Source organism: Stenotrophomonas hibiscicola ATCC 19867, assembly GCF_000382065.1.
GTDB lineage: Bacteria > Pseudomonadota > Gammaproteobacteria > Xanthomonadales > Xanthomonadaceae > Stenotrophomonas > Stenotrophomonas hibiscicola.
On the sequence record NZ_KB907499.1, the window covers coordinates 568,592 to 626,262 of the forward strand.

A 57,671-nucleotide genomic window follows, 5' to 3' on the forward strand; every position below is an offset into this window, starting at 1 on the left:
TCCGACACCGCTCCACCTCTGACAGATTGTCCCGATCTGGTAGATCCACGCCATGCGTGGATGAATTTCCATCGGAATCGAATAGTCGAATTGAATTCGAAAAGCATCCACGCATGGCGTGGATCAATGACAGGTCGCGGAAATCTGTCGAAGGCGGGGTGGGTCCGGTTGCGGGGGCGTGAGCGCCATGGATGGCGCGACCGAGCCTCCATGGACGGATTTACGGCGCCCCCCGCAACCGGACCCGCCCCGCCAAACCACGGATAGTCCGCTGTTGCTGTTGCTTCGGCTTTGCCGTTGCTTGAAAGCCTCTGCGGGTGCCGGGCGCGGCCCGGCCGACTTCCGCCACTTGCGGTGGCAGCGACGGCCCACTAGCCTTCGGCCGTCGTTCACCACCCAAGGACCGCCCGTGAAACACCGTCATCTCCTGCTGGCCTCGGCAATCGCCGCCGCCACGCTGGCCCTGGCCGCCTGCAAGAAGGAAGCTGCTCCAGGCACCGATACCGCCAGCAGCAGCGCCCCGGCCGGCGAAACCGCCGACCAGTTCGTGGCCCGCATCAATGCCGAGTTCAAGGCCGCCTACCCGGAGATGACCTCGGCGCAATGGCTGTCCTCCACCTACATCAACAGTGATTCCGAACGCATCGCAGCCAAAGCCAACGAACGCTCGTTGACCCAGCTCAACAGCTGGATCGAACAGGCCGCCAAGTTCGACGGCAAGCCGATGAGCGAGGACAGCAAGCGCGCGATCCACCTGCTGAAGCTGATGTCCTCGATGCCGGCGCCGCGCGACCCGGCCAAACTGGCCGAGCTGACCCAGATCGCCACCCGCATGGAAGGCAGCTATGGCGCCGGCAAGTACTGCACCGATGCCAACGACCCGAACTCCTGCCGGCAGCTGGGCGAGCTGGAGCAGGTGCTGGCACGCAGCCGCGACTACGACAAGCAGCTCGACGCCTGGCAGGGCTGGCACAGCACCACCAAGAACATGCGCGGCGACTATCAGAAGTTCGTCGGCCTGGTGAACGAAGGCGCCAAGGGCATGGGCTTCACCGATGCCGGCCAGATGTGGCGCAGCGGCTATGACATGCCGCCGGAGCAGATCGGCCCGGAAACCGATCGCCTGTGGGAACAGGTCAAGCCGATGTACGAACAGCTGCACTGCTATGCGCGCGCCAAGCTGGACAAGACCTACGGCAAGGACAAGGCCGAAGTGGGCAATGGCCTGATCGCCGCGCACCTGCTGGGCAACATGTGGCAGCAGGACTGGTCCAACCTGTGGGACCAGCTGGAACCATACCCGGGTGCCGGCAGCCTGGACATCACCGCTGCACTGGAAAAGCAGTACCAGACCAACCTGAGCGCGGCGCTGGCCAAGGCCGGCAAGGACGCCAGTGTGGCGGCCCAGTACAAGGCGCAGCGCGAAGCCGAACTGCGCACCGCCAAGCAGATGACCGAGCGCGCGCAGGACTTCTACGTGTCGCTGGGCATGCCGTCACTGCCGCAGTCGTATTGGGAAAAAACCCAGTTCATCAAGCCTGACGACCGCGACGTGGTCTGCCACGCCAGCGCCTGGGACATGAACATGGAAGGCGACGTGCGCACAAAGATGTGCATCAAGCCGAACGAAGAGAATTTCACCACCATCTACCACGAGCTGGGCCACATCTATTACGACCTGGCCTACAACCCGCTGCCGCCGCTGTTCCAGGGCGGTGCCAACGACGGCTTCCATGAAGCGATCGGCGACACCATCGTGCTGGCGATGACGCCCAAGTACCTCAGCTCGATCGGCCTGGTCGACGCGCCGACCGAAAGCCGCGAGGCGGTCATCAACAACCAGATGCGCATGGCGCTGTCGGGCGTGTCGTTCCTGCCATTCGGACTGATGATCGACCGCTGGCGCTGGGGCGTGTTCGATGGCTCGATCACCGCCGACAACTACAACAAGGCATGGTGGGACCTGAAGGCCAAGTACCAGGGCGTGGCCCCGGCCAGCAGCCGTGGCGAAGAATTCTTCGATCCGGGCGCGAAGTATCACGTGCCGGGCAACACCCCGTACACCCGTTACTTCCTGGCGCGCATCCTGCAGTTCCAGTTCTACAAGGGCCTGTGCGACGCCTCGGGGTACAAGGGCCCGCTGCATGAGTGCACCTTCTACGGCAACAAGGAAGCCGGCCAGAAGTACTGGGCGATGCTGAGCAAGGGTGCCAGCCAGCCGTGGCAGGCCACGCTGAAGGAGCTGACCGGCACCGACAAGCTCGATGCCGGCCCGATGATCGAGTACTTCACACCGGTCAACGAGTGGCTGAAGCAGCAGAACGAAGGCCAGATGTGCGGCTGGCAGACCAACGCGGCCCCGGCGGCGAAATGAGAAAAGGGGCGGGTCCGCGAGGATCCGCCCCTGATGTAGCGCCGGGCCATGCCCGGCGGCTCTTCATCGCACCGCTGCGCTCGCCGGGCATGGCCCGGCGCTACCCACGGCGGATCAGCTGTTCTTCTTCGCTGCCATCGCCGCGGCCAGCTCGGCCTTGAACTCCTCGAAGGTCTGGCCCTTCTCTTTCGCTTCGGCGTACGCGGCGTCGCGCAGCGCGTCGGAGTACATCAGGCGCACCGGCGTGCCATTGCGTTCGTGCAGCTCACCGGCCTGCATGATCAGCGCCAGCACCTGCGCAGCGCTCTCGCTGTGGCCGGCGATGCGGCCATCCATGCCCAGCACCCATTCGCCATCGCGGCGAACGACACCGGCCAGCAGGGTGCGCTGCGCGTCGCGCAGTTCGGCATGCGGCTCCACCGGCGACGCCTGCGCGGCGGCCTTGTTGGCGGCCTGTTTTTCCTGGCGACGGCGCTGGTCGCGGCGGGTCTTGGAGCTGGTGGACATGGTGCGGTACCGCTGCGAAGGGGGGCGCAAGGATAGCGCACCCCGCCCGCAGCGCTGCTTCACGCGTGCTCGATCCAGCACGGTCAGTCCAGCACCTTGCCGTGCCGCCAGTAGCCCATGAAGGTGATCGCGCGGCGGTCCAGCCCGCAGTCGCGGACCAGGTGGCGACGGATCGCCATTACCGCCGCCGCCTCGCCTGCCACCCAGGCATACAGCGGTCCGGCCACGCGGGTATCGGCCTGCTCCCAGAGGATCTGCGTATCGACGTCGATCTCATCCGGCGCATCGCCGGCAGCCGCGCCCGGGGCCGCTGCCAACCGCGCCTGGACCGCCTGCAGCAACGGCTGTCCGTAGGCGGCCCGCCCGCGCGGCAGCCAGACCAGCTCGGCGCTGGAGGGCGCCTTCAGGTGCACGGCATCACCGGCCTGCGCCACCTCCAGCAGCGCCAGCGTGCGCGGCGGATCGACCATGGCCGCCAGTTCCTCGAGGATGCCGGCCACCGCCGGCAGCGCGGTTTCATCCGCCACCAGCAGCACCTGGCCGACTCCCATCGGCGGTTTCCATTCCCAGCCTTCGCTGCTGTCGGCACAGTCGGCATCGGGGGCCAGCAGCACTACGCGGTCGCCCGGTCGCGCGTGGATGGCCCAGCGCGAGGCCGGCCCGGTCTCGCCATGAAGCACGAAATCAACGTCGACCTCGCCCTGCTCGGCGCGCAGGTGGCGGATGGTGTAGGTGCGCATGGGCGGACGCTGGTCGTCCGGCAGCGCCCGGTAGCGCGGGTACCAGTCCTCGCCGCTGGGCACCGGCGGCACGTCCTGGCCGGGCAAGGGGAAGAACACCTTGATGCGCTGGTCCGGGCCTTCGGTCTTCATCCGCGCCACGTCGGCACCGGTGAATACCATGCGGTCCAGGGAAGGAGAAAGAACGCGGCGTTCCTTCAGCGCCACCTCGAACAGGCGGTAGGTCTGCTGCGCAGCCATGGGGGAACCTCATGCAACGACATCGGATCGGCTGGCTGTCGTGCATCCACGCACCGGCTGGCTGGAGTCCCCAGCCTAGTCCGGTCGTTCCTCGCCGCAAGCGTTACGGGCATCGCGGCGTGCCCTACCCCTGCGCGCTGCTCAATCGCCCGTGCAGGCTGCCTGCGCCGCGCGCTCAAGCCGGTGCTCCCAGTACCAGAACACGAAGCCGGCGCCAAAGAACGCGGCCTGGCCCAGCGCCAGGTGCAGCGGGCTGGCACTGAGCAACGGCGACACCACGCCGGCCACCACGGTGCTGATCATCAGCTGCACGAAGGCCTGCAGCGACGAGGCCAGGCCGCGCTGGTGCGGATACATGTCCAGCACCGCCAGCGCCAGGATCGGGAAGATCAGCGCCATGCCCATGCCACCCAGGAAGATCGGCAGTACCGCCCATGGCAGCACGAACTGTGGCGACAGCACCACGTAGCCAACGTTCAACAGCACTGACAATGCGCACAGGCCGAAACCAATGGAGACCTGGCGGGTGGGCGTGGTGTGCCCGGCCATGCGCCCGGACAGGAATGAGCCGGTGGTCATGCCGCCGATGGTCGGGATGAACAACCAGGCGAAACCGCCCTCGCCCAGGTGCAGGTGCTGCATCACGAACACCGGCGCCGAGGAGATGTACAGGAAGATTCCACCAAAGCCGATGCTGCCGGCCAGTGCCAGGCGCAGGAAGCGAGGGTTGAAACCGATGCGCACGTAATCGCGCATCAACGCGCGCGGCGACAACGGCACGCGCGCTTCGACGGGATGGGTCTCGGGCAGGTAGCGTGCAGTGGCCGCCAGCAGGACCAGCCCGAACACCACCAGGAACCAGAAGATCAGCGGCCACCCCGCGCCACTGAGCAGGATCCAGCCACCGATGATCGGCGCGATGGCCGGGGCGATGCCGAACAGCATGGACACCTGGCTCATCAGCCGCTGCGCGTCATGGCCGTGGTACAGGTCGCGGATCACCGCGCGGCCGACGATCATGCCGACACCCGCCGACAGGCCCTGCAGCGCACGGAAAGCCAGCAGCGTGGTCAGGTCGGTGGACAGTGCGCAGCCCACCGAGGCGCCGACGAACACCACCAGGCCACCGAGGATCACCCGCTTGCGGCCCCAGGCGTCGGACAGCGGACCGTGCGCCAGGCTCATCAGTCCGTAGAACAGCAGGTAGACGCTGATGGTCTGCTGCACCGCCACCTCGTCCACCGCCAGGCGCCGGGCCAGCTGCGGGAAGGCCGGGAAGATGGTGTCGATCGAGAACGGGCCGAACATGGCCAGGCCGGCAAGCAGCAGGGCCATGCGGCGGGTGGAGGGAGCAACAGCGGCTGTCATGGGAAAGGCGTCCGGCAGGGCCATGCGCGGCACGCACGGCGGGCGCCGGTCCCCGTCTGCAGGGAGGGCGCCAGATGAATTCAGGTATCCGCCCATCATAGGTGGGGATTGCGCCCGATGCCATGCAGCGGTGCACAGAACGCATGGCCGGGCCATCGGCCATTCAGCCGCGGGGCCGTGCCGGGAGGCGGCCAGCGGGCCCGCAACGGGCTATAATCCGCGGGCAACACGGTGGGAGAAGCGGAACACCGCTGCCGAAGGCGCAACGCCCGTAATCGCTCAGGCCCGATACCACCCGTAACAGAACTCTGGAGAGACCGGTTCGATCCGGCGCCGAAGGGGCACGAAGCTGCGGTTTTCCGCGCTTCCAAACTCTCAGGCAAAAGGACAGAGGGGCGCCCCGCAGACCGCCGACCGGCGGCTTGTGCCCGTGCGTGTGCCCTTTCCTGACGGATCCTTCGCCATGTCCCAGAACACCCCTTCCCTGCGTGAGCTCGAGCACCACAATGCGTTCGTCGAGCGTCACATCGGCCCCAACGATGCCGAGATCGCGCAGATGCTCGACGTCGTCGGCCACGCGTCGCTGGATGCGATGACCGATGCCATCGTGCCGGCCAAGATCAAGTCGCCGGCGCCGCTGGCGCTGCCGGAGTCGATGACCGAAGTGCAGGCACTGGCGAAGATCCGCGCGATCGCCGACAAGAACACCGTGCTGCGCAGCTTCATCGGCCAGGGCTACTACGGTACCCACACGCCGAACGTGATCCTGCGCAACATCCTGGAAAACCCGGCCTGGTACACCGCCTACACCCCGTACCAGGCGGAAATCTCGCAGGGCCGCATGGAAGCGCTGATCAACTTCCAGACCCTGTGCGCCGACCTGACCGGTATGGAGATCGCCAACGCCTCGCTGCTGGACGAAGCCACTGCCGCCGCCGAAGCGATGACCCTGGCCAAGCGTTCGGCCAAGTCGAAGTCGGACACCTTCTTCGTGCACGATGCCGTGCACCCGCAGACCCTGGAACTGCTGCGCACCCGCGCCGAGCCCATGGGCATCGTGCTGCGCGTCGGCACCCCGGCCGAGGCACTGGAAGCAGAAGCCTTCGGCCTGCTGCTGCAGTACCCGGACACCTTCGGCCAGGTCGGTGACTACAAGGCGCTGGTCGATGCCGTGCACGCACGCGGCGGCCTGGTGGCCGTGGCCACCGACCTGCTGGCCCTGACCCTGCTGGCTGCCCCGGGCGAATGGGGCGCGGACATCGTGGTCGGCAACAGCCAGCGTTTCGGCGTGCCGTTCGGCTTCGGTGGCCCGCACGCCGCCTTCATGGCCTGCCGTGACGCCTACAAGCGCTCGATGCCGGGCCGCCTGATCGGCGTTTCGGTCGATGCCCAGGGCAACCCGGCATACCGACTGACCCTGCAGACCCGTGAGCAGCACATCCGCCGCGAGAAGGCCACCTCCAACATCTGTACCGCACAGGTGCTGCTGGCAGTGATGGCCTCGATGTATGCGGTCTACCATGGCCCGGAAGGCCTGACCCGCATCGCCCGCCGCACCCACCGCCTGGCCGCCATCCTGGCTGCGGCACTGCGCAACGCCGGCGTACAGGTCGGTGGCGACTTCTTCGACACCCTGCACGTCACCGGCGTGCACGCCGATGAGATCCATGCCAAGGCACGCGCCGCCGGTTACAACCTGCGCGCGATCGACAGCGACTCGGTCGGCATCAGCCTGGACGAGACCGCCACCCGCGCCGACGTGGTCGCGCTGGCCGCCGTGTTCGGCGCGCAGGCCGACATCGATGCGCTGGACGCAAGCACCGCCGACGCGCTGCCGGCCGGCCTGCTGCGCCAGTCTGCGTTCCTGACCCATCCGGTGTTCAACACCCACCACAGCGAGCACGAACTGCTGCGCTACCTGCGTTCGCTGGCCGACAAGGACCTGGCGATGGACCGCACGATGATCCCGCTGGGTTCGTGCACCATGAAGCTCAACGCCACCGCCGAGATGATCCCGGTGACCTGGCCGGAGTTCTCGCAGATCCACCCGCTGGTGCCGGCCGACCAGGCGCTGGGCTACAAGGAACTGATTGATTCGCTGGAAGCGATGCTGGTCGAATGCACCGGCTACGACGCGGTCAGCCTGCAGCCGAACTCCGGCGCACAGGGCGAGTACGCCGGCCTGCTGGCGATCCGCGCCTACCACCGCTCGCGCGGCGAAGGCCACCGCGACATCTGCCTGATCCCGGATTCGGCGCACGGCACCAACCCGGCCTCGGCGCAGATGTGCGGCATGAAGGTGGTGGTCACCAAGACCGATGCCAACGGCAATGTCGATGTGGAAGACATCCGCCTCAACGCCGAGAAGTACAGCGACCGCCTGGCCGCGATCATGATGACCTACCCGTCCACGCACGGCGTGTTCGAGGAAGAGGTGGTCGAGATCTGCGAGATCATCCACAAGCACGGCGGCCAGGTGTACACCGACGGCGCCAACATGAACGCCCTGGTCGGCGTGGCCAAGCCCGGCAAGTGGGGTTCGGACGTTTCGCACCTGAACCTGCACAAGACCTTCTGCATTCCGCACGGCGGTGGCGGCCCGGGCGTTGGCCCGTGCGCGGTCAAGGAACACCTGGCCCCGTTCCTGCCGGGCAAGCTGGGTGACAACGGCCCGGTCGGCATGGTCAGCGCCGCCAGCTTCGGCAGCGCCTCGATCCTGCCGATCAGCTGGATGTACATCGCGATGATGGGCCGCGAAGGCCTGCGCAAGGCCACCCAGGTCGCGCAGCTCAACGCCAACTACATCGCCAAGCGCCTGGCGCCGCACTTCAAGACGCTGTACACCGGCCGCAACGGCCTGGTGGCGCACGAGTGCATCCTCGACGTGCGCCCGCTGGAGAAGACCAGCGGCATCGGCGCCGAGGACGTCGCCAAGCGCCTGATCGACTTCGGATTCCACGCCCCGACCCTGAGCTTCCCGGTGGCCGGCACGCTGATGGTCGAGCCAACCGAGAGCGAGTCGCTGCATGAGCTGGACCGTTTCATCAACGCGATGATCCAGATCCGAGAGGAAATCAGCGCGATCGAAGACGGTCGCCTGGACCGCGAGGACAACCCGCTGAAGAACGCCCCGCACACCGCCACCGCGGTGACCGCCAGCGAGTGGACCCACGCCTATCCGCGCGAACTGGCCGCCTTCCCGCTGGCCAGCCTGAAGCAGAGCAAGTACTGGCCGCCGGTGGCACGCGTCGACAACGTGTACGGCGACAAGAACGTGATGTGCGCCTGCATCCCGGTCGATGCCTACAAGGACGATGAAGTCGAAGCGTGATTGACGGAACGGCCCGCGCAAGCGGGCCGTTTTCGTTTACGGTAGCGCCGGGCCATGCCCGGCGAGCGCAGCGGCTGAACCGATCACGGGTCCGGCATCTGTCCCAGGCTCAACTGCCACGATACGCCGAAGCGGTCCTGCACCCAGCCATAGCGGTTGCTGAAGTCGTAATCACCCACCGGCATCAACCAATGGCCGCCCTCGCCCAGCACGCGTGCCGCACGCTCGAACTGCTCGGCACCGGAGCACTCGACGAACAGCGAGATCGACGGGCTGAAGGTGAAGTCGTGCACATCCAGGCTGTCGAAGCACAGGTAATGGGTGCCACCGAGCAGGAAGATGGCCTGGCGGACCTGTCCGGGTACGCCGGCGCCGGCCCCCTCGGGGTGGCGTTGCAGGGCCAGCAGGCGGAAATCGGCAAAGGCTTCGGCGTACAGGGCCAGCGCGGCCTCGGCCTGGCCGGTGAACATCAGGAAGGGACGGCTGCGCAGCATGCGGTACTCCTGGTCGACGGGCCGCTGGCGGCCCACCTGCGCACAGTGCCACGCGGAGTGTGTGCCTGTTGTAGAGCCGAGCCCATGCTCGGCTGGCGATCGCGCAAACAGCAGCCTCGACCGTAGGGTCGGCTCTACAGAATCACGCCTCGCGCATGCGCCGCGCGATGGCGCTGCCGGCGGCGATCGTGGCGGTCAGCGCCACCATCGACAGGAACTGCAGGCGGGTGTGCGACTCGCTCAGCAGCAGGCCGAAGATCAGCGCCAGGATCGCCAGCGCGCAGCAGGTCAGCCACGGGAAGCCCGCCATGCGGAACGGCAGCCGGGTACCCAGACGATCCGCGCGGCGGCGCAACACCAGTTGTGAGACCAGCGACAGCGTCCACACCAGCAGGCAGGTCGAACCGACGATGTTCAGCAGCACCGGCAGCACCCGGTCCGGGAACAGCAGTTCCATCACCGTGGCGGCGAAACCGAACAGCACGCTGGCCAGCACGGCAATCACCGGCACCTGGCGCGGATCGGTCCAGCCCAGCACGGCCGGGGCTTCGCGGCGCTGCGCCAGTGAATACATCATGCGCGAGGCGCCGTAGAGGTTGGCATTGAGTGCCGACAGCAGCGCGATCACCGCGATCAGGGTGATGGCGCTGCCGGCACCCGGAATACGGGCAATGTCCAGCACAGCGGCGAAGGGCGACTTCAACGCTTCGCTGGTCCACGGCACCACGGCGATGATCACGCTCAGCGAGCCGATGTAGAACACCAGGATGCGCCACGCCACGGTGCGGATGGCACGGGCGATGCTGCGCTCCGGATCTTCGGTCTCCGCCGCCGCAACGGCCACGATCTCGGTGCCGCCGAAGGCAAAAACGACAACCAGCAGTGCAGCGCCAATACCGGCCAGGCCCTTCGGCGCAAAACCACCATGCTCGGTGAAGTTGCTCAGCCCAGGCGAGGTCACCTGCGGGAGCCAACCCATCAGCAGCGCCACACCGATGGCAATGAACGCCAGGATCGCCGCCACTTTCAGGATGGCGAACCAGAATTCGAACTCGCCGAAGTTCTTCACCCCGAGCAGGTTGATCGCGGTGAAGAACAGCATGAAGGCCAACGCTGCCATCGGCACCGGCACCGCAGGCCAGACCGTGGCCAGCAGCCCGGCCGCGCCTACCGCTTCGGCGGCGATCACGATCACCAGCTGCACCCACCACAACCAGCCGACGGTGGCACCGGCGGTGGCGCCCATGGCATCGGCGGCATAGACCGAGAACGCGCCGCTGGTCGGTTTGGCCGCCGCCATTTCGCCCAGAGCGTTCATCACGATGATCACCAGCGCGCCAGCGACCAAGTACGAGACCAGAACGGCCGGACCGGCCGCCTGCACACCCACGCCCGAACCGAGGAACAGGCCGGCGCCGATGGCACTGCCCAGACCCATCATGATCAGCTGGCGGGGCTTGAGCGAATGTCCGAGGCGGGAGGGCGAAGCGGTCGGAATCGAGTTGGGCATCGGCAGGGCTGGCGGCGGGCTACAGGGGCGACACCTTACCCTGTCCCATGCCCGCGGGGATAGGCACAGCGCAGCAGCCGGCTCAGGCCAGCGCCGGCTCGCCGACACCACCGCCAATACGGGCGCGGTAGGCACGCGGCGAGAAACCGGTTTCAGCCTTGAACTTGCGGGTAAAGGCGCTCTGGTCGCTGAAACCGCAGGCCTGGCCGATGCTGGCGATGCTCTCGTCACCGTGCAGCAGGTGCATGGCCATCTGGATCCGCAGCCGGGTCAGCACCTGCTGCGGGGTCATCTGGAACACCTTGCGGAAGCTGCGCTCCAGCTTGGACAGCGAGAAGCCGGTGATGTCCAGCAGGGTCTGCATGCGCACGTTCTCGGCGTAGTGCGCGTTGAGGTGGGCCAGCGCCAGCCGCAGCTGCTCGTACTGGGTGCCGAGGCTGTCCTTCTGGCCCAGGTCGCGGGAAATGCCGATCAGGCCCTCGATGGCGCCATCGACCAGCAGCGGGCGCTTGCAGGTCAGGCACCAGCCCGGTTCGCGGTTGGCGAACAGGTGCAGCTCCATCAGGTTCTCGATCACCTCGCCGGACAGCACGCGGGCATCCTGGTCGACATAGTCCGCGCTGAGGCCGGTCGGGTAGATCTCGGCCGCCGTGCGCCCGATCACGTCCTTGCGCGCGCGCAGGCCCAGCCGTCGCAGCATGGTCTGGTTGACGTGGGTGTACCGCCCCTGGCGGTCCTTGATGAAGAACAGCACGTCCGGGATGGCGTCGAACAAGGCTTCGATGTCGGCGGGCTCGACTCGCATGCGGCAAGCATACCCGAGCCCGCTTTTGCCCGTACGTTCACCTTTGCCGGACCGGGGTTTAACGGGCTCGGTTCCAGTGTCGTGGTTCCCTTTGACGATCCGGAGCCACCCTCCATGGCCGCCAGCAAGCCGACCGGCAAGCGCGCAACCACCCCGCCCGAAAGCCACCCACGGGGCAATGGCGATGAGCTCCACCAGCAGGCCGGGGGCAGCCATCCGGTGATGACCACCGATCAGGGCATCCCGGTGGCAGACAACCAGAACTCCCTGCGACAGGGGCCTCGGGGGCCCACGCTGCTGGAGGACTTCATCCTGCGTGAAAAGATCACCCACTTCGATCACGAACGCATTCCCGAGCGCATCGTGCATGCACGTGGCAGCGCAGCACATGGCTACTTCGAGTTGACCCGGTCACTGGCCGCCCATACCCGCGCGCGCATCCTGACCGAGGTAGGGGTGAAGACACCCGTATTCACCCGCTTCTCGACCGTGGCCGGTGGCGCAGGCTCGGTGGATACCCCGCGCGACGTGCGCGGCTTCGCGGTCAAGTTCTATACCAGGGAGGGCAACTGGGACCTGGTCGGCAACAACATTCCGGTGTTCTTCATCCAGGACGCCATGAAATTCCCGGACCTGGTGCACGCAGTGAAGATGGAACCGGACCGTGCCTTCCCGCAGGCCGCCTCGGCCCACGACACCTTCTGGGACTTCATTTCGCTGATGCCCGAGTCGATGCACATGATCATGTGGGCAATGAGCGACCGTGCCATTCCGCGCTCGCTGCGCATGATCGAAGGCTTCGGCGTGCACAGTTTCCGCCTGCTGAACGAGGCGGGCGAGTCGACCTTCGTCAAGTTCCATTGGCGGCCAAAGCTGGGCGTCCAGTCAACGGTCTGGGACGAAGCGCTGAAGCTGCAGTCAGCCGACAATGACTTCCATCGCCGCGACCTGTTCGAGGCCATCCAGCGCGGCGACTTTCCCGAATGGGAGCTGGCGGTGCAGTTGTTCACCGAAGAAGAAGCCGACGCATTCCCGTTCGATCACCTGGACCCGACCAAGATCATTCCCGAATCGCTGGTGCCGTTGCAGGTGATCGGGCGCATGGTGCTGGACCGCTGGCCCGACAACTTCTTCGCCGAGACCGAACAGGTGGCGTTCTGCCCGGCCAACGTGCCGCCGGGCATCGACTTCAGCAACGACCCACTGCTGCAGGGCCGCCTGTTCTCCTACCTGGACACCCAACTGCTGCGTCTTGGCGGCCCGAATTTCCACCAGATCCCGGTGAATGCCCCGAAGTGCCCATTCGCCAATCATCAGCGCGATGGCCACATGCAGATGCACGTGCCCAAGGGCCGGGTGGCCTACGATCCCAGTTCGCTGCAGGAGGACTCACCGCGTGAGACGCCTGCGGGTTTCCGCAGCCACGCCAGCGCCGACGATGGCCGCAAGGGCCGTACCCGCGCGGAGAGTTTCGCCGACCACTACAGCCAGGCCCGCATGTTCTTCCGCAGCCTTGAAACGCCGGAGCAGGCGCACCTGGCATCGGCGCTGGTGTTCGAGTTGTCCAAGGTGGAAACGCTGAAGGTGCGGGTACGTACCGTCAGCCACCTGCGCAACATCGATGACTCACTGGCGCGGCGCGTGGCCGATGGTCTGGCCTTGCCCGCCCTGCCCGACCCGGCACCCACCGCCACCCCGGCGCGGGACATGCCTCCCGCTCCCGAGGTGCGTGTGATCGGACGCAACAAGCCTACCCTGCAGGGTCGCTGCATCGGCATTCTGTTCGACGAAGGCTCCGACGCCCGCATCATTGCCAGCCTGAGCAAGGCAGCCAGGAAAGCAGGTGCAGACGTGAAGCTGGTCGCGCCCAAAGTCGGTGGCGCCACGCTGAGCGATGGCGCGATGCAGGCGGCGGATGGGCAACTGGCAGGCACGCCATCGGCTGTGTTCGATGCGGTGGCCGTGGTGCTGAGCGCAGAGGCATCAAAGGCGTTGTCGAAAGAGAGCGCCGCGCTGGAGTTCGTCAGCCAGGCGTGGGCACACCTGAAGGCCATCGCCAGCGACGCGGGAGGCCAAGCGCTGCTGAAGGCGGCGCGGGTCGGCAACGATGCCGGCATCGTCGAAGCGGAAGACGCCAAGGCATTCCTGGCGGCGGCCGCCACCCGCCAGTGGGCGCGTGAGCCCAAGCTGCGCCTGCTGGCCTGACCACAACGACAGGAGAATAGTCATGCCCCGTGGTGACAAATCCGCATATACCGAAAAGCAGAAGCGCCAGGCCGAGCACATCGAGGAAAGCGAACGTGATCGCGGCGCGAGTGAAGGCACCGCCGAGCGCATTGCCTGGGCCACCGTGAACAAGCAGGACGGCGGCGGCAAGCGTAACGGCAGTGCACGCAAAACTACAAAGAAGGCGACCCGCAAGAAGACCGCCAAGACGTCGACAACCAGGAAGACGGCAGCGAAGAAGGCGCCGGCGAAGAAAGCGGTGGCAAAGAAGGCGGTGGCAAAGAAGGCACCGGCTCGCACGACCGCGACAAAGAAGGCCGCAAAGAAGACAGCGAAGAAGGCTGCGGCAAAGAAGGGGAGTACGGCCGCCTCGCGGAGCGCCGCCGCGAAGAAGGCAGCCAAGACGCGGGCCGCGAAGAAGTCCGTGCGCAAAGTGGCGGCGAAGAAAGCTGCGCGTACGCGTGCGCGCGGCTGATGCTTCGGTCAGAAGGGGAGTGTCCTCATCCATGCCGCAACTTCGGCTGCGTCAGCATCAGCACGGGCCTGCAGCAGTAGATGGGGCCCTTCCAGCGAAATACGGCCGCTCAAGGCGGCCGTATTCCTGTCGCTGCAGTGGCAGCCCGCTCAGGCTGCGCGACGGGGCGCAGCGGAGACCGCCGCGCCTTCCATCTTGAATACCGCCATCGACGTGGTCAGTGCATGCGCCTGTTCCTCCAGCGCGCGGCTGGCGGCAGTGGCTTCTTCCACCAGCGCAGCGTTCTGCTGGGTCACCTGGTCCATCTGCACCACCACTTGGTTGACCTGCTCGATGCCGGCGGCCTGTTCCTTGCTGGCCGCTGCGATGTCGCTCATCAGCTGCGTGGTGCGCGAGCTGGCCTGGGCCACGCGGGCGATCGCGGCTTCCGATTCAACAGTGACGGCCAGGCCACTCTTCACCTTTGCAGCGGCGTCTTCGATCAGCTCCTTGATTTCCTTGGCGGCGACACCGGCACGCTGCGCGAGCGTACGCACCTCGCTGGCGACCACCGCAAAGCCACGCCCCTGCTCGCCCGCGCGCGCGGCTTCCACTGCAGCATTCAGCGCCAGGATGTTGGTCTGGAACGCGATGCCGTCGATCACCGTGGAGATTTCCGAGATGCGTGCCGAGGACTGATCAATCTCGCCCATCACCGATGCCATCTGTGCCATCGCCTGCTCGGTCTCGCGCACGGCGGCGCCGGCAGCGTGCGCTTCGCTGTCGGCCTGACGCGCCAGTTCGGCGTTCTGGCGTACGGTGGAGGTCAGCTCCTCCATCGACGCGGCCGCTTCTTCCAGATTGGCCGCCTGCTGCTCGGTTCGGCGCGACAGGTCGTTGTTGCCAGCGGCCAGTTCCTGCGCCGCGTTGTTGATGCTGTCGGCAGCCACCTGGATGCCGCGGACGATGCCGGTCAGCTGCGCGGTGGTGGTGTTGGCATCGTCGCGCATGCGCGCGAACACGCCTTCGTACTCGCCCTCCATGCGTGCGGTCAGGTCGCCATGCGAGATCGCGCGCAGCACGTCGGAAACATCGGCGATGCTGGCCTGCGAACTGGCCATCATGCCGTTGAGGTGCTCGACCATCGTCTTGAACTGGTACTGGAAGGCCCCGGCATCGCCACGCATGCTGAAATCGCCGGCGCGTGCGGCACGGGCCAGTTCATCGATCTGCGCGTTGATCGCCATCAGGCTCTGCTTCACCGCGGCCAGGGTGCGGGTCAACGTGCCCTTTTCGCCCGGGTAGTCCGGCAGGTCGCGGCTGAGGTCACCGATGGCGTAACGCTGCATTACTTCAGCCATCAGCAGTTCCACCTGCACGTGCGATTCGACCAGGCTGTTGGTGGCCTGCACCATGCGGCCGAAATCGCCGGGGAACGCACTGGCGTCCATGCGATAGCGGATTGCGCCGGCCTCGTGCTGTTCCGCCATCTGCAACTGCGCGCCGATCGCCGCCTGCACACTCTGGCGCACGCTGGCCATCGCCTCACCCAGCTGGGTCAGCTCGTCGCGGCCACCGAGGCGGAACTCCTGGTCCAGCTGCCCCTTGGACAGGCGCTCGGCCAGGTTCACCGCGCGCGCCAGCGGACCGGTCAGGCTGCGGCCGATCATCACCGAGGCGCCGATGCCAGCAAGCAGCGCAACGCCGCCCAGCACCAGCAACTGCAGCAGGCTGCGCTCGCCCAGGCGGATCGCCTCCGCGGCAGCCTCACGGCTTTCCTTCTCCTCGAAGTCCACGCCATCGGACAGCGCCTTGTTCCAGCCGTTGGCGGCGTCCTGCACCGGGCCCAGGGTCAGCGCCACGGCACCGGGATAATCGCCCTGCTCCATCAGTTCGCTGGTCTGCTTGTTGAGCGGGCGAGCAACGGCTCGCTTGGCGGCGATGGTTTCAGCGATGGCCTTGCCTTCGGCGTCACTGGGCAGCGCCTGGTAGGCGCTCCAGCTGGCCTCGTAGCGCTTGACGAGATCAGCAATGCGCTTCTCGTCGCTGGTGCGATGATCACCCTGGCGGATCAGCATCTCGCGGCGCACCACCATCATCTGGTTGTTGGCATCAAGCATCTGCGACAACAGGCGCACCTTGGCCACGCTGACGTCGACCACCTGCTGCATCGCGCGCTTCTGCACGACACTGGCAGTGGCGCCGGTGGCCACCACGGCGGCAACCAGCAGCAGCAACAGGCCAAAGCCCAGCCCAAGACGCCAGGCAACCCTGACGTTCCTCAAGTAGTTCATGGGGGTATCCAAAACGGGGGGATGCGCCCTTATCGGCGGCACGGCAGGCAATCTTGATCGCCATCCACCAATGGCGTCGGCCACTGTTCACCTTGGTGAGTCGCCGTCCCAGTGGCACCTGCCGGTGCAAACCGGCCGCAATGACATGCCTGCTCATGCGGGCATCAGATCCCTTTCACGGTGGCTCGGCGCCGTCTGCGGGCAAGGTGGTGGCGTTCCCTGCTGGAGTCCCCGATGCCGTTACCCATGCCCCGATCCGCCCTGCTCGCTCTCTCGCTGCTGGCATCACCTGCCTTCGCGCAGGCGCCGCCGCCTGGCCTGCCTGCCCCCATTGCCGAGAAGGCAGGACCGGACACCGCACCCCGCTCTGTCCTGCACGCCCAGGTGCTGCTGGATCGCGCGAATTTTTCCCCCGGCCAGATCGATGGCGAAGTGGGCAGCAACCAGCGGCGCGCGGTGTCGGGCTTCCAGGCGGCGCATGGGCTGAGCGTAACGGGTGAACTGGATGACGCTACCTGGAAGGCCCTGCAGGCCGACACGATCACGCCGCTGGCAAGCTACACGCTCACGGCTGAAGATGTTGCCGGCCCGTTCCAGGCCATACCGAAAGGGCCCGCCGCACAGGCCAAGCTGAAGTCGCTGGGCTTCAGCAGCGTCGAAGAAGGCCTGGGCGAGCGCTTCCACGCCTCCCCTGAGCTGCTGAAGGCACTCAATCCCGGCGTCGATCTGGCCAAGGCCGGCAGCCGCATCCAGGTGCCCAACATCGGAACGGGGGACTTGCCGAAGGCGGCGAAGATCGTGGTCGACAAGTCCGACTCCACACTTCAATTGCTGGATGCGCAGGGCAAAGTGATCGCACAGGTGCCTGTCTCATCCGGCAGCCAGCACGATCCGCTGCCGATCGGCGAATGGAAGATTCTCGGCGTGTATCGCGACCCGCCGTTCCACTACAACCCGAAGCTGTTCTGGGATGCGCGCAAGGGCGAAAAGAAGGCGACGCTGCCGCCGGGCCCGAACAATCCGGTCGGGCGGGTCTGGATCGACCTGTCCAAGCCGCACTACGGCCTGCATGGCACACCCGAACCCGGCCACGTCGGCAAGACAGAATCGCATGGCTGCGTGCGCATGACCAACTGGGATGCGCTGCGTGTGGCCGATGCGGTGGATACCTCGGTACCCGTGGTGATGCAGGAGTGAGCCGATGCGTCTTTCGCAGCTGATCGTGCTGGGCGTTCTGCTGGGGCTGAGTGCAGGCTGGTGGCTGCACCACGATGCGGGTGAGCCGGCGGCGGTTTCCCCGCCCGCAGTGCAACCTGCGGTGGCTGCGGTTGCAACGCCGCGCGTAGGCGCTCCGGCTCCCACGGCCGTGTCGCCGTCCAGCGCCACCAATGCGCCAACCGGCCTGCTGCTGCCGGTGCAGGGCATCCAGGCGTCGCAGCTGCACGACACCTTCACCGATGCGCGCAGCGAGGGCCGGGTGCACGATGCCATCGACATCATGGCCGATGCGGGTACTCCGGTACTCGCGGTGGCCGACGGCACGGTGGAGAAGCTGTTCGACAGCAAGCGCGGTGGGCTGACCATCTACCAGTTCGAGCCCAGCGGACGCTGGTGCTACTACTACGCGCACCTGCAGCGCTATGCCGATGGCCTGAGCGAAAAGCAGGTGATCAAACGCGGGGATGTGATTGGTTATGTGGGCAGCACCGGAAATGCCAGCGCGGAGGCCCCGCACCTGCATTTCGAAGTACACGTACTGGGGCCGGAGAAGCAGTGGTGGAAGGGGGAATCGATCAATCCGTATCCGCTGCTGAAATCGGCTGCTTCGACGCCCGGCGCTGCCAGCGCCGCAAGGTGAACGTGAACACCGCCAAGGCAGCCCCTGGAACCAGCACGAACAGAACCGTCTCGCCTTTCACGCTGACATGCTGGTCATCGCGTCGCTTCCCCGCTGGCCTGCCCACACGGTAATGAAGAAGCCCCGCTTTCGCGGGGCTTTTTCTTTCAGCGACGCCGGGCGTGGCCCGGCGCTACCAGTCACGCCCTCAGGCGAACGGATCCTGCAGCACCATGGTGTGGTCGCGGTCCGGGCCGGTGGAGACGATGCTGATCGGGCAGCCGGCCAGCTCTTCCAGCGAACGCAGGTAGGCGCGTGCGGCCGGCGGCAGGTCGTCCCACTGGGTGATGCCGTGGGTGTTCTCGCTCCAGCCCGGGAACTCCAGGTACACCGGGGTGCATTCTTCCCAGCCCTGCGCGTCCAGCGGCGCGTACTCGGTGCGCTTGCCGTTGTATTCGTAGGCGATGCAGACCTTCAGCTTTTCCATGCCGTCCAGCACGTCCAGCTTGGTGATGCACAGGCCGCTGATGCCGTTGATGGCCACGGCGCGCTTCAGCGCGACGATGTCCATCCAGCCGCAGCGACGCGGGCGGCCGGTCGAAGCGCCGTACTCGGCGCCGCGGTCACGGATGCCCTGGCCGACTTCGTCGTCCAGTTCGGTCGGGAACGGGCCGCCGCCGACGCGGGTGGCGTACGCCTTGGCAATGCCCAGCACGTAGTCGATCGAATCGGCGCCGACGCCGGAACCGGCCAGCGCACCACCGACGGTGGTGTTGGAGCTGGTGACGTACGGGTAGGTGCCGTGATCGATGTCCAGCAGCGCACCCTGCGCGCCTTCGAACAGCACGCGCTTACCCTGCTTGCGCAGGTCGTGCAGGATGCCGGCCACGTCGGACTTCATCGGCTGCACGTATTCGCCGAAGGCCAGCGCCTCGTCGAAGGTCTTCTGGAAGTCGACCGCATCGGTGTTCAGATACTTGGTCAGCACGAAGTTGTGGTAGTCCAGCGCAGTGCGCAGCAGTTCTTCCAGCTGCTTCGGGTAGTGCAGGTCGGCGATGCGGATGCCGCGGCGCGCCACCTTGTCTTCGTAGGCCGGGCCGATGCCACGGCCGGTGGTGCCGATTGCCTTGCCACCGGCAGCGCGCTCGCGCGCCTGGTCCAGGGCGATGTGGTACGGCATGATCAGCGGCGCGGCCGGGGAGATCTTCAGGCGCGAACGCACTTCCACGCCGGAGCCTTCCAGCTCGGCGATTTCCTTCTGCAGCGCGGCCGGCGAGATCACCACGCCATTGCCGATCAGGCACAGCGCGTCGTCACGCAGGATGCCCGACGGGATCAGGTGCAGGACGGTCTTCTTGCCGTTGATGACCAGGGTGTGGCCTGCATTGTGGCCGCCCTGGAAGCGCACGACGGCGCCGATTTCCTCAGTGAGCAGATCGACGATCTTGCCCTTGCCTTCATCGCCCCACTGGGCACCCAACACTACGACAGACTGACCCATGACGGGCTCCTCGATTTGTAGCGGCCATCGGGGCCGCGGACGGGTAAACCGTGGCGGGGCTGGCCAGCACCTGGAGGGCGGCTCCAAACGGGGAGCGGCCGACGATGGAAGGCCCAGACACGGAAAAAGCCGGACGGGGAGGCCCGTCCGGCTTTTGTGCATTATCCGGGTTTCCGGGGTCGGGTGCCACCTTTCCGACGGACGGCTTCACCGGCCGGTCAGCCGCCCCGCCCGGTCGTGCCGGCCGTTGGCCGGCAATCCCGGGTTGCCGGCCAGCGGCCGGCACTACCCTCTCAATGCCGCACCCACCACAGCAGGCTCAGGCCGGCCAGCAGCACCAGCCCGCCGAAGCTGCGCAGGGCCGGGCTGGGCAGGTCCAGCAGGCGTTCGGCCATGCGCTTCCAGGCGAACGGGGCGACGAACAGGAACAGGCCTTCCAGCACCGCGACCAGGCAGACGGCGGCAAACAGATCTTTCATCGGGAACTCCGGAAAAGGCACGGGGCCCGGCGTCTGGCCGGGCCCCGTGGGGTACTGCCCTGCGACCTCAGCGGTCGTTCTTCAGGTACTGCAGGAACGGGTCGTTCTTGTCGAGCACGATCACGCCATTGCCGTCGGTCATGGAGCCACGGTAGGCCTCCAGGCTGCGGTAGAAGGCGTAGAACGACGGATCAGCCGAGCCGGCCTTGCCGTAGATGCGGGCCGCCTCGGCATCGCCTTCACCGCGCAGGCGCTGTGCATCACGCTCGGCCTCGGCGATCAGCACGGTGCTGTCGCGGTCGGCCTGGGCACGGATGGTCAGCGACTGCTCCTCGCCCTCTGCACGCAGCTTGGCCGCTTCCTGCTTGCGCTGGGCGCGCATGCGCTCGTACACGTCGTTGATCACCTGGCTGTCGGTCGGCAGGTCCACCTGCTTGATGCGCAGGTCGATCATCTGCATGCCCAGGCCAGCCACCGCTTCGTTGATGCCCTTCAGCTGCTCGGCGATCAGCTCGCTGCGGTCGCCGGACACCAGCTGCTGCAGGGTGCGCGAGTTGATCTGGTTGCGCAGCGAGTCGGTGATGATCGGCGCCAGGCGGGCGTTGGCCACACGCGGGTCGCCGCCGGTGGCACGGAAGTAGTCACCCACGTTGGAGATGTAGCCGATGGCGAAGAAGTCGACGCTGACGTCCTTCTGCTCGGCGGTGAAGTAGCGCGCCGGCGCAGTGTCGAGCACCTGGAAGCGGCGGTCGAAGACCTTCACCGTTTCCACCACCGGCACCTTGAAGTGCAGGCCCGGCTTGATGTCCGAACGCACCACCTTGCCCAGGTTCAGCACCATGGCGGTCTGGTCCTCACGGACCACGTACACCGAGCCGAGCAGGCCCAGCACCACCGCCACGATCACGGCGATCCAGATAGGACTCTTCATCGGCTGCCCTCCTCACGGCCGCTCGGTCGCCCGGTCGGGCGGCCCACCGGCCGGCCCGGATCACGGGAAGCTTCCGCCGCTGCACCCGGCAGCGACGGCATCACCACGTCCGGGTTGGCCACTGCGGCCGGAGCCGACGTGCTGGGACGGGTATCGCCGGTCATCGGCACGTAGATCAGCTGGCGGCCATCGCCACCGATCACCTTGCGGTTCTCGCTCAGCACCTGCTGCACGGTCTCCAGCCACAGGCGCTTGCGGGTCACTTCCGGAGCGTCCTTGTACTGGGCCTGCAACAGGCTGAAGCGCTGCGCGTCACCCTCGGCCTTGGACACCACGGCCTGCTTGTAGCCTTCGGCGGTGGTACGGGCGCGCGAGGCCTGGCCCCGGGCTTCCGGCACGACCTTGGCGGCATAGGCCTGGGCCTCGTTGATCAGGCGTTCCTTGACCTGCTGGGCACCGTTGACCTCGTCGAAGGCCGGCTTCACTTCCTCCGGCGGACGGGCGTCCTGCAGGGTCAGGCCGGTCACGGTCAGGCCGGTCTTGAACGCCTTCAGCAGCGCCTGCAGGCGCTCCTCGGCGGCGACGGCCAGCGGACCACGGTTGTTCAGCACGGCGTTGAGGTCGGCGCGGCCAACTTCCTCGCGCACGGCGCTCTGCGCCGACTGCTCCAGCACCTGGTTGGCATCCACGGTGCCGAACAGGTATTGCTGCGGGTCGTCGATGCGGTACTGGACGTTCAGCGAGACGTTGACGATGTTCTCGTCGCGGGTCAGCACCGGCACCTGGATCGAGAACGTCTTGATCTCGGTGGCATTGACCTTGGTGACCGATTCGATCGGCCAGGGCAGCTTGAAGTTCGGGCCGGGCTGCAGGATGCGCGAGAACTGGCCGAAGCGCAGCACCACACCGCGCTGCTGTTCGCCGATCAGCTGGAAGCTGGAGAACAGCACCAGCAGCACCACGGCTGCCACCACCCAACGCACGATGCCGCCGTCGAACAGGTCCTTCAGCGGCCCGGGCAAACCGCCCCAGCCACCACCATTGCCACCGCCGCGTGACCCGAACGGCCCGCGTCGATTGTCCTCGGGGCCTTGTCCGCCCTTGTTGCCGCCGGGTGTATTCCAGGCCATGCACGCTCCATCAAGATTTGGGCTGCGGCGCGGGCCCTTCCCGCACCGCCAGCCGTGAAACCATCACCGATCATACAAGATGGGGCGGATCGGCAGGATCGAAAGGGGGGCAACGGGGTAAGGTGGCGTTTTCCTCGAAGTCAGGCAACGCCGATGGCCCCCACCACCCCGTTCACCGCCTTCCGCATCGAAAACGACGACGCCGGCTATCGCAGCGGCCTGGTCCGGCTCGGGGTCGACGACCTCAACCCCGGCCAGGTGCTGATCCGCGCCCACTGGTCCTCGGTCAACTACAAGGACGCGCTGGCCGGTACTGGAAAAGGGAAGATCCTGCGCCGCTTCCCGCTGGTGGGCGGCATCGATGTGGCCGGCACCGTGGTCGCCAGCACCGACCCGGACTGGCGTGAAGGCGACGCGGTGCTGGCCACCGGCTGCGGCCTCAGCGAGACCCGCGACGGCGGCTACAGCCAGTACGTGCGGCTGGAATCGCGCGCGGTGATCGCCCAGCCGGCCGGGCTGACCCCACGCGAGGCGATGGTGCTGGGCACCGCCGGCTTCACTGCGGCGCTGGCCCTGCTGCGCATGCAGGACAACCGGCAGACCCCGGAACTCGGCCCGCTGGCGGTCACTGGTGCCAGCGGCGGTGTCGGTGCGCTGGCGCTGTCCATCTTCAGCCGTGCCGGCTACAGCGTGCACGCGGTCAGCGGCAAGCCGGACCAGGCAGGATTCCTGCGCAGCATCGGCGCCACCGAGGTACTGCCGCGCGACGCGCTGGCCGACACCGGCGCGCTGCAGTCGGCCCGCTTCGGGGGTGGCCTCGATAATGCCGGAGGCGACATGCTGGCCAGCCTGCTGGCGCAGACCGTGCCCTACGGCAGCGTCGTCAGTGCCGGCCTGGCAGCCAGTCCGACGCTGGACATGACGGTGATGCCGTTCATCCTGCGCGGTGTCTCGCTGCTGGGCGTGTCCTCGGCCAATGCGCCACGCGGACTGCGTGAGGAAGTGTGGTCGCGGCTGGGTAGTGACTGGAAGCCGCAGCACCTGGACCGCATCTGCACCGCCGAAGTCGGCCTCGATGGCCTTCCTGCCGTATTCGAACGGATGCTGGCGGGCGGTTCGCTGGGTCGCACCGTGGTACGGATCGACTGAACGTCGCAGGCGGGCGACGGACGGCAGACGCGGCCCTCCCGCCGGTAATGGGCCCGCACTACACTGCGGGCATTACATGGGGAACAACATGGCACGCATTCTGATCGTCGACGACTCACCGTCGCAGCTGTTGGGGATACAGCGCATCGTCGAGAAGCTCGGGCACCAGATCCTGACCGCCACCGATGGCGCCGCCGGGGTCGAAACCGCCAAGGCCGAGCTGCCCGACCTGGTCCTGATGGACGTGGTGATGCCCAACCTCAATGGCTTCCAGGCCACCCGCACCCTCGCCCGCGACGAGGCGACCCGGCACATTCCGGTGATCCTGGTGACCACCAAGGACCAGGACACCGACCGCATGTGGGGCATGCGCCAGGGCGCCAAGGCCTACATCACCAAGCCGTTCTCGGAAGATGAACTGTCCGAGGTGCTGGAACGGGTGTTCGCCGGGCAGGGCTGAACCATTCTGGTGGGTGTGGACCGAGGTCCACACCCACCAGAATCGATCTCAGATCGTTTCGCCGAACGCCTTGGCCAGATTGCGGTACGCCTTCTTCTGCGCCTCATCGGTCGCAGCCGGGGCCACGATCTCGATTTCGACGATCTGGTCGCCGTCCGGGCTGCCCGGCAGGCCACGGCCACGCAGGCGCAGCTTGCGGCCGGCATCGGAATCGGCCGGAATCTTGAGTTCCACCGCACCACCCAGGGTCGGCACGCTGATGCTGGTGCCCAGCGCGGCCTGCCACGGCGTGAGCGGCAGCGTATAGAGGATGTTGCGACCATCGACCTCGAACTGCGGGTGGGCGGCGTATTCCACCTCCAGCAGCAGATTGCCGCCATGGTTGCCCTGCCCTGCCAGGCGGATCACCTGGCCCGGGCGGATGCCCTTGGGCACGCGCACGTCCAGCTGCTTGCCGTTGACGGTGATGCGCAGGCTGTCGCCGCTGTAGGCCGCTTCCAGTGGCACCGACAGCTTGGCGCGGGTATCGCGGTTGGGCGCATGGCCCTGGCTGCTGAAGCCCGGACCGGCCCCCGCGCCCGCTCCACCGCGCTGGCGCGCGAACAGGCTTTCGAAGAAGTCGCTGAAGCCGCCGTTGGGGCCGCCGCCACCGAACACTTCCTCGAAATTGAAACCACCGGCGCCGCCGTAGTTCGGCGGTACGTTGAACTCCTCGCCCGGGCGATAGCCCTGCGCGCGCAGCTGGTCGTAGGCCGCGCGCTTTTCCGGATCACGCAGCGCCTCGTAGGCCTCGTTGACCGCCTTGAACTTGTCTTCGGCCCCGGCCTCCTTGCTGACGTCCGGGTGGTACTTGCGTGCCAGCCGGCGGTAGGCGGTCTTGATCTCCGCCTCGCCCGCGCTCGGTTCCACCCCCAGGGTGGCGTAGTAATCCTTGAATTCCATCCAGCTACCTCGATTCGCTTCGGCCGCGCCGGTGGCGCCGCCCCGGGTTCATTCTACGCGCCTGCGAGGGTACGCCGCCCCTCGTGCGGCCCCGGTGAGGCCGACTGATCCTGCGCAATGCGGCTGCCATCCCCGTGCGCCACGCTGTGGCTGGAAGCCCCTGCCACAAAGCCGGAAGATGGAGCCTGCACACCGGGTTTCCAATGTCTTGACGCCCCTCTCCCATCCGGCCCACTAGCCTGCCCCAGCAAGGAGTTCCCATGACCATCCATGTCGGCGACCGCATTCCGGAAGTGACCCTCAAGCGCATCCGCGAGGGCATTGAAACGCTTGATACGCATTCGTTGTTCGATGCGCGCAAGGTGGTGCTGTTCGCCGTGCCCGGCGCGTTCACCCCGACGTGCTCGGCACGTCACCTTCCCGGCTACGTCGAAAAGTTCGAGGCCTTCCGCCAGCGCGGCATCGACGTCTACTGCATGGCCGTCAACGACCCGTTCGTGATGAAGGCCTGGGCCGCCGACCAGAGCGTGCCCGACGGCCTTCTGATGCTGTCCGACGGCAATGCCGAGCTGACCCGCGCCCTGGGTCTGGAGCTTGATGCGAGCGCGTCGGGCATGGGAATCCGCTCGCGTCGTTTTGCCCTGTACGTCGACGACGGCGTAGTTCGAGAGGCCTGGGTTGAACAGCCCGGCCAGTTCGAAGTGTCTTCGGCCGAGTACGTGCTGGAGCATCTCCCCACCTGATTCCCCACCGCAGAAGGAAACGGCCAGCCATGTCCACGCAGCCAGCCAAAGCCAGCAAGCCCGCCGCGGAAATTGCCGGCATCAGCGACCGCAAGACCCTGCGCGAACGCGCCCGGCGCAACATCGAAGATGGTGCGATCACCGACAGCTACAGCGCTGACCGCGAGGTGGTGATCAAGCTGCTCAACGACGCACTGGCCACCGAGTACGTCTGCGTTCTGCGCTACTACCGGCACTACTTCATGGCCAAGGGCATGCTGGCCGACGCGGTGAAAGCCGAGTTCCTCGAGCATGCACAGCAGGAGCAGGCGCATGCCGGCAAGCTGGCCGAGCGCATCGTCCAGCTGGGCGGCGAGCCGGATCTCAACCCGGATACGCTGACCGCGCGTTCGCACGCCGAATACAAGGAAGGCAGCGACCTGCGCGACATGGTGCGCGAGAACCTGGTGGCCGAGCGCATCGCCATCGACAGCTATCGCGAGATGATCAACTTCATCGGTGACCGCGATACCACCACCAAGCGCATCCTTGAAGAGATCCTGGCGCAGGAAGAAGAGCACGCCGACGAGTTCGCCGACCTGCTGGACGGGTGGATCGGGGAGTAATCGCTACGCCACGCGATCGCTGCCATCTACGGCGTTGTAGAGCCGAGCCCATGCTCGGCTGACCGCTGCACGCACGTCGCAGGAGCAGCCGAGCATGGGCTCGGCTCTACAGCAGCGTGACAACATGCGGGAAGTGCCATCCAAGGTCGGCATCTAGCGCAGGACGTTGAACCGCACCTGCGTCCAGGCGCCGTCGGCTGCCAACGCAGTCAGGGTGTGCGTGCCGGGTTCGGCGAACTCTCGCTGCATCAGCTGCGCGCCGTGGGTCTGTGCAATCCAGCGTCCATCCAGCAGCCACTCCACCGCCTGCTCGCTGCCCAGCGCGCGCAGCTGCAGGCGTACGCCATGTTCCGAATTCGGCGCGCGCGCCAGCGTGGCGCCATCGTTGAGCCCATCGATGTGCAGCGCAACGCTGGCCTCGCGGCCATCATCACGGCAGTCCGGCGACAGCGCCGGCAGCTGCGAGGCTTCGCGCGTGGCCTTGGACAGCCATGGCGACAGCAACGCTGGCCAGCGCGCGATCTCGCGCGCGACTTCTTCGTGCGGCAAGCGGCAATCGGCTGACACGCGCAGACCGGTACGCGCATCGGCAAGGTAGCGCTGCCGACCTGGTTGCCAGCGCCGTGCCTCGCGTTCGGGGAAGGTCGGCGGTGCGGCGCCATCAAGCAGGTAAGCCGGCATCCTGCGCTGGCAGAGTGCCGTGGGCAGCCCCTCGGCACGTTCGCCGGTGGGCCAGCAGATGTCTTCCTGGCTGACGCTGGCCGGCATCGGCGCAGCGGCCGAGTCACCGCGCTGGCGCGGCAGGCTGTCCACCACCTCGAACATCAGCGGCAGCGCGGTCACCGCGCCGTACTGGCCCGGTAGCGGTGTGCCGTCCGGCCGGCCCACCCACACGCCCACGGTGTAGTGGCGGGTACTGCCGATCGCCCACGCATCGCGGTACCCGTAGCTGGTGCCGGTCTTCCACGCCACGCGCGGGCGGCCACCGACATCGAACGTCCCGACGCTGTACCCCGGCCGCGGATTCGATTCCAGCATCTCGCGCACGATCCAGCTGGCGCCGGGCGAAGCGAGGCGCCGCTCGATCATCGGCTCGTCATCGGTGTAGCGCACGCGCCCGGCGATGCCGTTGCGGTTGAGCGCGGCGAACGCGCCGACCAGGTCTTCCAACCGCGCGCCGGTGCCGCCCAGGATCAGCGACAGATTGGGCGTACTGCCTGGCGGGAAGCGCAGCTGGATGCCCGCGTGCGACAGACGTGCAGCGAAGCGCGCGGCGCCGACCCGCTGCAGCAGGTCCACCGAGGGCACGTTCAGTGACAACCGCAAAGCGCTGGACGCGCCGATCGGCCCGTTGAAGGCCATGTCGAAGTTGCCGGGGCGGTAGCTGCCGAAACTCTGCGGCGCATCGACCAGCAGGCTTTCCGAATGGATCAGGCCATCATCCAGCGCCATCGCATACAGGAACGGCTTGAGCGTGGAGCCCGGCGAGCGCCAGGCCTGCACCATGTCCACGTGGCCGAGCCGCTGGCGGTCGCCGAAGGCCAGCGTGCCGACATAGGCACGCGCCTGCAGGGTCTGGTTGTCGACCACCAGCAGCGCGGCCGAGGTGCGCTCGGGCAGCGTCGAGAAATAGCTGGCCACGCGTTCCTCCAGCGTGCGCTGCAGGCCGATGTCGATGCTGCTCTGGATGCGTGCCCGGCCCGGATGCGCCGAATGCAGGCGCTGCGCCAGCAACGCGGCGTGCAGCGGCGGCCGCAGCGAGCGCGCCACCACGTTCTCGATGCGCGCATCATCCACCTCTTCGGCTGTCCACGCGCCCAGCTCGGCCATGCGTGACAACACCTTGTCGCGTGCCTTCTGTGCCGCTTCCGGGTGGCGGTCCGGGCGCAGCCGGCTCGGCGCCTGCGGCAGCACCGCCAGCAACGCGGCCTCGGCATGTGACAGCTGCGCCGCCGGCTTGCCCAGATAGGCCCAGCTGGCCGCTTCCACGCCTTCGATGGTGCCGCCGTAGGGCGCGCGCTCCAGATACAGGGCCAGGATCTGCTGCTTGCTCAGGTGCACTTCCAGCTGCACCGCGCGCAGCATCTGCTTGAGTTTGCCCCAAGGCGTGCGCGAGTGCGGGTCGAGAATGCGCGCCACCTGCATGGTCAGGGTCGAACCGCCGGACACGATGCGGCCGCCGCGCAGCAGCTGGCCGCTGGCACGCAGCATCGCCACCGGGTTGATCCCCGGATGGCGCCAGAACCAGCGGTCTTCGTAGGTCAGCAACGCCTGCAGGTACAGCGGCGAGACGCTGTCGATCGAGGCAGGATAACGCCACACGCCCTCGGCATCGGCGAACGCACGCAGTGGCGTGCCGTCGGCGGCCACCACCAGAGTGCTGGTTTCGCGCTGCTTCGGCAGCGGGGGCGGGAAGGCGAAATCCAGCACCAGCAGCAGTGCCAGCGTGGCGGCCATGCCCCAACGCAGCCACGGCCACAGCGGCCGCCACCGGCGGCGCAGGGCCGCCAGCCGGGTCGTCATCGTGTTCTTCATTGCAGGTTGCCAGCAGGACGGGCCGCGCCGTCGCGGCCCGTCCGCGCGGTCACGGCTGTACCACCGTGATCGTGGTCGGGTTGCTGCGGCCAACGCCACGCAGCTGCGGCCGGTACATGTCCTCCACCAGCGGTGGCGGCACCGAGTAGGTACCCGGGGTCACCGCGCGCACCAGGTAGAACACGTTGGCCTTGCTGCCACGCGAGAGCTTCAGCGCGGCCACATAGCGGTCGTCGCGGAACTCTTCGTGCTTGGTATCGGCCGCTTCACCGCGGTCGCTGATGGTGATGCCATCGACCACCACATCGGCCCACTGCTTGGCGTCGCCCAGGTTGAAGTTCTCGATCTCCAGGCCCGCCGGCAGCAGATCGGTCAGCAGCGCATCGGGCATCGTGGTGTCGGCGGTGACGGTGACGCGCACGATCAGTGCTTCGCCTTCCTTCAGCGGTCGCGGCGACCACGGTTTGCCATCGGTACCGAAGTAGCTCCGTTCAATACCCAGCACGCTGTTGTCCGGCGCCGGTGCGCTGCGCGGGATGCCGGCCACGTCGATGCTGGCGAACATCGGCGGCTGCCCCTGCGGAGTGAAGCGCACACCGCTGGCCAGCTCACTGGCGCTGAAGTTGCGGCCGAACAGCTTGCGCTCGCCGATGGCTTCGCTGTTGCCACCGATCACCAGTTCACCGGCCACCAGCGCCTTCTGGTTGGCGGCGAGCGCCTTGCCGAGACGTGCAATCGCCACCTGTTCCTGCGTGCTCAGCCACATCCAGCCGGCATTGCGGCGCGCATCCAGGCCGCGGCCGAGGTCAACCGCACGTGCATCCCAGGCCGGCTTGGCCAACTTGTTTTCGTGGGTCAGCGCGATCATCAGCGCGTCATCGCGGATCGCGCTGCCGTAGTCGCCGAAGTACGAGGGGCGCTCGCTGCTGGACTTGGCAAAGGCCGCCGCCAGCGCGGCCTGGCCACGCTTGGCATCGCCCTGCAGTGACAGCGCCACGCCCAGGTGGACCAGCGACAGGCCGCCCACCGCCTTGCTGCGCTCGTTGTCGTACAGCGTGCGCAGGGTACCGAGCGGTGCACGGTTGACCCGGGCCAGCACGTAGCCCGAATAGGCCTGGTTGGCGAACTTCAGCTTCTCGCGGTCGTCCTGGCCGTAGAACTGGTTGCCGCCGGACAGCAGATCCTCGCTAAGCCGGTTGAGCGCCTTCTGCAGCACGTTGTCGGGCACCGCGAAGCCGGCGTCCTTGGCATCGAGCAGGAACTCGGTGATGTACGGGGTCAGCCACGGGTTCACGTAGCCGTCGTCACCCCACATCGAGAAGTTGCCGTTGGCCACCTGCATCGACGCCAGGCGACCGAACGCACCTTCCATGCGCTCGCGACGGGTCTTGGCATCCAGGCCGTCGGCACCGAGCATCGACGACGTCGCCTGGTCCAGGATCAGCGCCGCGTAACCCTTGCTGGTGGTCTGCTCGGCACAGCCGTAGGGGTAGTTCAGCGCGCCCTGCAGTGCACTGGCGAACGGAATCGGCGGCAGCGGGCTGACCAGCAGGCGGGCATTGACCGACTCCGACATCAGGCCATCGGTCAGGCTGTTGTCGAGGCTGACCGCGGCCAACGGATCAAGCGTGCGCACCTGCGAACGCAGCACCTGCGGCCACGCCGCACGCACCGGCAGGTCGTAACGGCGATCGGCCTTGAAGCCGTTGCCGTCCACCCGCACCCGCACCTTGGCCACACTGTGGCCCTCGCGTGCCGAAAGCGGGAAGCTCAACGTGGTCTTGGCGTCGGCATTCAACTGCACGCTGCGGCTGCCCTCGCCCAGGTTCAGCGGGCCCTCGCTTTCCACCTTCACGTTGAACTGCCCCGGCTTGCCGGTGAAGTTCTGCACATCCAGGGTCACGGTGCTGCGGTCGCCCGGAGCGAGCACGCGCGGCATGCTGGCTTCAGCCAGGATCGGCGCGCGCACAACGGTTTCCACGTCGCGCTTGCCGTACTGGTCATCGCTGTAGACCAGTGCCGACACCCGCAGGGTACCGTTGAAGTCCGGCACCTTCAGGCGGATGCGGGCGATGCCCTTGGCATCGAGCTGCACCGGGCCGGAGAACAGGTCCACGGTCTGCACGCGCGCAGTCGGGCGCTTGGCCTGCGGCAACGCCTGCAGCGCCATGTCGCCACCGAACTTCAGCTTGCCGCTGCTGCCGTCGAAGCTCTCGATCACCCGGCTGTAGATGTCGTAGGCATCGATGCCGAGGCGACGCTGGGCGAAGAAGTGCGCACCGGCGTCGGGCACCGGGAAGCGGGTGATGTTGAGGATGCCCACGTCCACCGCTGAGACGGTGACGTGCGCCATCTTGCCGGCCAACTGTGGTGCGCTGACCGTCACCGGCAGGTCCTGCTCCGGGCGCATCTGCTTGGGCGCGGCCAGGCCGACGGCCACGGTGCGGCCCTTGCGGTCCATCGGCACATGCACCACACCCACGGCACGGGCCGGAGTGATCTTGCTCGGCGCACTGCCGCCACGGAACACCAGCGCGGTGATGTAGACGTCGTGGCGTTCCCAGTCAGCGGTGACCGGAATCTTGAAGGTCGACCCCGGCTTGGCGTCGATGCCCTGCACGTACAGCATGCGGTCGGTCTCGACCATCAGGATGCCCTTGCCGGCGTGCGGCGGGGTCACCGTCACTTCGAGCGTGTCGCCGGCCTTGTAGCCGGTCTTGTCCAGGCCCAGCTTGATCTTGTCAGGGCGCGCGTCCAGGCCACGGTTGTCATCACCCCAGCTCCAGCCCGCACGGAACGGATAGCGGCTGGTCAGGCCGGTGGACGGATCGAACACGTCCACCCGGTACTCGCCCCACTCCACCGGGAAATCGAAGGCGACCGCGCTGCCGCCGGCATCGACGGTGCGCGTTTCCTTGTTCTCGAAACGGCGGGTGAAATCGTAGTCCCAACGGTTGTCGTTGAAGGTCCAGTGGTAGTCGCGCAGTTCCCGCACCAGGGTGATCTTCAGGCCCTTGGCCGGCTGCGGCGCGCCGGTGGCATCCACGCGCATCAGCTCGAAGCGCGCGTTGCCGTTGGAGTCGGCACCGTCCTCGGGGTTGAACAGCGGGCGAACGCCGACCAGCGCGTTGGCCGGCCACATCACCCGCTTCAGGGTACGGGTGACCGTGCGGCCACCGGTTTCATACAGGCTGCCGGACAGCACCACGGCAATCGGTGCCTTGGCCTTGGCCGCCTCTTCCGGCAATGCCACGTCCTCGCGCAGCTGGCCGTTGGCCGGTAGCGTGGTGTCGATCACGTCCTTGGCTTCGCGCGGCAGCTGCAGGGTCGGGTCACCGAAGAAGTAGCCCGGCAGGCCTTCCACCGGCTGCTGCTCGGCGGCCACCGCCATGCGCGCGGTGAAGCGGTTGCCATCGGCCGGTGCCCCGTACAGATAGGCACCATTGGCCTGCAGGCGCAGGTCCTCACCCGGCTTCAGCGTCTTCTGCGCGCTGTCCAGGTCCAGTTTCATGCGCTCGGGCAGGAACTCCTCGATGCGCAGGGTCATGCCCTGGATCGCTTCCTTGCTGGCCGGGTCGGTGCGGAACTCGACCTGCCAGCGCCCGGTCGGCGCCTCGGCGGGGATCACCTGCTCGAAATTGATGTAGCCCTGGTCACCCGGCTGCAGGCGGGTCTCGCGGAACGTCTTGCCGTCGGGCTGCTTCAGGCGCAGGAACACCGGTTGCGCCTTGACCGGCTTGCCATCGTTGTCACGCAGCAGCGCGGACAGGCGCACGGTCTCGCCCGGGCGGTACAGGTCGCGGCCGGACCAGGCATAGACATCGAACCATGCGTTGTCGCGGCCGGCCACGGCGAATTCGCTCAGGTCCAGCGCTGGCTGGTTGAACGGCAGGAAGCTGGTGTCCTTGCCGCTGCTGGCGACCAGCACGTGGGTGGCATCCAGGGTGTAGTTCAGCAGCGCATTGCCGTTGCCGTCGGTGCTGCCCTTCAGCACCACCTCGCCCTTGGCGTCGAGCACGCGCAGGTCGATGCCCTTCAGCGGCGCGCCGTCCTTGAGACCGGCGGTATGCACGAACAGCTTGTCCTTGTAGGCGCGGGTGTGCAGGCCGATGTCACTGACCGAGAAGAACGCGGTATCGAATTCGCCCTCATAGTCGCCGGTGCGCTTGAGCAGTGCGAAGTACAGGCCCGGCTCCTGCAGTTCCTTGATGTCCTGCGTCGGCAGGTAGGTCAGCACCCGCTCGTTCTGCTTGCCGCCAAGGATGAAGCGGTTGACGTAGACCGGCTCGGCCAGCTTGTTGATCGGGCTGCGCTCGTAGTCGCTGCTGAGCTCCCAGCTGCCACGGCGGCCACCGCGCTGGTACTGGCTGAAGAAGGTCGGCAGGTCCTTCTCGCGCACGCGCAGGAACTCGACGTCCACTTCCGGCACGTTCACCGAGACCACCGGCAGGCCACGGCTGTCCTTGGCCGGCAGCACGCTGCCCTGCGAGGCGAACCCAACCACCGGCTTCAGCTCGCCACTGAACACCTTCTGCTTCAGTTCCTTGCCCAGCCGGCTGCCATCGGCGGCCAGCAGGTCCGGCGAGACCACCAGGCTGAATTCCTTGCCGGCCTCGACGAACGGGTAGCGCAGGGTCAGGCCGTCATCGGACAGCGTCCAGCTGCTGTCGTCGGTGCCGACCTTCTCCTCGAAGCGCACCAGCGTGTCGAAATCCTGGGTGCCGACCAGCGGGCGCGAGAACTCCAGCGCCAGCGACAGGCCGTCATTCTTCTGGTCCGGGTAGGCGCGCAGAAGGGTGAATTCCTTCACCTGCTCGGCCTTGGCGGTGATGGCTTCACCGCTGGCCTTGGGCAGCTGCCCGCTGTCATTGCGGCAGCCGGCCAGGCCCAGCAACAGGCTTCCTGCCAGTACCGCCGCCGCCCATCTCCACCGCTTCCGCCGTGCCGGACCGCTCATGTCGTCACTCCTTGATCGAGGCGGCCATTATAGGCAGGCCGCGTCAAGGTGTTGACGCGATTTCGGCAATTGCCGCGGGTGCGGGTGGTGCCGGCCGCTGGCCGGCAACCGGCATGGCAGGTTGGAGGGGATTGCCGGCCAGCGGCCGGCACTACCGATCAAACTACCCCGGCAGGTACAGGTCCACGTAGTCGGTCACCGGCATCGCGGCCAGCGCCACCGGGTCCAGCGAAGCGGCCCAGATGCGCTGCTGCTGGACTGTCGGGAAGCGGTGGGCCAGGTGCCGGCGGAACTTGTCCATCAGCAGCGGAATGCCTTCCTCGCGACGGCGCGCGTGGCCCAGCGGGTACTCCACCAGCACCTCCGGCAGCGCGGTGCCATCGGTGAAGCGCACGCTCAGGCCGTTGGCGATGCTGCGCTTCTCAGGGTCCAGGTAATCGGCGCTGAGCTGCGGATCCTCATGACAGGCCATCTTCGCGCGCAGTGCGTCGATGCGCGGGTCGGCGGCAACGTCGTCCTCGTAATCCTCGGCCGTCAACCGCCCGTGCAGCAGCGCGATGGCGACCATGTACTGCACGCAGTGGTCGCGGTCGGCCGGGTTATGCAGTGGGCCCTGCTTGTCGATGATGCGGATGCAGGCTTCCTGGGTCCTGATCGCAATATGCGCGATGTCCTCGACCCGACGCCCCTTCGCACGCAACTGCTGGTGCAGCGTGATCGCCGCCTCCACTGCGGTCTGGCCATGGAACTCGGCCGGGTAGCTGATCTTGAACAGCACGTTCTCCATCACGTAGCTGCCCAGCGGTCGCGCCAGCGTCAGCGCCTCGCCATGCATCGATACCGCTTCAAAACCCCAGGTCGGCGCGCTCAACACACTGGGATAGCCCATCTCGCCATTGGCCGCCATGAGCGCCAGGCGCACGCCACGGCTGGTCGCATCGCCGGCCGCCCAGCTCTTGCGCGAGCCGGTGTTGGGAGCGTGCCGGTAGGTGCGCAGCGCTTGGCCATCGACCCAGGCCAGCGACAGCGCATTGAGCATGCGTTCGCGATCCAGCCCGAGCAGCTGCGAGACCACCGCGGTGGTGGCCACCTTGACCAGCACCACATGGTCCAGCCCGACGCGGTTGAAGGAATTCTGCAGCGCCAGCACGCCCTGGATCTCGTGCGCCTTGATCATCGCAAGCAGCACGTCGTGCACGGTCGGCGGCGGACGACGCAGGGCCTGCGCGTTGCGCCCCAGCCAGTCGCAAACAGCCAGGATGCCGCCGAGATTGTCGGAAGGATGGCCCCACTCGGCAGCCAGCCAGGTGTCGTTGAAATCCAGCCAGCGCACCATTGCGCCGAGGTTGAAGGCGGCCTGCACCGGGTCCAGCACGTAGTGCGTGCCCGGCACGCGCGCGCCGTTGACCACGCTGATGCCCGGCACCAGTGGACCGAGCAGCTTGCTGCAGGCCGGGAATGCCAGCGCTTCCAGGCCGCAGCCCAGCGTGTCGAGCAGGCAGTAGTGCGCGGCCTGGAAGGCCAGCGGCGAGTCGATGCGGGCGTCGCGTACGTAATCGACGATGTCCACCAGCAGCGCATCCCACGCTGCACGCTCGTTGGATGGGGTGTGGCTGTCGGACATCGTCGATCTCCTCGTTGCGGTGCACGGTTGCCCGTGCACCATGCCAACCAAGGTTGGCATCTACCAAAGCAATCGATCTCTGCGGCCCGGTAGTCGCCAACCTTGGTTGGCGTTTACCAACGCATCACTCGGCCGGCACCCGCACCTTGCCTTCCATCAATACGCGGGCGCTGCGGCTCATGATGGCCTTGGTCACTGTCCACTGGCCGTCAACGAGACCTGCCTGCGCACCCACGCGCAACGTGCCCGAGGGATGACCGAACGTAACCGCTTCGCGTTCGCCGCCACCGGCGGCGCGATTGACCAGCGTGCCCGGAATCGCCGCGGCGGTACCGATCGCTACGGCGGCAGTACCCATCATCGCGTGATGCAGCTTGCCCATCGACAACGCGCGCGCATGCAGGTCGATGGCCGACGCCGGAATCGCCTTGCCACTGGACGACACGTAGTCCTGAGCCGGTGCAACGAACGCCACCTTCGGCGTGTGCTGGCGGGTCGCGGCGTCTTCCAGTTTCGGGATCAGGCCCATGCGCAGCGCGCCGTAAGCACGAATGGCCTCGAATTTCTGCAGCGCCGCCTTGTCTTCGTTGATTGCAGGCTGCAGCTCGGTGCCGGTGTAGCCCAGGTCGGCCGCATTGAGGAAGATGGTCGGAATGCCGGCCGTGATCATGGTCACCTCGAAGCTGCCCACGCCGGGCACCTCCAGGGTATCGACGAGATTGCCGGTCGGGAACATCGCGCCCGCATCGCCGTCATCGGAAGGATCGATGAATTCCAGCTGGATCTCGGCCGCCGGGAAGGTCACGCCATCCAGCTCGAAATCGCCGGTCTCCTGCACTTCGCCATCGCGCATCGGCACGTGGGCGATGATGGTCTTGCCGATGTTGGCCTGCCAGATGCGTACGGTGCACAGGCCATCGCGCGGCACGCGGGCGGGATCGATCAGGCCATTGGCAATCGCGAACGGGCCGACCGCGGTGCTGAGGTTGCCGCAGTTGCCGCTCCAGTCGACGAAGGCGGTGTCGATCGAGACCTGGCCGTACAGATAGTCCACGTCGTGGTCCGGCACCGAGGCGGTGGAGATGATCACGCACTTGCTGGTGCTGGAGGTGGCGCCGCCCATGCCATCGGTCTGCTTGCCATACGGATCGGGCGAGCCGATCACGCGCATTAGCAGCGCATCGCGCGCGGCACCCGGCACCTGCGCGGCTTCGGGCAGGTCGTGCAGGCGGAAGAACACGCCCTTGCTGGTGCCGCCACGCATGTAGGTGGCGGGAATACGGAGTTGCGGGAGGAAGGTCATGGATGTGTTCCTTGCAAAGAAAGACGGCCCGTTGCCGGGCCGTCGGATGTCTTACGCCACCTTGGCGCCTTCCAGGAAATCCTGGGCAAAGCGCTGCAGCACGCCACCCGCCTCGTAGATCGCCACTTCCTCGTCGCTGTCCAGGCGGCAGGTCACTGGCACGATCACGTCCTGGCCGTCGCGGCGGTGGATGACCAGCGTCAGGTCGGCGCGCGGGGTGCGCTCGCCGATCACGTCGAAGGTCTCGGTGCCGTCGATGCCCAGGGTCAGGCGGGTGGTGCCCGGCTTGAACTCCAGCGGCAGCACACCCATGCCGATCAGGTTGGTGCGGTGGATGCGTTCAAAGCCTTCGGCCACGATCGCTTCCACACCTGCCAGACGCACGCCCTTGGCGGCCCAGTCACGCGAGCTGCCCTGGCCGTAGTCGGCACCGGCGATGATGATCAGCGGCTGCTTGCGCTCCATGTAGGTCTCGATCGCTTCCCACATGCGCATCACCTTGCCTTCCGGCTCCACGCGCGCCAGCGAACCCTGCTTCACGCTGCCATCGTCGTTGCGCACCATTTCGTTGAACAGCTTCGGGTTGGCGAAGGTGGCGCGCTGTGCGGTCAGGTGGTCACCGCGGTGGGTAGCGTAGGAATTGAAGTCCTCTTCCGGCAGGCCCATCTTCGCCAGGTATTCGCCGGCGGCACTGGACGCCAGGATCGCGTTGGACGGCGACAGGTGATCGGTGGTGATGTTGTCCGGCAGCACCGCCAGCGCCCGCATGCCTGCCAGTGTGCGCTCACCGGCCAGTGCACCCTCCCAGTAGGGCGGGCGGCGGATGTAGGTGCTCTGCGGGCGCCAGTCGTACAGCGGGCTGACTGCGGCACCGTTCTCCACGCGCACGTTGAACATCGGGTTGTAGACCTTGCGGAACTGCTCGGGCTTCACCGAGGCCTTCACCACCGCGTCGATCTCGGCATCGCTCGGCCAGATATCCTTCAGGCGCACCTCGTTGCCATCGGCGTCCACGCCCAGCACGTCCTTCTCGATATCAAAGCGAACGGTGCCGGCGATGGCATAGGCGATCACCAGCGGCGGCGAGGCCAGGAAGGCCTGCTTGGCGTACGGGTGGATGCGGCCATCGAAATTGCGGTTGCCCGACAGCACGGCCGTGGCGTACAGGTCACGGTCGATGATTTCCTGCTGGATCTTCGGGTCCAGCGCACCGCTCATGCCGTTGCAGGTCGTGCAGGCGAAGGCGACGATGCCGAAACCGAGCTGCTCCAGGTCAGGCAGCAGGCCGGACTCTTCCAAGTACAGCTGCACCGCCTTCGAGCCGGGCGCCAACGAGGACTTCACCCACGGCTTGCGCAGCAGGCCACGTTCGTTGGCCTTGCGCGCCAACAGTGCTGCGGCGATCACGTTGCGCGGGTTGGAGGTGTTGGTGCAGCTGGTGATGGCGGCGATGATCACCGCGCCATCGGGCATCAGGCCCTGCGCCTGCTCGGCCTTGCCCGCTGCCAGCTTGGCCTCGTCGGCGATGCCGCGCTCGGCCAGCTCGGCGGTCGCCACGCGCTTGTGCGGGTTGGACGGGCCGGCCATGTTGCGCACTACGCTGGACAGGTCGAAGCGCAGCACGCGCTCGTACTGCGCGGTGGCCAGGTCGTCAGCCCACAGGCCAGTGGTGCGGGCGTAGTTCTCCACCAGCGCCACCTGCGATTCCTCGCGGCCGGTCAGGCGCAGGTAATCGATGGTCTGCCCGTCGATGTAGAACATCGCGGCGGTCGCGCCGTATTCGGGGCACATGTTGGAGATGGTGGCGCGGTCACCGATGGTCAGTGCCGCCGCCCCCTCGCCGAAGAATTCAAGGTACGCGCCGACCACGCGCTCCCTGCGCAGGAATTCGGTCAGCGCCAGCACCACGTCGGTGGCGGTGATGCCCGGCTGCGGCCTGCCGGTCAGCTCGACGCCGATGATGTCCGGCAGCCGCATCCACGAGGCACGACCGAGCATCACGTTCTCCGCTTCCAGGCCGCCCACACCAATGGCGATCACACCCAGCGCATCCACGTGCGGGGTGTGGCTGTCGGTGCCCACGCAGGTGTCGGGGAAGGCCACGCCGTCCTGCACGTAGATCACCGGCGACATCTTCTCCAGGTTGATCTGGTGCATGATGCCGTTGCCCGGCGGAATCACGTCCACGTTCTGGAACGCCTGCTTGGTCCAGTCGATGAAGTGGAAACGGTCTTCGTTGCGGCGATCCTCGATGGCGCGGTTCTTCTCGAAGGCCTGCGGATCGTAGCCACCGCATTCCACCGCCAGCGAGTGATCGACGATCAACTGCACCGGCACCACCGGATTGACCTTGGCCGGGTCACCGCCCTTGTCGGCAATCGCATCACGCAGGCCGGCCAGGTCCACCAGAGCAGTCTGGCCGAGGATGTCGTGGCACACCACGCGTGCCGGGAACCACGGGAAGTCGAGGTCGCGACGGCGCTCGATCAGCTGCTTCAGCGAATCGCCGAGCGTGGCCGGATCGCAGCGGCGCACCAGGTTCTCGGCCAGCACGCGCGAGGTGTACGGCAGAGTGGCATAGGCGCCGGGCTGGATCGCATCGACGGCGGCGCGCGCGTCGAAATAGTCCAGCGCGCTGCCGGGGAGGTTCTTGCGGTAATCGGTATTCATGGGCTGGCGGAATGCTTGGGGCGGGCCGGGTGCCGGCGGTGCGGCGGCGAAAGCATCCGGCCGGCACGCGGCCGGCCGGATGAGTACAGCAGGTGGATCAGACGCGCTTGTCGATGGCGACGAAGTCGCGGTCTTCCGGACCGATGTAATTGGCGCTCGGGCGGATGATCTTGCCGTCGATGCGCTGCTCGATGATGTGCGCGCTCCAGCCGGCGGTGCGGGCGATCACGAACAACGGAGTGAACATCGCGGTCGGCACGCCCATCATGTGGTAGCTGACCGCACTGAACCAGTCCAGGTTCGGGAACATCTTCTTGATGTCCCACATCACCGATTCCAGGCGCTCGGCGATGTCGTACATCTTCATGCTCGACTGCTCTTCGGACAGCTCGCGGGCCACGTCCTTGATCACCTTGTTGCGCGGATCGGACACGGTATAGACCGGGTGGCCGAAGCCGATCACCACTTCCTTGCGCTCGACGCGGGCCTTGATGTCTTCCTCGGCCTCATCCGGATTGTCGTAGCGCTTCTGCACTTCGAACGCCACTTCATTGGCGCCGCCGTGCTTCGGGCCACGCAGTGCGCCGATGCCACCGCAGATCGCGCTGTACATGTCGCTGCCGGTGCCGGCGATGACACGACAGGTGAAGGTCGAGGCGTTGAACTCGTGTTCTGCGTACAGGATCAGCGAGGTGTGCATCGCCTTCACCCACGAGTCCTGCGGCTTCTCGCCGTGCAGCAGGTGCAGGAAGTGGCCACCGATCGAGTCATCGTCGGTCTCCACGTCGATGGCACGGCCGTTGTGGCTCCAGTGGTACCAGTACAGCAGCATCGAGCCGAGGCAGGCCATCAGCTTGTCGGCAATGTCGCGCGCGCCCGGGTGGTTGTGGTCGTCCTTCTCCGGCGCCACGCAGCCGAGCACGGAGACACCAGTGCGCATCACGTCCATCGGGTGTGCCGACGGCGGCAGTTCTTCCAGCGCGGCCTTCACCGCCGCCGGGATGCCACGCAGCGACTTCAGCTTGGCCTTGTAAGAAACCAGCTCGGCGCGGGTCGGCAGCTTGCCGTGCACCAGCAGGTAGGCGATTTCCTCGAATTCGCTGGTGTTGGCCAGGTCCAGGATGTCATAGCCACGGTAGTGCAGGTCGTTGCCGCTGCGGCCCACGCTGCACAGCGCGGTGTTGCCGGCAGCGGTGCCGGACAGGGCGACGGACTTCTTCGGCTTGAAGGTGGGGGTTGCGGTCGTATCGTTCATGTTTCCCTCCGAAACTTGATGGTGCAGGGTACTGCTTATTTCTTGGCGGCGAACAGCGCATCGAGCTGCTGCTCGAAGGCGTGATAGCCGATGCGGTCGTACAGCTCTTCGCGGGTCTGCATGGTCTCCACCACGTTGCGCTGATGGCCATCGCGGCGCACCGCCTGGTACACGTTCTCGGCCGCCTTGTTGGCCGCGCGGAACGCCGACAGCGGGAACAGCTGGATGGCGACGTCGGCCGAGGCCAGTTCATCGCGGCTGAACAGCGGGGTGGCACCGAATTCGGTGATGTTGGCCAGCACCGGCACCTTCACCGCGTCCACGAAGCGGCGATAGGTGTCCAGATCGTAGGCGGCCTCGGCGAAGATGCCGTCGGCACCGGCCTCGACGCAGGCGATGGCGCGTTCGATCGCCTTGTCCACGCCGTCCACCTGGATGGCATCGGTACGCGCGATCAGGAAGAAGTCCGGGTCGGTCTTGGCATCGGCAGCGGCCTTCACACGGTCCACCATTTCGCCCTGCGAGACGATTTCCTTGCCCGGACGGTGACCGCAGCGCTTGGCGCCAACCTGGTCTTCGATGTGGCAGGCGGCCGCGCCTGCCTTGATCAGCGACTTCACGGTGCGCGCGATGTTGAACGCGCTCGGGCCGAAGCCGGTGTCGATGTCGACCATCAACGGCAGGTCGCAGACATCGGTGATGCGGCGCACGTCCACCAGCACGTCTTCCAGGGTGTTGATGCCCAGGTCCGGCAGGCCCAGCGAGCCGGCGGCAACACCGCCACCAGACAGGTAGATGGCGCGGAAGCCGGCGCGCTTGGCCAGCAGGGCGTGGTTGGCGTTGATCGCGCCGATCACCTGCAACGGCGATTCGGCAGCCAGCGCCTCACGGAAGCGGGCACCGGCGGAGAAAGGGGCGGAAGCGGTCATGCGGCGATCCAGGTTGAAGTACGGGACAGAGGGCGCAAGCCCCGTGCCAAGCTGCAAGCCGTTGATTTCACAGACATGACCACCCCGCAACAGTGAAACATATGAAACATTGAAACGGATGTATCATGAAACATTCCGACCAATTGCTGCCGTCATGTACCTGCCCCGCACCCCGCTGCGCCACGCCGATGCCGACCCCGGCCGTCCGGTGATCTGGACCGTCAGCGTTTCGCGCCTGACCGGCCTGCTCGGCGACGTCATCCCCGAGTTCGACCGCCGTGCGCGCATCGAGCAGATCAACCTCGGCTTCGAGGAAGCCGTGGACGTGATCGGCAAACGCCTGCGCCGTGAGCATTGCGACGTAGTGATCGCCGGCGGCTCCAATGCCGCCTGGCTACGCGGGCGGCTGGAGCTGCCACTGGTGCCGATCCAGGCCAACGGCTTCGACCTGATGGAAGCGCTGGCCCGTGCCCGCCGCATAGCCAGCCGCATCGGCCTGGTCACCCACGCCAGCGACGTGCCGGTGTTCAGCAACTTCCAGCAGAGTTTCGGCCTGGATATCGAGCATCGCCGCTTCGTCACCCGCGAGGACGCGCGCGACTGCATCGCCGACCTGCGCGCCAATGGCATCGAGGTGATCGTCGGTACCGGCATGGCCATCGACCACGCCGAACAGGCCGGCCTGCCGGGGGTACTGCTCTATTCGGCCGACTCGGTGCGGCAGGCGTTCGAACATGCACTGGAGCTGACCCAGGCCTTGGCCCGCTCCGGTGGCAACCACGCCGCCCCGCGCCGACGCCCTGCAGCGCGTGCAGACGCGCCTGAACTGCTCGGCGACAGCGAAGCCATGGCACAGGTGCGCGCGCAGATCGCGCTGTATGCCCCACATGACAGCACCGTGCTGGTCAGCGGCGAAACCGGCACCGGCAAGGAACTGGTCGCGCGCCAACTGCACGCCGCCAGCGGCCGTCGCGGGCGCTTCGTGGCGCTGAACTGCGGCGCCATCAGCGAATCGCTGCTGGAAGCGGAGCTGTTCGGCTACAGCGATGGCGCCTTCACCGGCGCACGTCGTGGCGGCCGCGTTGGCCTGGTCGAGGCCGCAGACGGCGGCACGCTGTTCCTGGATGAAATTGGTGAACTACCCCTGCCGCTGCAGACCCGCCTGCTGCGCGTGCTGGAAGAACGCGAGGTGCTGCGTGTCGGTGCCACCGAACCGACGCCGGTCGATCTGCGCGTGGTGGCCGCCACCCTGCAGTCGCTGGAGCAGCGTGCGGCGACCGGTAGTTTCCGTCGCGACCTCTACTACCGCCTGGCCGCGCTGCGGATTGCCCTGCCCTCGCTGCGGGCGAGGCGTTCGGACATCCCGCTGCTGGCACAGCACTTCTTCCGCCAGCTGCGTGGCATCGACGCGCCATTGGATGAGGATGCACTGGCGGTGCTGAGCGCAGCCCAGTGGCCCGGAAACGTGCGCGAACTGCGCAATCTGGTCGATCGCCTGCGCATCCACTGGCAGCCCGGTGAAGGGCTGATCGATACGGCGCGGCTGCTGCAGCTGGCACCCGAGCTGGTGCATGAAGGTGTCGCGGCGTTGCCGGCCGAAAGCAACGGCAGGCGCCCACCGCGGGCTAAGCTGGAAGCACTGTTGCAGGAACACCGCAATGACCGCGAGGGCATGGCGCAGGCGCTGGGCGTCTCACGCACTACGCTGTGGCGCTGGCTGCGCGCGGAGGACCTGTAAAGCCGCGCCCATGCCCGGCTGATGTTCCCGCGTAAGCAGCCGAGCATGGGCTCGGCTCTACAGGGTGCCTGTCGTCAGCGCGCTTCGATGGCGAATCGTCCACTGCCCACTGCGGCAATCCACAACAGCAGCACGCCCAACGGCACTTCGCTCAGGTAGAAGAACCAGCTCAGCCAATCCAGCACGCCAAGCCCTGCCGGAATGCGCGCGATGCCATCGGCCAGTGCCGCCACCGCACAGATCGCCGCCAGCAGCAGGGCCGAGGGGCGGCTCAAAAGGCCCAGCACCAGCAGGCCACCCGCAATCCACTCGATCGCACCGAGTACCGGCGCACTGAACACCGGAAACGGAATCCCCGCACCCACCAGCGTATGCACCATGCGCTCGCGGCCCGCATCGGTGAACACCTTGTTCCAGCCGGACACGCAGAACATCACACCGGCGACGATGCGGGCGAGCAACAGCAGGAACGCTTCCACGCCGTGACGCGGCGGCGGCACCGCAAACAGGCAACGCCAGGAGGGCATGGCAACTCCGGAAGTCGAGGACATCCGTTGGAGTGTGCCGGTTGGCTGAAGCGAATGGGTCTGAATGCGACAATCCGCTCCTATAGAGTCGCGCCATGCTCGACTGCTTTACGCGCCAGAGCAACAGCAGCCGAGCATGGCTCGGCTCTACAACAGCCGTGCGTCGGCCAGCAGAAGTTCGATTTCCTCCACCTGCACCACCGGCACCTGCCACGGATGATGCGGCACGATGCCCTGTTCGAAGATGCGCTGCAGCCGCTGCGGATCGCGCGACAGGCAGAATTCCAGGCGTACGCTGTCGACCACTTCGGTGCGCCCCGCCTCACCCTGTACGGGCGACGCACCCACGCGCGGGCGGAACTGTTCGAAGCCCGGCGCCGACCACCGCATCCCGTGCTCGTAGTCGCCGGCCACGAGCGCATCCACCGCGAGGATGCCCTGCTTCACCGCGTCCAGGGCTGCCGGCGGCACGAACACCACCACGCGGTACTGCGGCAGGCGATGCATCGGGTTGCCTTATGGGTACAGCAGGCGCTTGCTCCAGCGCCCTTCGGCGCCGGCTTCATAGCACCAGCGTTCGTGCAGGCGGAACTGCGCGCCGTACCAGAACTCGATGCGGTCAGGCACCACGCGCAGGCCGCTCCAGCCGTCGGGGCGCGGCACGTCCTTGCCTTCGAAGCGCGCTTCGACCTCGGCCACGCGCGCGTCGAACTCCTCGCGCGTTGCCAGCGTCTTCGACTGCTGCGAAGCCCAGGCGCCGATCTGGCTCATGCGCGGGCGGCTGGCGAAATAGGCGTCGGCCTCAGCATCGGCGACCTGCTCGACACGGCCCTCGATGCGTACCTGGATGCCGGCCTCGCGCAGGCTGCGCCACAGGAACAACAGCGCGGCCTGCGGATTGGCCTGCAGCTCACGGCCCTTGTGGCTGTCCAGGTGGGTATAGAAGACGAAGCCGCGCTCGTCGAAGGCCTTCAGCAGCACGGTGCGCGCCGAGGGACGGCCCTGCGTATCGGCGGTGGCCACCGTCATCGCGTTCGGCTCGACCTCGCGGCTCTGCCTGGCCTCTTCGAACAGGGCGGCAAACGTGGACAGGGCTTCTGCGTACAGGTCGCTCATGATTGCGTTCTTCTCACACGGATTGGGCTATTGTGGCTGCATGGCCGCTGCTGCGTATATGCCCCAGGTGAAAGGATTCCCCGAAACATTGGCCGAACAGGTGCTGGATGATGCACTGGGCAACGCTGCAGCGGTTCCAGTATTGGCGATCAGCGGCCTGCAGGGGAGCGGCAAATCGACGCTGGCCGCGCAGGTGGTGGCGCGCGCCCAGTCGCGCGGCCTGAACGCCGCCACGCTGTCCATCGATGATGTCTACCTGACCCGCGCACAGCGGCAGCGGCTGGCCCGCCAGGTGCATCCGCTGCTGATCACGCGCGGCCCGCCGGGCACCCACGACCTGACGCTGGCCCATGCGGTGCTCGACGCGGTAACCGCACGCCAGCCTTTGGCGATGCCCCGCTTCGACAAGCTGGCCGACGAACGCGTGCACGAAGCGCAATGGCCGCGTATCGAGCAGCCCCTCGACCTGCTGGTGTTCGAAGGCTGGTTCCTGGGCACGCCGGCGCAGGATGACGCCGCGCTGGACAGCCCGTTGAACGCACTGGAGCGCGAAGCCGACGCCGACGGCCGCTGGCGTCGCTGGTGCAACCAGGCGCTGGCCCGCGACTACCCCGCGCTCTGGCAGCGCTGCGACCGCCTGTGGTTCCTGCAGCCGCCGGATTTTTCAGTGGTACCACGCTGGCGCTGGCAGCAGGAGCAGAACCTGCAGGCCGCGCAGCCGGGCCGGCACGGCATGAGCCGGCCACAGCTGGAGCGCTTCGTGCAGTACTACGAGCGGGTCAGCCGCCAGGCGCTGCATGCCCTGCCCGCCCTGGCCGACCACGTGGTGGTGCTGGACGGCCAGCGACAGGTGCAGGACGTGCGCTGAGCGCGCCTATTCCACCAGGAAGGTCACCCGCAGGTTGACCCGCCATTCGGTGATTTCGCCGCTGCCATTGGTCACCACCTTGGTCTCGTTCACCCAGGCGCCCTGGATGCCCTTGACCGTCTCGGAGACCTTCTTCAGACCGCTGCGCACGGCGTCCTCCACGCTCTTCGGCGAGGAGGCGGTGATTTCGATGACCTTGGCGACCGTCATGGCCTGTACTCCGGTTGGCGCGGGAAACCCCGCAGGAACGCCTACCCTGACGTGAAGGACGTAAAGGCCGGGGCACGGAGGTGTTAGCATCAGAGGGCATGAATCCTGCTCCGAACCTGATCCTGATCGGCCCGATGGGCGCCGGCAAAACCTGCATCGGCCGCCGCCTGGCCGAGCGCTTCACGCTGGACTTCATCGATGTCGACCAGGCCATCGTCGACGCCGCCGGCGCCAGCATCCCGACCATTTTCGAGCACGCCGGCGAAGCCGGCTTCCGCAGCCATGAGCGGCAGGCCTTGGCCCGCGTGCTCGAAGGCCGAGGCCAACTGGTCTCCACCGGCGGCGGAGCGGTGCTGGATCCGGACAACCGCGCATTGATTGCCCGGCGCGGCTTCGTGGTCTACCTGCGGGTCGGCGTGGCCGCGCAGCTGGAACGCCTGGCCCGCGACAAGGGCCGGCCGCTGCTGCAGCGCCCGGACCGCGAGCAGGTGCTGCATGATCTGGCCGCACAGCGCGACCCGCTGTACCGAGAACTGGCCGACCTCACGCTCGATACCGACCCGTATACCGCTGCCGACGCGACTGCCCAACTGGTAGTCAAGCTGGCCACGCAATGGCAGCGCCAGGACATGACCACATGACTTCCCCCGCCTTGCTGCAGGTCGCCGTTGGCGGCGATCGCCCCTACTCCATCACCATCGGCGCCGGTGCCCTGGCCGATGGCGCTGCACTGGTTTCACACGTGCGCGGCCGCCATGTGCTGCTGCTCAGCGACAGCGAAGTGGCTCCGCGCTATCTGGCGTCGGCCAAGCAGACGCTGTTGGCCGCACGCCCCGACCTGATCGTCGGCGAGCACGTGCTGGCCGCCGGCGAAGCCTCCAAGACGCTGGCCGAATTCGGCCGTGCGATCGAAGCGCTGGCTGCGCTCGGCGCCACCCGCGATGCCTGCGTGTTCGCGCTGGGCGGCGGCGTGGTCGGTGATCTCGCCGGCTTCGCCGCGGCCTGCTGGATGCGGGGCGTGGACTGCGTGCAGCTGCCCACCACCCTGCTGGCGATGGTCGATTCGTCAGTCGGTGGCAAGACCGCGGTCGACATTCCCGCCGGCAAGAACCTGGTCGGCGCCTTCCATCCACCGCGCGCGGTCATCGCCGATACCCGCGTGCTGGCCAGCCTGCCAGCGCGCGAGCTGCGTGCCGGCCTGGCCGAAGTGGTGAAGTACGGCGCGCTGGGCGATGCCGTGTTCTTCGAATGGCTGCAGCAGCATGCCGATGCGCTGCTGGCCGGCGAGGATGCCACGCTGGCCGAAGCCATCGCGCGCAGCTGCCGGCACAAGGCCGCCATCGTCGAGCGCGATCCATTCGAGAAGGGCGAGCGTGCCCTGCTCAACCTCGGCCACACCTTCGGCCATGCCATCGAAACCGAGCAGGGCTACTCCGCGCCCGGCCGCGATGCGCTGAACCATGGCGAGGCGGTGGCGGTGGGCATGGTGCTGGCGGCGAAGCTGTCCACCGACCTGGGCCTGGCCGACGATGCCGACCGCGCGCGCCTGCAGGCACTGCTGGAACGCCTGGGCCTGCCGGTGGCAATCCCGGCCGGACTCGACCCGCAGGCCCTGCTCGGCCGCATGCGCCTGGACAAGAAGAACGTGGCCGGCCGCCTGCGCCTGGTGCTGTGGCGCGGCATGGGGCGTGCCGAAGTGGTGCCGGACGTGGATGAGGCGGCGGTGCTGAAGGTGCTGTCGGGCCGGTAGAGCCGGCCGCTGGCCGGCTTGTCCGCTCATGAGGTTGCCGGCCAGCGGCCGGCTCTGCCGGGATGCGCGGGAGGATTGCCAGCTAGCAGCCGGCACGACCGGGCTGCGCGGCAGGATTGCCGGCCAGCGGCCGGCACGGTCGCGTTGCGGCCGGGGTCACTCTGGCCCCGCTACAATCGTCGGCATGCACGTCTACCTGCAACATCCCGACGCCGGTGCGCAGGCACCGCGCTTCCTGCGCCTGAGCCTGCAGCCGGACCTGTTCGGCGGCTGGGAACTGTTGCGCGAGAGCGGTCGCGTCGGTGGCCGCTCGCAGCTGCGGCGCGAGCTGTTCCTGCAGGCCGACGAAGCCCGCCATGCCTTCGAGAAGGCCCGCGATGCCGAACTGCATCGCGGTTTCCAGATCCTCTCGCACGGCGACTGACGCCGCTGCCAACTTTCGTCCAAGGAATGCCCATCGTGACCAGCCCTCTCCGCAACGATCGCCTGCTGCGCGCCCTGCGCCGCGAACCGGTGGACTGCACCCCTGTCTGGCTGATGCGCCAGGCCGGCCGCTACCTGCCGGAGTACCGCGCGACCCGGGCCAAGGCCGGCAGCTTCCTGGCCATGGCCAAGACCCCGGAGATTGCCTGCGAAGTCACCCTGCAGCCGCTGCGCCGCTTCCCGCTGGATGCGGCCATCCTGTTCTCGGACATCCTCACCATTCCCGATGCGATGGGCCTGGAGCTGTACTTCGTCGAAGGCGAAGGCCCGAAGTTCCGGCACCCGGTGCGTGACGAAGCCGCCATCGCCCGGCTGGCGGTGCCGGACATGGAACAGGACCTGGGCTACGTGATGGATGCGGTACGGCTGATCCGCCGCGAACTGGACGGCCAGGTGCCGCTGATCGGCTTCTCCGGCAGCCCGTGGACACTGGCCTGCTACATGGTGGAAGGCGGTGGCAGCAAGGACTTTGCGCGCATCAAGGCCATGGCACTGAACCACCCGCAGGCCCTGCACCGCCTGCTGGAGGTCACCACCGACGCCGTGATCGCCTACCTTGGCGCGCAGCGCGCGGCCGGTGCGCAGGCGCTGCAGGTGTTCGACACCTGGGGTGGCGTGCTGTCGCCGTCGATGTACCGCGAGTTCTCGCTGCGCTACCTGCAGCGCATCGCCGAAGGCCTGGACCGTGGCCAAGGCAGCGAACGCACGCCGCTGATCCTGTTCGGCAAGGGCACCGGCCTGCACTTGGAAGCACTGTCGCAGACTGGCGCCGACGCGCTGGGCCTGGACTGGACCCTGGACCTGGATGAGGCCATGCGCCGCACCGGCGGCCGCGTCGCCCTGCAGGGCAACCTCGACCCGACCACGCTGTACGCCTCGCCGGATGCGATCGCCGCCGCTGCCGCGCGCGTGCTCGACACCTATGCCGCTGGCAATGGTGGTTCGCGCGAGGGCCATGTGTTCAACCTCGGCCATGGCATGTCGCCGGACATGGACCCGGCGCATGTACAGGTGCTGGTCGACGCAGTGCACGCGCACAGCCAACGCTGAGCATTCCGCATGCAGGTACGGCGCGACCTTGATCGCGCCGTGACCCGCAGTGCGCGATCATGGCGGCCCCCACGCTGCACCGGCCGCACCCCATGTCCACATCGCCATCGACCTACAACCGCCAGCGTCCCCTGCTGTGGCTGGTGTCCCTGGCGATCTTCATGCAGATGCTGGACTCGACCATCGTCAACACGGCGTTGCCGGCGATGGCGGCCAGCCTGGGCGAGAGCCCGCTGCAGATGCAGTCGGTGGTGTTCAGCTATGCGCTGGCGGTGGCCACCTTCATTCCCGCCTCGGGCTGGATTGCCGACCGCTATGGCACCCGGCGCACCTTCTTGGTGGCGATCATCCTGTTCACCCTCGGCTCGCTGGCCTGCGCGTTGGCCCAGCACCTGCACCAGCTGGTCGGTGCGCGCGTGCTGCAGGGCATCGGCGGTGCGATGCTGCTGCCGGTCGGCCGGCTGGCAGTGATGCGCTCGGTGCCACGCGAGGATTTCCTGCGCGCGATGAGCTTCATCGCCATCCCCGCGCTGGTTGGCCCGCTGATCGGCCCCACGCTGGGCGGCTGGCTGGTCGAGATCGCCTCATGGCACTGGGTGTTCCTGATCAACCTGCCGATCGGCGTGATCGGTTTCATCGCCGCGATGAAGATCATGCCCGACCACTACGCCAGCCATCGCACCCGCTTCGACCTGCGCGGCTACGTCATGCTGGCCTTCGCGATGGTGGTGCTGTCGCTGGCGCTGGACGGCATCTCCGGACTCGGCACGCCACACGCGCTGGTGATGCTGATGACCGTGGCCGGCCTGGCCGCGCTGGTGGGTTACTGGCTGCACGCCGCCAACTCCACCGCGCCGTTGTTCTCGCTGGCGCTGTTCCGCGTGCCCAGCTACCGCATCGGCATCCTCGGCAACCTGTTCTCGCGCATCGGCAGCAGCGCCATGCCGATGCTGATCCCGTTGCTGTTGCAGGTCGGCCTGGGCCTGGGCCCGATGAACGCCGGCCTGATGATGGTGCCGGTGGCGGCGGCCGGCATGGTGTCTAAGAAGCTGGCGGTAAAGCTGGTCGAGCGCTACGGCTACCGCCGCGTACTGATGGTCAACACCGTGCTGGTGGGCCTGGCGATGGCCAGCTTCATCCTGATGACACCGGGCCAGCACCTGGCCTGGCGCCTGCTGCAGCTGGCGTTCTTCGGTGCGGTCAATTCGCTGCAGTTCACCGTGATGAACACCGTAACCCTGCGCGACCTGGACCGCGAGTTCGCCAGTTCCGGCAACAGCCTGCTGTCGATGGTGATGATGCTCGCCGCCGGTTTCGGTGCTGCGGCGGCCGGCAGCCTGCTGGCCGCGTTCGGCAACCACCTGGACAGCAACAGCGCGACCGCCGCGCTGCATGCCACGTTCCTCTGTGTGGGCGCGATCACCCTGACCTCGACGATGATCTTCTGGCAGCTGCCGGATACCAAGCCGGAGCCACGGCAGGTCGAGCACGTCGCGGAGTGAGGGTGGTTCGGCAGGGCTGCGCCCTGCACCTGCAGAGGCCGAAGCCGAAGCCGAAGCAACAGCAACAGCGAGCATTCCGTGGGTTGGCGGGGTGGTGTGGGCTTGCAGGACACGCCGTAAACCCCCCTCCGGGGTCCGGCCCAGCCGCTGGCGGCTGTGCGTTCGGGCGCTTGCGAAGCAGTGCTTCGCAAACAAACCGTCCTCACCCATGGGGGCTCGATGGCGCCATCCATGGCGCCAACGGTCCTGCAAGCCCACACCGCCCCACCTCTGACAGGTTCACGCGGCTGTGGGTAACGGCGACTGTTGGAACGCGCGGTTGTTGGTAGGTGTCGACCTTGGTCGACACATCTGTCAGATATCGAATTCCAGATTGTGGTCAGAGCCCATTGCGCAGCAACGGGATCCGACCCCGTGCTCCGACAGATCGCGGGAAACTGTCGAAGGCGGGGTGGGTCCGGTTGCGGGGGCGTGAGCCGCATGGGCCCGAGGCATGCCTCGGGCGGGTTGGGCAGGACGCCCAACCCCGGTCTTGCCGTGTGCGCAGGATTGCGCACACGAGCAAGCGGCGACCGAGCCTACATGGACGTACTTGCAGCGTCCCCCGTAACCGGACCCACCCCGCCATCCCACAGGAAGCCAGCTTTTGCTTCGGCTGTTGCTGTTGCTCCGGCTTGCAGCAGGTGCAGGGCCGCAGGCCCTGCCGCCGCACCCTACCGCCCCATGACCCTGGCGATCGCTTCCAGCAGCAGTTCACCGGTCACCGGCTTGCGCAGGAAACCGCCGATGCCGGCCGCTTCCACCTGCTGCTGCAGGTCCGGATCGGTCCGCGCGGTCACGGCAAGCAGCGGCAGCATGTAGCCCTGGTTGCGCAGGTGCTGGGCCAGTTCGAAACCGCTCAGGCCCGGCAGGTCCAGGTCCAGCAGGCCGACGTCGAAATCGCCGGCACTGATCTCGCGCAGCGCCGCCAGCGCATGGCCTGCATGCACCACCTCATGCCCACGCGCACTCAGCAGCCCGCGTATCACATCGGCCACGGTCGCGTCGTCTTCCACCAGCAGTACCCGCAATGGCGGCATGTTGGCCGCTTCCTGGCGGTGCGTATCACCCTCTGCCTCGGCATGGGCATCGACCACCATCGGCAACGGCAACGTCACGCCGAAGCAGGTGCCACGACCGAGCTGGCTCTCCACCTGGATCCGCCCTTGCATGGCATGCGCCAGTTCGCGGCAGATTGCCAGGCCCAGGCCACTGCCACCGTACTGTGCAGCGGTGCGTGCGCCATCGGCCTGCTCGAAGCGGCGGAAAAGGCGCTGCTGTTGTTCCTGGCTGATGCCCGGGCCGGTGTCGCGCACTTCGAAATGCAGCGATCGCAGTTCGGCGTCGCTGCGGGCGTGCAGGGTGATGGTGCCGCGGCTGGTGAACTTGACCGCATTCGAGAGCAGGTTCAACAGGATCTGCCGTACCCGCATTGCATCGCCGTTGGCCTGCAGGCCGGCGGGCAGCTGGTTGTCGAGCGTGAAACGCAGGCCCTTCTGCGCCGCCAACGGCCCCATCAGCGCGGCCAGGTCCTGCAGCAGGCTGCCCAGTGCGAACGGCTTGTGCTGCAGCTCCAGGCGGCCCGATTCAATCCGCGCCAGGTCCAGCGCATCGTTGACCAGATGCAGCAGGTGCTCGCCGGCATGGCGGATCGATTGTGTATAGCCACGCTGCTGCGGATCCAGCGGCGAGGCCAGCAGCAGCTCGCTCATACCCAGCACACCGGTCATCGGTGTACGTATCTCGTGGCCAAGATTGGCCAGGAAGCGGGTCTTGGCCGCCGACGCCTGTTCGGCCAGTTCCTGCTTGTGCAGCGCAAGCTGGTAGGCGTGGCGACGTTGCAGGCGCCGACGGTAAAGCCAGGCGAACCAGCTGGTCAGCAGCAGCGCGAACGAGGCAAGCATCAACAGGCCGGACAAGCTGCGCCACCACGGTGGCTGCACGCGGAATTCCAGGCTCTGCACACGTGACCAGACATGGTCAGCCGACCGCGCCTGCACTTCCAGCCGATAGCTGCCCGGTGCCAGCCGCGAGAACAAGCGCTCACCGGCCGGCCCCACTTCCACCCAGTCCGGGTCATAGCCGGCCAAGCGGTAACGATAGGTGTTGGACGCCGAATCGGCGAACGACAACAGGCGCGCGACGATGCGCAGATCGCGGTCGCCGTCGGCGATCTGCAACGGCGCGTCGTGGGTGAGGTCCAGCACCTGCTCGTTGCGGCGCACCTCCACCCGCTCGATCACCAGCGGCGCACGCCGCATCGACGGACGTACCTGCTTCGGGTCGAACACCACCACACCGGCCGGTGTACCTGCCACCAGATGACCGTCTGCCGACATCACCAGCGTGTGTTCGCGGAATTCCTGGCTCGGCAGGCCATCGTGCACGCCATACAGGCGCACACTCTGGCCGTCGGCCCCGATGCGCACCAGGCCACGCGCACTGGTTGCCCACGCAACCCCCTGCGCGTCGACCACCAGCCCCGAGGCGGAGATCGCCGGGTAGCCCTGCTCTGCACCGATCACGGCCTGCCGCTCCAGCCGGCCCTGGCTCCAGCGGTAGCGCGACAGACGGCCATCTTCGGACAGCCAGACCTGGCCATCGGTGCCCACGTGCAGTGCATGGATCGCGGTCGCCGGCGCACCCGGCACCGGCTGGAAACGCTCGCTTTCCGGCAGCCACTGCAGCAGGCCACGGCTGCTTGCCAGCCAGATATGGTCCTGCGGCCCGCATTCCACGTCCAGATTGAGCTGGCCCTGCTGCAATCCACGCTGGCCATTATCCAGTTGGCGCCGCAGGCGCCCATCCAGATCGCGTTGCTGAAGCCCCGACGGCAGCATCAGCCAGAGACTGTCACCATCACAGGTCATCATGGATTCGATGACTCCTTCCATGGTCGCGTCGGCGCCGGCATCCCGGCCCCAGCGGCGCAGATCACGCCGCTTCGGGTCATAGCGCAGCAGTGCGTCGTTGGAACCGATCCAGACCTGGCCGCGGCGATCCTCGCGCACCGAGGTCAGCCAGTGCATGCCGTTGACCCAGGTACGGTGCTGTTCGATGCTGCCGGTCTTCGGATCGAAGCGGTCCAGCGCGCCGTGGCTGCCGACCGTCCAGATGCCGCCATTGCTGGAGGGGCTGGTGCCCAGCACGAAGGCATTGCGCAGCGAGCGCGGGTCGTCCTCCAGCCGCGACAGCACCGAGAACTGCCACCAACGCGGCAGCAGGTGCCAGAGGCCGGCGTTGGTGCTGGCCAGCCAGATACCACCCTCGCGATCCTCGTAGGCGCCAGTCCAGTTCGGGCGCACCGGACCACGCGCCACGGCGCTGTACAGGGGCACGGCTTGGTACTGGCCATCGACCGCCCGGCCGAGGCCGGTGCGGGTGTCCAGCCAGTGCCCGCCCTGCTCGTCGCGCAGCATCATGCCCAGCACCTGCTCGCCTTCGGGCAGCTTCCAGGACGGTGCCTCGAAACGACCATCGGGACGGCGCACCATGGCACCGGCCATCGTGCTGATCCAAAGGCTGCCATCGGATTCGGCCGTCAAGCCATTGATCAGCAGGCTGGGAATGATGCCGGCCCCGACCCGCTCAAAGTCCGTGCCGGTCCAGCGCGCGACGCCATGCTTGGTGCCGATCCACAGGCTGCCGTCAGCCAGGGTGGCCAGGTACGGCACCGATGCCGCCGGCAGGCTGCGCGGGTTGTTCGCTTCAGGCAGGAAGCGCTGCAACCGGTCCTGGTTGTCCAGGCGGTACAGACCACCTTCGTGGGTGCCGAACCAGACCGAACCATCCGGCGTGGTGGCCAGGCTCCAGACCGTGTTGGTGCCCATCAACGGCTGGCTGCTGCGGTCGTAGAAGTGCAGCTGGCGGCGATCGGCCGACATCCGTACAAGGCCGGCGTTCTCGGTGCCGATCCAGAGCTGGTTGCGGGCATCGACCAGCACCGTCCAGATGCGGTTGTCGCGCAGGCCGTCTTCCGAGCGCCAGATCCGGTAGTTGCGCCCGTCGTAGCGGGCCAGGCCGTCGTTGGTCGCGATCCAGAGGTAACCGTAACGATCCTCGGCCATGCGGTTCACGGTGTTGGACGGCAAGCCGTCGAACACCGTCACCTGGCGCGGGTTCGGTGGCACCGGCTGCGCCGCAGCGGGTGACAGGCCGCACAGGAGGACCAGCAGCAGCATCGCCGCCCGCAGATACACCACCGATTGCCTCCTCACGCTGCTTCTGATGATTCCCGCACTACGGGCGTCGGCATGGTAAACCGAAAGTCGCGACGTTCACGCCCGGCGCTGGCGCATTCAAAGGGCGGTTTGTCGTTTTGCGCGCGCCTGGGCAATGGCAGTCACCAGCATGTCACCGGTCACCGGCTTGCGCAGGAAGCCATCGAACCCAGCCGCCAGGACCTGGGTCTCGGCGTAGGCGTCGGACCGTGCAGTGACCGCCACCAAGGGAAGTTCATAGCCCATGGTGCGCAGCTGCCGGGCGATGGCGGTGCCGTCCAGCGCCGGCAGATCCAGATCAAGCAGGCCTACGTCAAAGCCATCGGTGGCGATCTCCGATAGCGCGCCCAAACCATGCAGCACGTGCACCACGTCGTGGCCACGGCCACGCAGCAGGCCGGCAATGACCTCGGCCACGGTCGCGTCATCCTCCACCAGCAGGATGCGTAGTGGCGGCAGCATCGGCAGTACCGGCAATTCGCCCGGCGCATTGGCGGCCTGCCGGTTCCAGGGCAGCGGCAGCCATACCCGGAAGCGGGCGCCCTTGCCCGGCTGGCTGTCCACTTCAATGCGCCCGTTCATGGCCACGGCCAGCTCCTGGCAGATCGCCAGGCCCAGCCCGCTGCCTCCATAGCGCGACGCGGTGCGCGGGCCATCGGCCTGTTCGAAGCGATGGAACAGGCGGTCCTGCTGCTCGGCGTTGATGCCCGGGCCGGTGTCATGCACTTCGAAGCAGAGTCCACCACCGTTGTCTTCCAGCCGCACGGCCAGGCCGACGTGCCCGCGCTCGGTGAACTTGATTGCATTGCCCAGCAGATTGAGCAGGATCTGCCGCACGCGCATCTCGTCGCCACTGACGCTGATCGGCCCAGGTGGAACGTCCCCACGGCGGAACTCCAGATTGCGCTGCGTTGCCATCGGCTGCATCAACGCCTGCACCTGGTCGAGCAGGCTGGCCAGATCGAACGGGCGCAGGTCCAGCTCCAGCCGGCCGGCCTCGATGCGGGCCAGATCCAGCGCGTCATTGACCAGCCGCAGCAGGTGGCTGCCCGCCTGCTGGATCGAGCCTGCATAGCTGCGCTGCACTGGATCCAGCGGGGTGGCCAGCAGCAGTTCGCTCATGCCGAGCACGCCGGTCATCGGCGTGCGCACCTCATGGCCCAGCGTGGCCAGGAACCGGCTCTTGGCCTGTGATGCCTGCTCCGCCAGCTGCTGCTTGTGCACGGTCAACTGCCATTGCTGGCGGCGGCGCAGCCGCGCACGGATCGACCACACCACGATGAGCAGCAGCAACGAGCCGATCAGCAGGTAGCCGAAGATCGCCATGCCGCTGCGCCACCAGGGTGGCAAAACCTTTACCTGCAGCCGCTGCGAAGGTGTCCAGGCGCCACTGGCCGTCGCCGCCTGGACTTCAATGACGTAGCTGCCGGTCGGCAGCCGCGACAGCGTGCGTTGGCCGTCACCGCCCTGCTCCACCCAGTTCTGGTCGTAGCCCTGAACCCGGAAGCGGTAGCGGTTGCCCTGCGGGTTGGCATAGGAAAGCAGCCGCGCATCAATCTGCAGGTCACGGTCATCCGGCCCCAGCAATAACGTGCCGCTGGTCGGCAGCGGTTGCCAGCCACGGGCATCATCGCGCCGCACGCGGACCTCGGCGATCACCAGTGACGAAGGCGGCAGCGTGGTCTCGGCGGCATTCACATCGAACTCGACCAGGCCGGTCTGGGCCACCGCCAGCACGCGACCGTCGGCATTCACCGCCGGCGGCCGGCTGGTGAACTCGGCGTCGGGCAGGCCATCGCGTTCGTTGAACTGCTGCAGGCGGCGCGCTTTCGGATCCCATCGCAGCAGGCCACGTGGCGTGGTCGCCCACAGGCGGCCGTCTTCGGCCAACGCCAGCCCCCCCATGCTCACCGGCGGCACGCCCGCACTGCCATCAATGCGCTGGATCAGGCGCAGGCTCATGCCATCCCACTGATAGCGCTCGAGCGCACCTTGCCGGGCCAGCCACAGCTGCTGCGGATCGACCCACACCAGGTCATAGATCAGCCCGCGCGAAACGCCCGGCACCGCTTCGAAGCGCCCGGCCTGTTCACGCCAGATCCCCATGTCGCCCATCACCCAGGCCTTGCCCTGGGCATCGAAGCGGATCTGCTCAATCGGTGAATCGGCCGTCTTGCGGAAATCCTCCAGCGGGTAGCTGCGCAGTATGCGGCCGTCGGCACTGCGTTGCTGCAGGCCGAGGTTCATCACCGACAGCCAGACCGTGCCATCGGGGGCCTGCCGCATCAGATCGACGCGCTGGCGCAGGTCCGCGCCCCCGTCGATACGCCAATCGTGCAACGCGCCGGTGGCCGGGTCGTACACGCTGATGCGGCCGGCACGCCCCAGCCACAGGCGCCCGTCCGGCCGCGGCAGCACCGACCACACCGCCCCGCTGCCAATCTCGCGATCGCTGGCCAGCAACCGCAGGGTTCCCTGCGCATCCAGCTGGTACACGCCATGTGCCGAGCCAACGTAGTAGTTCTGGCCATCGCTGGCTGCACTCAACAGGTACTGGCTGTCCAGCGGCTTGCCGTCAAGCTGGTTCCAGATCGAAAACCGGCGCCAGTCCGGGGGCAGGTAGGCCAGGCCCTGGGTCAGCAGCGCCACCCACAATCCGCCCTCGTGGTCCTGCAGCAGATCGAGCACACCACTCTGGGCAGTGAGGAAACCACTGCCGCGGTCGCCATCGAGCCGCCACAGCATGCTGGCATCTCCGCGCAACAGGCCATCGGA

General features: G+C 67.2%; 42 protein-coding genes, 1 pseudogene and 1 riboswitch (1 of these 44 cut by a window edge). Of the genes and pseudogenes, 17 read left to right on the forward strand and 26 right to left on the reverse strand.

What is annotated here, in order from left to right:
- Window positions 1–409: 409 nt before the first annotated feature.
- Window positions 410–2,374, forward strand: coding sequence for a M2 family metallopeptidase (locus tag G370_RS0107410; RefSeq protein ID WP_019660025.1), 1,965 nt, complete (start codon window positions 410–412; stop codon window positions 2,372–2,374).
- A gap of 114 nt (window positions 2,375–2,488) precedes the next feature.
- Here G370_RS0107410 and G370_RS0107415 read toward each other — a convergent pair whose 3' ends face one another.
- The 3 genes from G370_RS0107415 to G370_RS0107425 form a co-directional block, all read right to left on the reverse strand.
- Window positions 2,489–2,881 (reverse strand): hypothetical protein, encoded by a 393-nt coding sequence (locus G370_RS0107415; RefSeq protein ID WP_019660026.1) that lies wholly within the window; start codon window positions 2,879–2,881, stop codon window positions 2,489–2,491.
- Between the two features lie 83 nt (window positions 2,882–2,964).
- Window positions 2,965–3,861, reverse strand: coding sequence for a siderophore-interacting protein (locus G370_RS0107420; protein WP_019660027.1), 897 nt, complete (start codon window positions 3,859–3,861; stop codon window positions 2,965–2,967).
- A gap of 141 nt (window positions 3,862–4,002) precedes the next feature.
- Entirely contained in the window at window positions 4,003–5,229 is a 1,227-nt protein-coding gene (locus G370_RS0107425; protein WP_026347024.1) for a multidrug effflux MFS transporter, read from the reverse strand.
- Window positions 5,230–5,527: 298 nt separating this feature from the next.
- Window positions 5,528–5,630, forward strand: a riboswitch (glycine riboswitch).
- Window positions 5,631–5,692: 62 nt separating this feature from the next.
- Between G370_RS0107425 and gcvP the strand changes: the two genes are divergently transcribed.
- Entirely contained in the window at window positions 5,693–8,560 is a 2,868-nt protein-coding gene (gene gcvP / locus G370_RS0107430) for an aminomethyl-transferring glycine dehydrogenase (protein WP_019660028.1), read from the forward strand.
- 83 nt (window positions 8,561–8,643) lie between these two features.
- On the opposite strand, the gene G370_RS0107435 is transcribed toward gcvP, so the two are convergent.
- From G370_RS0107435 to G370_RS0107445, 3 genes are all read right to left on the reverse strand, one after another.
- Window positions 8,644–9,054: a VOC family protein gene (locus G370_RS0107435; RefSeq protein WP_005418291.1), complete on the reverse strand. Its 411-nt coding sequence runs from the start codon at window positions 9,052–9,054 to the stop codon at window positions 8,644–8,646.
- Between the two features lie 142 nt (window positions 9,055–9,196).
- Window positions 9,197–10,564, reverse strand: coding sequence for an amino acid permease (locus G370_RS0107440; RefSeq protein WP_019660029.1), 1,368 nt, complete (start codon window positions 10,562–10,564; stop codon window positions 9,197–9,199).
- 82 nt (window positions 10,565–10,646) lie between these two features.
- Window positions 10,647–11,369: a helix-turn-helix transcriptional regulator gene (locus G370_RS0107445; protein WP_019660030.1), complete on the reverse strand. Its 723-nt coding sequence runs from the start codon at window positions 11,367–11,369 to the stop codon at window positions 10,647–10,649.
- A 114-nt stretch (window positions 11,370–11,483) separates the two neighbouring features.
- Between G370_RS0107445 and G370_RS0107450 the strand changes: the two genes are divergently transcribed.
- A complete protein-coding gene (locus G370_RS0107450; RefSeq protein WP_019660031.1) occupies window positions 11,484–13,574 on the forward strand; it encodes a catalase in 2,091 nt (696 codons plus the stop codon).
- Between the two features lie 22 nt (window positions 13,575–13,596).
- Window positions 13,597–14,070, forward strand: coding sequence for a hypothetical protein (locus G370_RS0107455; protein WP_019660032.1), 474 nt, complete (start codon window positions 13,597–13,599; stop codon window positions 14,068–14,070).
- Window positions 14,071–14,078: 8 nt separating this feature from the next.
- Here G370_RS0107455 and G370_RS1000000122015 read toward each other — a convergent pair.
- Both G370_RS1000000122015 and G370_RS0107460 read right to left on the reverse strand, forming a co-directional pair.
- Window positions 14,079–14,171: pseudogene (locus G370_RS1000000122015) on the reverse strand (alpha/beta fold hydrolase); the annotation flags it as partial.
- 48 nt (window positions 14,172–14,219) lie between these two features.
- On the reverse strand, window positions 14,220–16,343 hold the full coding sequence (locus tag G370_RS0107460) for a methyl-accepting chemotaxis protein (RefSeq protein ID WP_019660033.1): 2,124 nt from the start codon (window positions 16,341–16,343) through the stop codon (window positions 14,220–14,222).
- Window positions 16,344–16,577: 234 nt separating this feature from the next.
- On the opposite strand from G370_RS0107460, the gene G370_RS0107465 reads away from it, so the two are divergent.
- Together G370_RS0107465 and G370_RS0107470 are read left to right on the forward strand one after the other, a co-directional pair.
- Entirely contained in the window at window positions 16,578–17,540 is a 963-nt protein-coding gene (locus G370_RS0107465; RefSeq protein WP_019660034.1) for a L,D-transpeptidase family protein, read from the forward strand.
- A 4-nt stretch (window positions 17,541–17,544) separates the two neighbouring features.
- A complete protein-coding gene (locus G370_RS0107470) occupies window positions 17,545–18,201 on the forward strand; it encodes a M23 family metallopeptidase (RefSeq protein ID WP_019660035.1) in 657 nt (218 codons plus the stop codon).
- A 187-nt stretch (window positions 18,202–18,388) separates the two neighbouring features.
- Here the strand turns inward: G370_RS0107470 and G370_RS0107475 are convergent, their stop codons facing one another.
- The 4 genes from G370_RS0107475 to hflK form a co-directional block, all read right to left on the reverse strand.
- Window positions 18,389–19,681 (reverse strand): adenylosuccinate synthase, encoded by a 1,293-nt coding sequence (locus G370_RS0107475; protein ID WP_019660036.1) that lies wholly within the window; start codon window positions 19,679–19,681, stop codon window positions 18,389–18,391.
- A 293-nt stretch (window positions 19,682–19,974) separates the two neighbouring features.
- Entirely contained in the window at window positions 19,975–20,160 is a 186-nt protein-coding gene (locus G370_RS0107480; protein WP_005414170.1) for a DUF2065 domain-containing protein, read from the reverse strand.
- A gap of 67 nt (window positions 20,161–20,227) precedes the next feature.
- Complete coding sequence (gene hflC, locus G370_RS0107485) at window positions 20,228–21,091, reverse strand: protease modulator HflC (protein WP_019660037.1); 864 nt, start codon at window positions 21,089–21,091, stop codon at window positions 20,228–20,230.
- Window positions 21,088–22,221: an FtsH protease activity modulator HflK gene (gene hflK, locus G370_RS0107490; protein ID WP_005410642.1), complete on the reverse strand. Its 1,134-nt coding sequence runs from the start codon at window positions 22,219–22,221 to the stop codon at window positions 21,088–21,090. The genes hflC and hflK overlap by 4 nt, the downstream gene beginning before the upstream one ends.
- 153 nt (window positions 22,222–22,374) lie before the next feature.
- On the opposite strand from hflK, the gene G370_RS0107495 reads away from it, so the two are divergent.
- Together G370_RS0107495 and pilH are read left to right on the forward strand one after the other, a co-directional pair.
- Complete coding sequence (locus G370_RS0107495; RefSeq protein ID WP_005410643.1) at window positions 22,375–23,370, forward strand: YhdH/YhfP family quinone oxidoreductase; 996 nt, start codon at window positions 22,375–22,377, stop codon at window positions 23,368–23,370.
- Between the two features lie 88 nt (window positions 23,371–23,458).
- Window positions 23,459–23,830 carry a twitching motility response regulator PilH gene (pilH, locus tag G370_RS0107500; protein WP_005410644.1) on the forward strand — a complete coding sequence of 124 codons (372 nt, stop codon included), beginning with the start codon at window positions 23,459–23,461 and terminating at the stop codon, window positions 23,828–23,830.
- Between the two features lie 48 nt (window positions 23,831–23,878).
- Here pilH and G370_RS0107505 read toward each other — a convergent pair whose 3' ends face one another.
- Window positions 23,879–24,772, reverse strand: coding sequence for a DnaJ C-terminal domain-containing protein (locus tag G370_RS0107505; RefSeq protein WP_019660038.1), 894 nt, complete (start codon window positions 24,770–24,772; stop codon window positions 23,879–23,881).
- A 260-nt stretch (window positions 24,773–25,032) separates the two neighbouring features.
- Here G370_RS0107505 and G370_RS0107510 point away from each other — a divergent pair, with 260 nt between their 5' ends.
- Both G370_RS0107510 and G370_RS0107515 read left to right on the forward strand, forming a co-directional pair.
- On the forward strand, window positions 25,033–25,515 hold the full coding sequence (locus G370_RS0107510) for a peroxiredoxin (protein WP_005410646.1): 483 nt from the start codon (window positions 25,033–25,035) through the stop codon (window positions 25,513–25,515).
- A 29-nt stretch (window positions 25,516–25,544) separates the two neighbouring features.
- A complete protein-coding gene (locus G370_RS0107515) occupies window positions 25,545–26,120 on the forward strand; it encodes a ferritin-like domain-containing protein (protein ID WP_019660039.1) in 576 nt (191 codons plus the stop codon).
- 153 nt (window positions 26,121–26,273) lie between these two features.
- Here G370_RS0107515 and pbpC read toward each other — a convergent pair whose 3' ends face one another.
- The 7 genes from pbpC to prpB form a co-directional block, all read right to left on the reverse strand.
- Window positions 26,274–28,655, reverse strand: a complete 2,382-nt coding sequence (gene pbpC, locus G370_RS0107520; protein ID WP_019660040.1) for a penicillin-binding protein 1C — start codon at window positions 28,653–28,655, stop codon at window positions 26,274–26,276.
- 49 nt (window positions 28,656–28,704) lie between these two features.
- Window positions 28,705–33,612 carry an alpha-2-macroglobulin family protein gene (locus G370_RS0107525; RefSeq protein ID WP_019660041.1) on the reverse strand — a complete coding sequence of 1,636 codons (4,908 nt, stop codon included), beginning with the start codon at window positions 33,610–33,612 and terminating at the stop codon, window positions 28,705–28,707.
- A gap of 163 nt (window positions 33,613–33,775) precedes the next feature.
- Window positions 33,776–35,236 carry a bifunctional 2-methylcitrate dehydratase/aconitate hydratase gene (locus G370_RS0107530; protein ID WP_019660042.1) on the reverse strand — a complete coding sequence of 487 codons (1,461 nt, stop codon included), beginning with the start codon at window positions 35,234–35,236 and terminating at the stop codon, window positions 33,776–33,778.
- Between the two features lie 124 nt (window positions 35,237–35,360).
- The gene (gene prpF / locus G370_RS0107535) at window positions 35,361–36,539 is read right to left on the reverse strand and encodes a 2-methylaconitate cis-trans isomerase PrpF (protein WP_019660043.1); all 1,179 of its coding nucleotides are present in this window, start codon (window positions 36,537–36,539) and stop codon (window positions 35,361–35,363) included.
- A 51-nt stretch (window positions 36,540–36,590) separates the two neighbouring features.
- Entirely contained in the window at window positions 36,591–39,209 is a 2,619-nt protein-coding gene (gene acnD, locus G370_RS0107540; protein WP_019660044.1) for a Fe/S-dependent 2-methylisocitrate dehydratase AcnD, read from the reverse strand.
- A gap of 97 nt (window positions 39,210–39,306) precedes the next feature.
- Window positions 39,307–40,464: a bifunctional 2-methylcitrate synthase/citrate synthase gene (prpC, locus tag G370_RS0107545; RefSeq protein WP_005418357.1), complete on the reverse strand. Its 1,158-nt coding sequence runs from the start codon at window positions 40,462–40,464 to the stop codon at window positions 39,307–39,309.
- A gap of 35 nt (window positions 40,465–40,499) precedes the next feature.
- Window positions 40,500–41,393 carry a methylisocitrate lyase gene (gene prpB, locus G370_RS0107550; RefSeq protein ID WP_032955252.1) on the reverse strand — a complete coding sequence of 298 codons (894 nt, stop codon included), beginning with the start codon at window positions 41,391–41,393 and terminating at the stop codon, window positions 40,500–40,502.
- Window positions 41,394–41,547: 154 nt separating this feature from the next.
- On the opposite strand from prpB, the gene prpR reads away from it, so the two are divergent.
- Entirely contained in the window at window positions 41,548–43,131 is a 1,584-nt protein-coding gene (gene prpR / locus G370_RS0107555; RefSeq protein WP_019660046.1) for a propionate catabolism operon regulatory protein PrpR, read from the forward strand.
- A gap of 74 nt (window positions 43,132–43,205) precedes the next feature.
- On the opposite strand, the gene G370_RS0107560 is transcribed toward prpR, so the two are convergent.
- From G370_RS0107560 to pdxH, 3 genes are all read right to left on the reverse strand, one after another.
- On the reverse strand, window positions 43,206–43,658 hold the full coding sequence (locus G370_RS0107560; protein ID WP_019660047.1) for a DoxX family protein: 453 nt from the start codon (window positions 43,656–43,658) through the stop codon (window positions 43,206–43,208).
- 147 nt (window positions 43,659–43,805) lie between these two features.
- On the reverse strand, window positions 43,806–44,165 hold the full coding sequence (locus G370_RS0107565; RefSeq protein WP_019660048.1) for a YqfO family protein: 360 nt from the start codon (window positions 44,163–44,165) through the stop codon (window positions 43,806–43,808).
- A gap of 9 nt (window positions 44,166–44,174) precedes the next feature.
- The gene (pdxH, locus tag G370_RS0107570; RefSeq protein WP_019660049.1) at window positions 44,175–44,774 is read right to left on the reverse strand and encodes a pyridoxamine 5'-phosphate oxidase; all 600 of its coding nucleotides are present in this window, start codon (window positions 44,772–44,774) and stop codon (window positions 44,175–44,177) included.
- Window positions 44,775–44,814: 40 nt separating this feature from the next.
- Here pdxH and G370_RS0107575 point away from each other — a divergent pair, with 40 nt between their 5' ends.
- Window positions 44,815–45,642, forward strand: coding sequence for a D-glycerate 3-kinase (locus G370_RS0107575; protein WP_019660050.1), 828 nt, complete (start codon window positions 44,815–44,817; stop codon window positions 45,640–45,642).
- Window positions 45,643–45,648: 6 nt separating this feature from the next.
- Here the strand turns inward: G370_RS0107575 and G370_RS0107580 are convergent, their stop codons facing one another.
- Window positions 45,649–45,852 carry a dodecin family protein gene (locus G370_RS0107580; RefSeq protein WP_005410663.1) on the reverse strand — a complete coding sequence of 68 codons (204 nt, stop codon included), beginning with the start codon at window positions 45,850–45,852 and terminating at the stop codon, window positions 45,649–45,651.
- Between the two features lie 98 nt (window positions 45,853–45,950).
- On the opposite strand from G370_RS0107580, the gene G370_RS0107585 reads away from it, so the two are divergent.
- From G370_RS0107585 to mdtD, 5 genes are all read left to right on the forward strand, one after another.
- Window positions 45,951–46,493, forward strand: coding sequence for a shikimate kinase (locus G370_RS0107585; protein ID WP_019660051.1), 543 nt, complete (start codon window positions 45,951–45,953; stop codon window positions 46,491–46,493).
- Complete coding sequence (aroB, locus tag G370_RS0107590; protein ID WP_019660052.1) at window positions 46,490–47,602, forward strand: 3-dehydroquinate synthase; 1,113 nt, start codon at window positions 46,490–46,492, stop codon at window positions 47,600–47,602. The genes G370_RS0107585 and aroB overlap by 4 nt, the downstream gene beginning before the upstream one ends.
- Before the next feature lie 184 nt (window positions 47,603–47,786).
- Window positions 47,787–48,026, forward strand: coding sequence for a WGR domain-containing protein (locus G370_RS0107595; protein ID WP_019660053.1), 240 nt, complete (start codon window positions 47,787–47,789; stop codon window positions 48,024–48,026).
- Between the two features lie 26 nt (window positions 48,027–48,052).
- Window positions 48,053–49,135, forward strand: coding sequence for a uroporphyrinogen decarboxylase (gene hemE / locus G370_RS0107600; RefSeq protein ID WP_019660054.1), 1,083 nt, complete (start codon window positions 48,053–48,055; stop codon window positions 49,133–49,135).
- A 92-nt stretch (window positions 49,136–49,227) separates the two neighbouring features.
- A complete protein-coding gene (mdtD, locus tag G370_RS0107605; protein ID WP_026347030.1) occupies window positions 49,228–50,637 on the forward strand; it encodes a multidrug transporter subunit MdtD in 1,410 nt (469 codons plus the stop codon).
- Between the two features lie 713 nt (window positions 50,638–51,350).
- Here mdtD and G370_RS0107610 read toward each other — a convergent pair.
- Window positions 51,351–54,878 (reverse strand): hybrid sensor histidine kinase/response regulator, encoded by a 3,528-nt coding sequence (locus G370_RS0107610; protein WP_019660056.1) that lies wholly within the window; start codon window positions 54,876–54,878, stop codon window positions 51,351–51,353.
- A gap of 96 nt (window positions 54,879–54,974) precedes the next feature.
- Window positions 54,975–57,671: the 3' portion of a sensor histidine kinase gene (locus G370_RS0107615; RefSeq protein ID WP_019660057.1), read on the reverse strand. The gene runs 849 nt beyond the window's last position; 2,697 of the gene's 3,546 nt are visible here — the last part of the coding sequence; its start codon lies off the right edge, out of view — the gene reads right to left on this strand; it ends in the stop codon at window positions 54,975–54,977.

Excerpts from the sequence above, each read along its gene's own strand:
- G370_RS0107425 (WP_026347024.1), bottom strand. The coding sequence starts at position 5,229 with ATGACAGCCGCTGTTGCTCCCTCCACCCGCCGCATGGCCCTGCTGCTT.
- G370_RS0107415 (WP_019660026.1), bottom strand. The coding sequence starts at position 2,881 with ATGTCCACCAGCTCCAAGACCCGCCGCGACCAGCGCCGTCGCCAGGAA.
- G370_RS0107515 (WP_019660039.1), top strand. The coding sequence starts at position 25,545 with ATGTCCACGCAGCCAGCCAAAGCCAGCAAGCCCGCCGCGGAAATTGCC.
- pbpC (WP_019660040.1), bottom strand. The coding sequence starts at position 28,655 with ATGAAGAACACGATGACGACCCGGCTGGCGGCCCTGCGCCGCCGGTGG.
- hflK (WP_005410642.1), bottom strand. The coding sequence starts at position 22,221 with ATGGCCTGGAATACACCCGGCGGCAACAAGGGCGGACAAGGCCCCGAG.
- G370_RS0107445 (WP_019660030.1), bottom strand. The coding sequence starts at position 11,369 with ATGCGAGTCGAGCCCGCCGACATCGAAGCCTTGTTCGACGCCATCCCG.
- gcvP (WP_019660028.1), top strand. The coding sequence starts at position 5,693 with ATGTCCCAGAACACCCCTTCCCTGCGTGAGCTCGAGCACCACAATGCG.
- G370_RS0107575 (WP_019660050.1), top strand. The coding sequence starts at position 44,815 with ATGGCCGCTGCTGCGTATATGCCCCAGGTGAAAGGATTCCCCGAAACA.
- aroB (WP_019660052.1), top strand. The coding sequence starts at position 46,490 with ATGACTTCCCCCGCCTTGCTGCAGGTCGCCGTTGGCGGCGATCGCCCC.
- acnD (WP_019660044.1), bottom strand. The coding sequence starts at position 39,209 with ATGAATACCGATTACCGCAAGAACCTCCCCGGCAGCGCGCTGGACTAT.
- G370_RS0107470 (WP_019660035.1), top strand. The coding sequence starts at position 17,545 with ATGCGTCTTTCGCAGCTGATCGTGCTGGGCGTTCTGCTGGGGCTGAGT.
- G370_RS0107465 (WP_019660034.1), top strand. The coding sequence starts at position 16,578 with ATGCCGTTACCCATGCCCCGATCCGCCCTGCTCGCTCTCTCGCTGCTG.
- G370_RS0107560 (WP_019660047.1), bottom strand. The coding sequence starts at position 43,658 with ATGCCCTCCTGGCGTTGCCTGTTTGCGGTGCCGCCGCCGCGTCACGGC.
- pdxH (WP_019660049.1), bottom strand. The coding sequence starts at position 44,774 with ATGAGCGACCTGTACGCAGAAGCCCTGTCCACGTTTGCCGCCCTGTTC.
- G370_RS0107455 (WP_019660032.1), top strand. The coding sequence starts at position 13,597 with ATGCCCCGTGGTGACAAATCCGCATATACCGAAAAGCAGAAGCGCCAG.
- G370_RS0107580 (WP_005410663.1), bottom strand. The coding sequence starts at position 45,852 with ATGACGGTCGCCAAGGTCATCGAAATCACCGCCTCCTCGCCGAAGAGC.
- G370_RS0107480 (WP_005414170.1), bottom strand. The coding sequence starts at position 20,160 with ATGAAAGATCTGTTTGCCGCCGTCTGCCTGGTCGCGGTGCTGGAAGGC.
- pilH (WP_005410644.1), top strand. The coding sequence starts at position 23,459 with ATGGCACGCATTCTGATCGTCGACGACTCACCGTCGCAGCTGTTGGGG.
- G370_RS0107525 (WP_019660041.1), bottom strand. The coding sequence starts at position 33,612 with ATGAGCGGTCCGGCACGGCGGAAGCGGTGGAGATGGGCGGCGGCGGTA.
- G370_RS0107420 (WP_019660027.1), bottom strand. The coding sequence starts at position 3,861 with ATGGCTGCGCAGCAGACCTACCGCCTGTTCGAGGTGGCGCTGAAGGAA.
- G370_RS0107585 (WP_019660051.1), top strand. The coding sequence starts at position 45,951 with ATGAATCCTGCTCCGAACCTGATCCTGATCGGCCCGATGGGCGCCGGC.
- prpR (WP_019660046.1), top strand. The coding sequence starts at position 41,548 with ATGTACCTGCCCCGCACCCCGCTGCGCCACGCCGATGCCGACCCCGGC.
- prpC (WP_005418357.1), bottom strand. The coding sequence starts at position 40,464 with ATGAACGATACGACCGCAACCCCCACCTTCAAGCCGAAGAAGTCCGTC.
- prpB (WP_032955252.1), bottom strand. The coding sequence starts at position 41,393 with ATGACCGCTTCCGCCCCTTTCTCCGCCGGTGCCCGCTTCCGTGAGGCG.
- G370_RS0107530 (WP_019660042.1), bottom strand. The coding sequence starts at position 35,236 with ATGTCCGACAGCCACACCCCATCCAACGAGCGTGCAGCGTGGGATGCG.
- G370_RS0107510 (WP_005410646.1), top strand. The coding sequence starts at position 25,033 with ATGACCATCCATGTCGGCGACCGCATTCCGGAAGTGACCCTCAAGCGC.
- mdtD (WP_026347030.1), top strand. The coding sequence starts at position 49,228 with ATGTCCACATCGCCATCGACCTACAACCGCCAGCGTCCCCTGCTGTGG.
- hemE (WP_019660054.1), top strand. The coding sequence starts at position 48,053 with ATGCCCATCGTGACCAGCCCTCTCCGCAACGATCGCCTGCTGCGCGCC.
- G370_RS0107475 (WP_019660036.1), bottom strand. The coding sequence starts at position 19,681 with ATGGGTCAGTCTGTCGTAGTGTTGGGTGCCCAGTGGGGCGATGAAGGC.
- hflC (WP_019660037.1), bottom strand. The coding sequence starts at position 21,091 with ATGAAGAGTCCTATCTGGATCGCCGTGATCGTGGCGGTGGTGCTGGGC.
- G370_RS0107440 (WP_019660029.1), bottom strand. The coding sequence starts at position 10,564 with ATGCCCAACTCGATTCCGACCGCTTCGCCCTCCCGCCTCGGACATTCG.
- G370_RS0107450 (WP_019660031.1), top strand. The coding sequence starts at position 11,484 with ATGGCCGCCAGCAAGCCGACCGGCAAGCGCGCAACCACCCCGCCCGAA.
- prpF (WP_019660043.1), bottom strand. The coding sequence starts at position 36,539 with ATGACCTTCCTCCCGCAACTCCGTATTCCCGCCACCTACATGCGTGGC.
- G370_RS0107505 (WP_019660038.1), bottom strand. The coding sequence starts at position 24,772 with ATGGAATTCAAGGATTACTACGCCACCCTGGGGGTGGAACCGAGCGCG.
- G370_RS0107595 (WP_019660053.1), top strand. The coding sequence starts at position 47,787 with ATGCACGTCTACCTGCAACATCCCGACGCCGGTGCGCAGGCACCGCGC.
- G370_RS0107460 (WP_019660033.1), bottom strand. The coding sequence starts at position 16,343 with ATGAACTACTTGAGGAACGTCAGGGTTGCCTGGCGTCTTGGGCTGGGC.
- G370_RS0107495 (WP_005410643.1), top strand. The coding sequence starts at position 22,375 with ATGGCCCCCACCACCCCGTTCACCGCCTTCCGCATCGAAAACGACGAC.
- G370_RS0107435 (WP_005418291.1), bottom strand. The coding sequence starts at position 9,054 with ATGCTGCGCAGCCGTCCCTTCCTGATGTTCACCGGCCAGGCCGAGGCC.
- G370_RS0107565 (WP_019660048.1), bottom strand. The coding sequence starts at position 44,165 with ATGCATCGCCTGCCGCAGTACCGCGTGGTGGTGTTCGTGCCGCCGGCA.